General features: G+C 32.3%; 50 protein-coding genes, 1 tRNA gene and 1 pseudogene. 23 read left to right on the forward strand and 29 right to left on the reverse strand.

What is annotated here, in order from left to right:
* Positions 1–72: 72 nt before the first annotated feature.
* Positions 73–1,026 (forward strand): NAD-dependent epimerase/dehydratase family protein, encoded by a 954-nt coding sequence (locus QZ824_RS01255; RefSeq protein WP_291274229.1) that lies wholly within the window; start codon positions 73–75, stop codon positions 1,024–1,026.
* Positions 1,027–1,056: 30 nt separating this feature from the next.
* Here QZ824_RS01255 and QZ824_RS01260 read toward each other — a convergent pair whose 3' ends face one another.
* From QZ824_RS01260 to rbfA, 3 genes are read right to left on the reverse strand one after another with little or no spacing between them, the layout of a single operon-like run.
* Complete coding sequence (locus QZ824_RS01260) at positions 1,057–1,566, reverse strand: nuclear transport factor 2 family protein (RefSeq protein WP_291274230.1); 510 nt, start codon at positions 1,564–1,566, stop codon at positions 1,057–1,059.
* Positions 1,563–2,762 carry an FtsX-like permease family protein gene (locus QZ824_RS01265; RefSeq protein ID WP_291274231.1) on the reverse strand — a complete coding sequence of 400 codons (1,200 nt, stop codon included), beginning with the start codon at positions 2,760–2,762 and terminating at the stop codon, positions 1,563–1,565. The genes QZ824_RS01260 and QZ824_RS01265 overlap by 4 nt, the downstream gene beginning before the upstream one ends.
* 1 nt (position 2,763) lies before the next feature.
* The gene (gene rbfA, locus QZ824_RS01270; protein WP_291274232.1) at positions 2,764–3,156 is read right to left on the reverse strand and encodes a 30S ribosome-binding factor RbfA; all 393 of its coding nucleotides are present in this window, start codon (positions 3,154–3,156) and stop codon (positions 2,764–2,766) included.
* Positions 3,157–3,237: 81 nt separating this feature from the next.
* Here rbfA and mce point away from each other — a divergent pair, with 81 nt between their 5' ends.
* Complete coding sequence (mce, locus tag QZ824_RS01275) at positions 3,238–3,642, forward strand: methylmalonyl-CoA epimerase (protein WP_291274233.1); 405 nt, start codon at positions 3,238–3,240, stop codon at positions 3,640–3,642.
* An 87-nt stretch (positions 3,643–3,729) separates the two neighbouring features.
* Positions 3,730–3,803 (forward strand) — tRNA-Ile (locus tag QZ824_RS01280).
* A 135-nt stretch (positions 3,804–3,938) separates the two neighbouring features.
* Here QZ824_RS01280 and QZ824_RS01285 read toward each other — a convergent pair.
* Complete coding sequence (locus QZ824_RS01285; protein ID WP_291274234.1) at positions 3,939–4,529, reverse strand: riboflavin synthase; 591 nt, start codon at positions 4,527–4,529, stop codon at positions 3,939–3,941.
* Between the two features lie 47 nt (positions 4,530–4,576).
* On the opposite strand from QZ824_RS01285, the gene pdxA reads away from it, so the two are divergent.
* The 6 genes from pdxA to accC all read left to right on the forward strand — a co-directional run bounded on the left by pdxA (position 4,577) and on the right by accC (position 9,558).
* Positions 4,577–5,626 carry a 4-hydroxythreonine-4-phosphate dehydrogenase PdxA gene (gene pdxA / locus QZ824_RS01290; protein ID WP_291274235.1) on the forward strand — a complete coding sequence of 350 codons (1,050 nt, stop codon included), beginning with the start codon at positions 4,577–4,579 and terminating at the stop codon, positions 5,624–5,626.
* A gap of 82 nt (positions 5,627–5,708) precedes the next feature.
* Entirely contained in the window at positions 5,709–6,254 is a 546-nt protein-coding gene (locus QZ824_RS01295) for a DUF177 domain-containing protein (protein ID WP_291274236.1), read from the forward strand.
* A gap of 6 nt (positions 6,255–6,260) precedes the next feature.
* The gene (rpmF, locus tag QZ824_RS01300; RefSeq protein WP_014389594.1) at positions 6,261–6,455 is read left to right on the forward strand and encodes a 50S ribosomal protein L32; all 195 of its coding nucleotides are present in this window, start codon (positions 6,261–6,263) and stop codon (positions 6,453–6,455) included.
* 149 nt (positions 6,456–6,604) lie between these two features.
* Positions 6,605–7,600 carry a beta-ketoacyl-ACP synthase III gene (locus tag QZ824_RS01305; protein ID WP_291274237.1) on the forward strand — a complete coding sequence of 332 codons (996 nt, stop codon included), beginning with the start codon at positions 6,605–6,607 and terminating at the stop codon, positions 7,598–7,600.
* 35 nt (positions 7,601–7,635) lie between these two features.
* Positions 7,636–8,124, forward strand: a complete 489-nt coding sequence (gene accB, locus QZ824_RS01310; protein ID WP_291274238.1) for an acetyl-CoA carboxylase biotin carboxyl carrier protein — start codon at positions 7,636–7,638, stop codon at positions 8,122–8,124.
* Positions 8,125–8,208: 84 nt separating this feature from the next.
* Complete coding sequence (accC, locus tag QZ824_RS01315) at positions 8,209–9,558, forward strand: acetyl-CoA carboxylase biotin carboxylase subunit (protein WP_291274239.1); 1,350 nt, start codon at positions 8,209–8,211, stop codon at positions 9,556–9,558.
* Positions 9,559–9,606: 48 nt separating this feature from the next.
* On the opposite strand, the gene QZ824_RS01320 is transcribed toward accC, so the two are convergent.
* From QZ824_RS01320 to QZ824_RS01330, 3 genes are all read right to left on the reverse strand, one after another.
* Positions 9,607–10,269, reverse strand: a complete 663-nt coding sequence (locus QZ824_RS01320; protein ID WP_291274240.1) for an aspartate kinase — start codon at positions 10,267–10,269, stop codon at positions 9,607–9,609.
* An 82-nt stretch (positions 10,270–10,351) separates the two neighbouring features.
* Positions 10,352–10,714: a YraN family protein gene (locus QZ824_RS01325; protein ID WP_291274241.1), complete on the reverse strand. Its 363-nt coding sequence runs from the start codon at positions 10,712–10,714 to the stop codon at positions 10,352–10,354.
* Between the two features lie 31 nt (positions 10,715–10,745).
* Positions 10,746–11,642, reverse strand: a complete 897-nt coding sequence (locus tag QZ824_RS01330; RefSeq protein WP_291274242.1) for an LD-carboxypeptidase — start codon at positions 11,640–11,642, stop codon at positions 10,746–10,748.
* Between the two features lie 199 nt (positions 11,643–11,841).
* Here QZ824_RS01330 and metG point away from each other — a divergent pair.
* From metG to QZ824_RS01350, 4 genes and pseudogenes are all read left to right on the forward strand, one after another.
* A pseudogene (gene metG / locus QZ824_RS01335) lies at positions 11,842–13,914 on the forward strand (methionine--tRNA ligase); the annotation flags it as partial.
* Between the two features lie 47 nt (positions 13,915–13,961).
* Positions 13,962–14,648 (forward strand): HAD family hydrolase, encoded by a 687-nt coding sequence (locus QZ824_RS01340; protein ID WP_291274243.1) that lies wholly within the window; start codon positions 13,962–13,964, stop codon positions 14,646–14,648.
* Positions 14,645–15,265 (forward strand): chloramphenicol acetyltransferase, encoded by a 621-nt coding sequence (locus QZ824_RS01345; RefSeq protein ID WP_291274244.1) that lies wholly within the window; start codon positions 14,645–14,647, stop codon positions 15,263–15,265. Before QZ824_RS01340 ends, QZ824_RS01345 begins: the two co-directional genes overlap by 4 nt.
* Before the next feature lie 47 nt (positions 15,266–15,312).
* Complete coding sequence (locus tag QZ824_RS01350) at positions 15,313–16,215, forward strand: histone deacetylase (protein WP_291274245.1); 903 nt, start codon at positions 15,313–15,315, stop codon at positions 16,213–16,215.
* Positions 16,216–16,244: 29 nt separating this feature from the next.
* On the opposite strand, the gene QZ824_RS01355 is transcribed toward QZ824_RS01350, so the two are convergent.
* The 3 genes from QZ824_RS01355 to ssb (QZ824_RS01365) form a co-directional block, all read right to left on the reverse strand.
* Entirely contained in the window at positions 16,245–16,691 is a 447-nt protein-coding gene (locus QZ824_RS01355; RefSeq protein WP_291274246.1) for an HRDC domain-containing protein, read from the reverse strand.
* A gap of 7 nt (positions 16,692–16,698) precedes the next feature.
* Positions 16,699–17,022 carry a single-stranded DNA-binding protein gene (ssb, locus tag QZ824_RS01360; RefSeq protein ID WP_291274247.1) on the reverse strand — a complete coding sequence of 108 codons (324 nt, stop codon included), beginning with the start codon at positions 17,020–17,022 and terminating at the stop codon, positions 16,699–16,701.
* A 61-nt stretch (positions 17,023–17,083) separates the two neighbouring features.
* Positions 17,084–17,404, reverse strand: coding sequence for a single-stranded DNA-binding protein (ssb, locus tag QZ824_RS01365; RefSeq protein ID WP_291274248.1), 321 nt, complete (start codon positions 17,402–17,404; stop codon positions 17,084–17,086).
* Positions 17,405–17,580: 176 nt separating this feature from the next.
* Between ssb (QZ824_RS01365) and QZ824_RS01370 the strand changes: the two genes are divergently transcribed.
* From QZ824_RS01370 to QZ824_RS01380, 3 genes are read left to right on the forward strand one after another with little or no spacing between them, the layout of a single operon-like run.
* Positions 17,581–18,063 carry a DUF6265 family protein gene (locus QZ824_RS01370; RefSeq protein WP_291274249.1) on the forward strand — a complete coding sequence of 161 codons (483 nt, stop codon included), beginning with the start codon at positions 17,581–17,583 and terminating at the stop codon, positions 18,061–18,063.
* 1 nt (position 18,064) lies between these two features.
* Positions 18,065–18,412: a hypothetical protein gene (locus tag QZ824_RS01375; protein ID WP_014389608.1), complete on the forward strand. Its 348-nt coding sequence runs from the start codon at positions 18,065–18,067 to the stop codon at positions 18,410–18,412.
* The gene (locus tag QZ824_RS01380) at positions 18,413–19,216 is read left to right on the forward strand and encodes an SDR family NAD(P)-dependent oxidoreductase (protein WP_291274250.1); all 804 of its coding nucleotides are present in this window, start codon (positions 18,413–18,415) and stop codon (positions 19,214–19,216) included.
* A gap of 51 nt (positions 19,217–19,267) precedes the next feature.
* Here QZ824_RS01380 and QZ824_RS01385 read toward each other — a convergent pair whose 3' ends face one another.
* From QZ824_RS01385 to QZ824_RS01395, 3 genes are read right to left on the reverse strand one after another with little or no spacing between them, the layout of a single operon-like run.
* Positions 19,268–20,575 (reverse strand): DUF5689 domain-containing protein, encoded by a 1,308-nt coding sequence (locus tag QZ824_RS01385; protein ID WP_291274251.1) that lies wholly within the window; start codon positions 20,573–20,575, stop codon positions 19,268–19,270.
* A gap of 6 nt (positions 20,576–20,581) precedes the next feature.
* A complete protein-coding gene (locus QZ824_RS01390; protein WP_291274252.1) occupies positions 20,582–21,202 on the reverse strand; it encodes a DUF5017 domain-containing protein in 621 nt (206 codons plus the stop codon).
* A 12-nt stretch (positions 21,203–21,214) separates the two neighbouring features.
* A complete protein-coding gene (locus tag QZ824_RS01395) occupies positions 21,215–23,998 on the reverse strand; it encodes a TonB-dependent receptor (RefSeq protein ID WP_291274253.1) in 2,784 nt (927 codons plus the stop codon).
* A 135-nt stretch (positions 23,999–24,133) separates the two neighbouring features.
* Between QZ824_RS01395 and QZ824_RS01400 the strand changes: the two genes are divergently transcribed.
* The 4 genes from QZ824_RS01400 (at position 24,134) to QZ824_RS01415 (ending at position 28,524) form a co-directional block, all read left to right on the forward strand.
* A complete protein-coding gene (locus QZ824_RS01400) occupies positions 24,134–25,222 on the forward strand; it encodes an endonuclease/exonuclease/phosphatase family protein (protein WP_291274254.1) in 1,089 nt (362 codons plus the stop codon).
* Between the two features lie 63 nt (positions 25,223–25,285).
* Positions 25,286–25,816, forward strand: a complete 531-nt coding sequence (locus QZ824_RS01405) for a 3-hydroxyanthranilate 3,4-dioxygenase (protein ID WP_291274255.1) — start codon at positions 25,286–25,288, stop codon at positions 25,814–25,816.
* Between the two features lie 135 nt (positions 25,817–25,951).
* Positions 25,952–26,878, forward strand: coding sequence for a magnesium transporter CorA family protein (locus QZ824_RS01410; protein ID WP_291274256.1), 927 nt, complete (start codon positions 25,952–25,954; stop codon positions 26,876–26,878).
* Between the two features lie 92 nt (positions 26,879–26,970).
* Entirely contained in the window at positions 26,971–28,524 is a 1,554-nt protein-coding gene (locus QZ824_RS01415) for an aldehyde dehydrogenase family protein (RefSeq protein WP_291274257.1), read from the forward strand.
* A 436-nt stretch (positions 28,525–28,960) separates the two neighbouring features.
* Here the strand turns inward: QZ824_RS01415 and QZ824_RS01420 are convergent, their stop codons facing one another.
* Entirely contained in the window at positions 28,961–29,230 is a 270-nt protein-coding gene (locus tag QZ824_RS01420; RefSeq protein ID WP_291274258.1) for a hypothetical protein, read from the reverse strand.
* An 11-nt stretch (positions 29,231–29,241) separates the two neighbouring features.
* On the reverse strand, positions 29,242–29,673 hold the full coding sequence (locus QZ824_RS01425; RefSeq protein WP_291274259.1) for a hypothetical protein: 432 nt from the start codon (positions 29,671–29,673) through the stop codon (positions 29,242–29,244).
* 316 nt (positions 29,674–29,989) lie between these two features.
* On the opposite strand from QZ824_RS01425, the gene cas4 reads away from it, so the two are divergent.
* Positions 29,990–30,304, forward strand: a complete 315-nt coding sequence (gene cas4, locus QZ824_RS01430) for a CRISPR-associated protein Cas4 (protein ID WP_291274260.1) — start codon at positions 29,990–29,992, stop codon at positions 30,302–30,304.
* Between the two features lie 166 nt (positions 30,305–30,470).
* Here cas4 and QZ824_RS01435 read toward each other — a convergent pair whose 3' ends face one another.
* Genes QZ824_RS01435 through QZ824_RS01445 form a run of 3 tightly spaced genes read right to left on the reverse strand, consistent with a single transcriptional unit; the run spans position 30,471 to position 32,336 of the window.
* Positions 30,471–31,046, reverse strand: coding sequence for an alkylphosphonate utilization protein (locus QZ824_RS01435; RefSeq protein ID WP_291274261.1), 576 nt, complete (start codon positions 31,044–31,046; stop codon positions 30,471–30,473).
* Positions 31,047–31,055: 9 nt separating this feature from the next.
* Positions 31,056–31,562: a DUF6646 family protein gene (locus QZ824_RS01440; RefSeq protein WP_291274262.1), complete on the reverse strand. Its 507-nt coding sequence runs from the start codon at positions 31,560–31,562 to the stop codon at positions 31,056–31,058.
* 36 nt (positions 31,563–31,598) lie between these two features.
* Positions 31,599–32,336, reverse strand: a complete 738-nt coding sequence (locus tag QZ824_RS01445) for a metallophosphoesterase (RefSeq protein ID WP_291274263.1) — start codon at positions 32,334–32,336, stop codon at positions 31,599–31,601.
* A gap of 124 nt (positions 32,337–32,460) precedes the next feature.
* Between QZ824_RS01445 and QZ824_RS01450 the strand changes: the two genes are divergently transcribed.
* Both QZ824_RS01450 and feoB read left to right on the forward strand, forming a co-directional pair.
* On the forward strand, positions 32,461–32,700 hold the full coding sequence (locus tag QZ824_RS01450) for a FeoA family protein (protein ID WP_291274264.1): 240 nt from the start codon (positions 32,461–32,463) through the stop codon (positions 32,698–32,700).
* A complete protein-coding gene (feoB, locus tag QZ824_RS01455; RefSeq protein ID WP_291274265.1) occupies positions 32,700–34,796 on the forward strand; it encodes a ferrous iron transport protein B in 2,097 nt (698 codons plus the stop codon). Before QZ824_RS01450 ends, feoB begins: the two co-directional genes overlap by 1 nt.
* A gap of 140 nt (positions 34,797–34,936) precedes the next feature.
* Here feoB and QZ824_RS01465 read toward each other — a convergent pair whose 3' ends face one another.
* From QZ824_RS01465 to QZ824_RS01515, 11 genes are all read right to left on the reverse strand, one after another.
* Positions 34,937–35,314, reverse strand: a complete 378-nt coding sequence (locus tag QZ824_RS01465) for a hypothetical protein (RefSeq protein WP_291274267.1) — start codon at positions 35,312–35,314, stop codon at positions 34,937–34,939.
* A gap of 19 nt (positions 35,315–35,333) precedes the next feature.
* Positions 35,334–36,152, reverse strand: coding sequence for a ZIP family metal transporter (locus QZ824_RS01470; RefSeq protein ID WP_291274268.1), 819 nt, complete (start codon positions 36,150–36,152; stop codon positions 35,334–35,336).
* 32 nt (positions 36,153–36,184) lie between these two features.
* The gene (locus tag QZ824_RS01475) at positions 36,185–36,832 is read right to left on the reverse strand and encodes a metal-dependent transcriptional regulator (protein ID WP_291274269.1); all 648 of its coding nucleotides are present in this window, start codon (positions 36,830–36,832) and stop codon (positions 36,185–36,187) included.
* Between the two features lie 162 nt (positions 36,833–36,994).
* The gene (locus tag QZ824_RS01480) at positions 36,995–37,327 is read right to left on the reverse strand and encodes a 2Fe-2S iron-sulfur cluster-binding protein (RefSeq protein WP_291274270.1); all 333 of its coding nucleotides are present in this window, start codon (positions 37,325–37,327) and stop codon (positions 36,995–36,997) included.
* A gap of 1 nt (position 37,328) precedes the next feature.
* Positions 37,329–38,381, reverse strand: coding sequence for an NAD(P)/FAD-dependent oxidoreductase (locus tag QZ824_RS01485; protein ID WP_291274271.1), 1,053 nt, complete (start codon positions 38,379–38,381; stop codon positions 37,329–37,331).
* A gap of 77 nt (positions 38,382–38,458) precedes the next feature.
* The gene (locus QZ824_RS01490) at positions 38,459–38,698 is read right to left on the reverse strand and encodes a NifU family protein (protein WP_291274272.1); all 240 of its coding nucleotides are present in this window, start codon (positions 38,696–38,698) and stop codon (positions 38,459–38,461) included.
* A 72-nt stretch (positions 38,699–38,770) separates the two neighbouring features.
* Positions 38,771–39,904: an Mrp/NBP35 family ATP-binding protein gene (locus QZ824_RS01495; protein ID WP_291274273.1), complete on the reverse strand. Its 1,134-nt coding sequence runs from the start codon at positions 39,902–39,904 to the stop codon at positions 38,771–38,773.
* A gap of 137 nt (positions 39,905–40,041) precedes the next feature.
* Positions 40,042–40,362, reverse strand: coding sequence for an MGMT family protein (locus QZ824_RS01500; RefSeq protein WP_291274274.1), 321 nt, complete (start codon positions 40,360–40,362; stop codon positions 40,042–40,044).
* A 4-nt stretch (positions 40,363–40,366) separates the two neighbouring features.
* Complete coding sequence (locus QZ824_RS01505) at positions 40,367–40,996, reverse strand: LysE family transporter (protein WP_291274275.1); 630 nt, start codon at positions 40,994–40,996, stop codon at positions 40,367–40,369.
* A complete protein-coding gene (gene trmB / locus QZ824_RS01510; protein WP_291274276.1) occupies positions 40,996–41,670 on the reverse strand; it encodes a tRNA (guanosine(46)-N7)-methyltransferase TrmB in 675 nt (224 codons plus the stop codon). The genes QZ824_RS01505 and trmB overlap by 1 nt, the downstream gene beginning before the upstream one ends.
* A 150-nt stretch (positions 41,671–41,820) precedes the next feature.
* Complete coding sequence (locus QZ824_RS01515; protein WP_291274277.1) at positions 41,821–42,768, reverse strand: ATP-binding protein; 948 nt, start codon at positions 42,766–42,768, stop codon at positions 41,821–41,823.
* Positions 42,769–42,785 lie beyond the last annotated feature (17 nt).

The raw sequence follows: 42,785 nt of genomic DNA on the forward strand, positions 1-42,785 counted from the left end.
TCTAAAATTTAAGCTAAATAACAAACCTAATAATTAGCAATATCTTATATTTGTGAGGTAAAAACACAAACTATGCAAACCAAAATATTAATCATTGGTGCCTGTGGTCAAATTGGTACCGAATTAACAGCAAAGCTCAGAAGCACTTATGGTGTAGAAAATGTAGTAGCTTCAGATATCAGAAAATTAGAAAATGACGTGGTTAAAAATGGTATTTTTGAAGTTGTCAATGCTTTAGACTACAATCAAATTGAACATCTAATAGAGAAATATCAAATTACAGACGTTTATTTAATGGCTGCTTTACTTTCAGCTACTGCCGAAAAAAACCCCGCATTTGCCTGGGATTTAAATATGAATTCTTTATTTCATGTCTTAAATTTAGCCAAAGCTGGTAAAATTCAAAAAATATTTTGGCCTTCTAGTATTGCCGTATTTGGTCCTACAACACCAAGAGACAACACGCCACAATATACTGTAATGGAACCTACAACTGTTTATGGAATTTCAAAACAAACTGGAGAAAGATGGTGTGAATATTATCATAATCAATATGGTGTTGATGTAAGAAGCATCCGTTACCCTGGGCTAATTAGTTGGAGTACAGAAGCAGGAGGAGGAACGACTGATTATGCTGTGGATATTTTCCACAAAGCCATTACTAATGGCACATTTGAATGTTTTTTAAATGATCGTTCCGCCCTACCTATGATGTATATGGACGATGCTATTAAGGCTACGATTCAAATTATGCAAGCACCTTCAGAACAAATCAAAATTAGGTCTTCTTATAATTTAGCAGCGATGAGTTTTACACCAAATGAATTAGCAGAAGAAATTAAAAAACATTATCCTGATTTCACAATTACTTATAATCCTGATTTCAGACAAAAGATTGCTGATAGCTGGCCAGCTAGTATCAATGATACTGCGGCAAGACAAGATTGGAATTGGAAGAATGATTTTGATTTAGAAAGCATGACCACAGAAATGTTTTCTAACTTGATAAAACATAAATACAACTAAAAAAAGGTAGCCGATGGGCTACCTTTTTTTCTATTTTTTCACTAATTCATCTAGTAAAATATCTTCTAATTTTGCTTTGACTTTTACTACCTCATCAACATTTTCATTAGGTACAGTCATTGACAAAACATAATGCTTAATTTTCCAACCATCTTTTGTTTTCTGTATTACACCACTCCCTCTACAAATTTTCATTTGCGTAGTTAATAATTCATCAAACCAGACTGTTTTTTGATCTTTTGAGAAATAAATGTTTCGCTGTATTGCTTTAAAATTCCATGCTTTTCCTCTATCAAAATAAGGTTTTGCAAAAACTTTAAATTGTTCTTTGTTCCAATTTTCTGTCGCATCCGTTCCAATAAAAATTCCATCATCCGCAATGGCATTAAAATAATCATCAAAATGAGCCTCTGCCGCTGATTGATGCCAATTATTTAAAAAAACATGTAATTCATCTTTCCCAATAAAATTGGAATTAATTGATTTAGATTTACACCCAAACAATAATAAAACACTTGATAAAAAAACAACACTTCTCATTCTAATAATTTTTTTGAAACAGATGAACTTGCAATTTTGGCTGCCAAAAAACCTAAAATAATTATAGTCATTAGGACAATAACCACATTCTCCACTTTAAATTGAACTGGATAAGGTAAAGTAGAAGTAATCATGATTAATTCGTATTGTTGCTGAATATAAACCACCATGATTCCCAATAACAAACCTATCATGCCGCCAAAAACAGAAATTATATTACCTTGAAAAAGAAAAATTCGCTTCAAATATTTCAATTCCGTTCCTAAATAATACAAAGTCTTTAAATTCGCTTTCTTCTCAATAATCATCATAATTAATGCTCCAATTAAATTAAATAAGGCAACGATAATAACTAATGTAAATATTAAATAAACAGCAATATTCTCAGTATTCAGCATCTTGTAAAGTGCGTCATTTAATTGAGCTCTATTTTTAATTACTATTTTTTGGCCCAAAATAGTTTGCAAATGCGCTATAACTTCTTCTTCTGTAAAATTAGGAGCTCGTTTTAATTCGAGATAAGAAACTTGATTTGTTTTGTAATTCAACAATTCTTTGGCTAACAAAAAATCACAAAAAACATATTTATCATCCACATCTTCACTTACCTGAAAAATACCTGTTGTAATTAACTTTGCCGAATTAAAAGCCTCCTCTGGATTTTCAATTAATCCTTTTCCTGGTTTAGGTATAAAAACTTCTAATACATTATTATAATCAAACAAACCTAATGATAGTCTGCGGCTTATTCCACTACCTACAACAACTTGATTGGACTCAGGTTCTAACCATGTGCCAGCATATAAAAATTTATTTATTTGATTACTTTTACTGTAATTTAAATCTACTCCTTTCAATTGTGCTACTTGCTCTTTACCGTCATAAAAGAACAATGCCCGTTCTTCAATTACACCACTAAAAACCGCAATACCTTTATAATTTTTTAGGTCCACAAGTTGTTGAGGCGAAAGAATCATGCTTTTTCCAGAAAGAGGGAGCACTTTTAAATCTGGATCCGTTGCATTTGAAAAACTTAAACTAAATGTTCGCAAACCACTAAAAACAGACAACACCACAAATAATGCCATAGCTCCAACAATAATACCTAGAGAAGCTATCATTGTAATTACATTGATAGCCGTACTTTTACTAAAAGTAAGTGCATAACGCTTTGCGATGTAAAAAGGAAAATTCAAATTAAGATTTTTTTCTTTTGTCTAATAAATCAGGATTCTCAATTGGATTATCTTTACCTGCTAAAGCATTGTCAATTTTCTCAATGTAATCCAAACTATCGTCTAAATAAAAAATAAGCTCAGGAACTCTTCTTAATTGTTGACGGACACGCTGTGCTAATTCATGTTTGATTAAAGGTGCATTTGTCTTAATAGCTATCAATAATTCAGGGCCTTTATCCGAAGGAAAAATACTTAAGTATACTTTTGCAATAGATAAGTCTGAAGTAACATTTACTTTTGAAACCGAAATAATCAAATTAGTGATTGAATTTTTTCGAACTTCACCTTGTAAAATATCTACAATATCCTTTTGTATTAAGGTTCCTATTTTTTTTTGTCTATTTGTTTCCATGATGCAAAAATACAATTTTTAAAAAGAAGTTAGAAAAGTTTCTAAATCAATAGTACTTTTGTATCTTTAAAATAAAGAAATATGAAAAAAATTGAACATATCGGAATTGCAGTTAAAAGTATTGCCACTTCTAATGAAATTTTCGAAAAATTATTTGGCACACCTGCATATAAAACAGAAGAAGTAGAAAGCGAAGGAGTAAAAACTTCTTTCTTCATGTGTGGCCCGAATAAAATTGAACTTCTAGAAGCTACTAATGAAAACAGTCCAATAGCTAAATTCCTCGAGAAAAAAGGTGAAGGCATTCATCATATTGCATTTGACGTCGATGACATTGAGGCTGAGATAGAACGCCTAAAAAAGGAAGGCTTCATCGTTCTTAATGAAACACCTAAAAAAGGAGCCGATAATAAGTTAGTTGCTTTTTTACATCCCAAAAGCACAAATGGAGTGTTAATTGAGTTGTGCCAAGAAATTGCTAACTAACAGGAAGTTACCAAAAAAATATTGAATTACCTTAAAAAAAATTTGCAGTAAATAGAAAATAGCAGTAATATTGCACCTCAATTAACTGGTCCTATAGCTCAGTTGGTTAGAGCACCTGACTCATAATCAGGTGGTCCCTGGTTCGAGCCCAGGTGGGACCACAAAAAAGCCTTTACAAATTGTAAAGGCTTTTTTTATTTTAGAAACATCTTCAACATTCAGTTAAAACAATTCTCTTTTTCGTAAATAAATTCTATTACAATAAAAAAGATTACTCTGTCGTAAAAATCAAAATTTTAATTTGTTAGAGACGCTAATTTAGTTACATATTTACCAATAACATCAAACTCCAAATTCACTATTGACCCAATAATTATATTTTTGAAAACCGTATGCTCGTAAGTATATGGAATAATCGCCACAGAAAAAGTATTAATTCCCGAATTCACTACTGTCAAACTTGTTCCATTTACTGTAATAGAACCTTTCTCAATAGTAATGTTGTTCATTTTTTTATCATATTCAAAAGTAAACAACCAACTACCATCTTGATCAACTTTATCAATACATGTAGCTATTTGATCTACATGGCCTTGTACAATATGACCATCCAAACGATCTCCTAATTTCATCGCTCGCTCTAAATTAATTGCTTCACCCACTTTCCAAGAACTCAAATTTGTCTTGTCAAGAGTCTCTTGAATAGCAGTAACTACATGTGAATATTCATCACAAGCAACAACAGTTAAACACACCCCGTTATGAGCCACGCTTTGATCTATTTTTAATTCTTTTGAAATAGAGGAAGTAATGGTTAAATGAATATTTTCACCTTCTTTTTCTATCGCTTTGACAATTCCTAACGATTCTATAATTCCTGTAAACATAACTAGCAATATTTTTTATAAATTTGCATCAAAATTAAAAAAATAAAATGGTAAAACATGCTGAAAATATAATTGTTGGTGTTTCTATCGGAGACATGAACGGAATTGGTCCAGAAGTCATTCTAAAAACTTTTGAAGACACAAGAATGTTAGAAGCTTGTACTCCTGTCATTTTTGCCAATGCAAAAATTGTTTCATTTTTAAAAAAAAGCTACCAACTCACCTCAAACATCAATGGAATTGATAAAATTGAGCAATTAATTCCAGGTAAATTAAACGTTTTAAATGTTTGGAAGGAAGGAGTTAACTTGGAGTATGGTACATTGGACGATAATGTTGGCAAATATGCAATTAAATCTTTTCAAGCAGCTACCAAAGCATTGAAAGAAAACAAAATTGATGTTTTGGTTACTGCGCCAATTAATAAGTATAATATTCAATCCGATGAATATAAATTTGCAGGTCACACAGATTATTTGAATGAACAACTAGAAGGAGATGCCTTGATGTTTATGATTCATGAAGATATCAAAGTCGGACTCATTACAGACCATGTTCCATTGAATGAAGTAAACCAACACATCACAAAAGAATTAATCGAGAAGAAAATCAAAACGATTAATCAAACCTTGATTACTGATTTTAGAATCAACAAACCCAGAATTGCCGTTCTAGGAATCAATCCGCATTGTGGAGACAATGGTGTAATTGGTAATGAAGACAACACTATAGTAAAACCTGCTTTAGAGCACCTATTCAAAAAAGGAATACAAGTATTTGGACCTTTTTCTGCCGATAGTTTTTTTGGTTCAGGTCAACATTGCAAATTTGATGCTGTTGTAGCCATGTACCACGACCAAGGATTAATTCCCTTTAAAACCTTATCTTTTGGCGAAGGTGTCAATTATACTGGTGGTTTAAACAAAATTAGAACCTCTCCTGATCACGGAACTGGTTATGATATTGCAGGTAAAAACAAAGCCAATGAAAACTCATTTAGAGAGGCCGTTTACAGCGCAATAGACATTTTTAAGAATAGAATCGAATATAACGAACTAACAAACAATCCTTTAAAAGTTAACGCTAATAAAGATTAAAGAAAAAAAAGCACACAAAACTATTGTATTTCTAATATTTTTGTATCTTTGCACACCTTAAAAGAAGGGTAAAGCTGTTGTTATGGACAATATTAAAGAATTTTTAATTCAATTTTCTGGATTAAAATTAGGAAAACACCAGTTTGAGTTTCTTGTAAACAATACGTTCTTTAATCACTTTAATTTTGAAGAATTTAATGATTCTAACATTAAAGTGAAAGTACAGCTAGAGAAAAAAAGCACTATGCTTGAGTTAAACTTCACACACAGCGGAATAGTCAACCTCCCTTGTGATTTAACAAATGAAGATTTTGATTTACCAATAAAAGGAAAATTAAAATTGATTGTTAAGTTTGGAGATGAATTTAACGACGAAAATGAGGAATACATCGTTTTACCTCATGGAGAATTTCAAGTCAATGTCGCTCAATATATTTATGAAATGATTGTATTGTCAATTCCTGCTAAAAGAATACATCCTGGCGTAAAAGATGGGAGTTTACAATCAGAAGCATTACATAATTTGAAAAAATTTTCTCCAACTGAAAATAAAGAAAAAGAAACTGAAGAGATTGACCCTAGATGGGAAAGTTTAAAAAAACTATTAACGGATAAAAATAAAAAATAGAATAAAATGGCACATCCTAAACGCAGACAGTCGAAAACAAGAAGAGATAAAAGAAGAACGCACTACAAAGCATCAGTTCCTCAAATTGCTACTTGTGCAGTAACAGGTGAAGCACACTTATATCACAGAGCTTACTGGCATGAAGGAAAAATGTATTACAGAGGTCAAGTTGTTATTGACAAAACTGAAGCTGTAGCATAATTTCTTAAGAAAAATAATGAGAAACTCTCACACTGTGAGAGTTTTTTTATTTAGAAAACAATTATCTCCAATTTTGATGTTTGTTACGGAATTTTTTTTGTAATTTTCCGCGCTATTCGCATCAAATTTTTTTGCAAAGAAATTATTTTATGAATAAAATTACTGCCGCAATAACAGCTGTTGGTTCTTATGTTCCTGACTATGTGCTTTCTAACCAAGTATTAGAAACATTGGTAGATACAAATGATGAATGGATTACCACAAGAACAGGAATTAAAGAGAGAAGATTACTCAAAGAAGAAGGTCAAGGAACTTCATATTTAGCCATAAAAGCTGCTCAAAACTTAATTGAGAAAGCTAATTTAGACCCAAAAGAAATTGATTTAGTGATTATGGCAACTGCTACACCCGATATGCCTGTTGCATCTACAGGCGTTTACGTTGCTACACAAATAGGAGCTGTTAATGCCTTTGCATTTGACCTACAAGCGGCTTGTTCAAGTTTCCTTTATGGAATTTCTGTTGCCTCCTCTTACATCGAATCTGGAAGATACAAAAAAGTACTTCTAATAGGTGCTGATAAAATGTCCTCTATTATAGATTATACAGACCGTGCCACTTGTATCATTTTTGGAGATGGTGGAGGTGCTGTATTATTTGAACCTAATACTGAAGGTTTAGGTTTTCAAGATGAAATCTTAAGAAGCGATGGAATCGGAAGAGAATTTTTAAAAATCGAAGCTGGTGGTTCCATTCTACCTCCTAGTGAAGAAACAATTAAGAACAAGCAACATTATGTTTTTCAAGACGGAAAAACAGTATTCAAATATGCTGTTTCAGGTATGGCAGATGTGAGTGAAAAAATAATGCAACGCAATAATTTAACACATGATGACATCAATTGGTTAGTAGCACACCAAGCCAACAAACGTATCATTGATGCTACTGCAAATAGAATGGGACTTAACGAAGAAAAAGTTTTAGTCAACATCCATCGTTATGGAAATACAACCTCAGCCACCCTACCGCTTTTACTCTCTGATTTTGAAAACCAATTAAAAAAAGGAGATAATATTATTTTTGCTGCCTTTGGTGGTGGATTTACATGGGGAGCTGTGTACTTAAAATGGGCTTATAACAAATAAAAAATAACAATCAAACTAAACCAATTATCAACATTATGGATATTAGAGAAATTCAAAACCTGATTAAATTTGTAGCTAAATCTGGTGCTACAGAAGTAAAATTGGAAATGGATGATTTCAAAATCACTATTAAAACAACTCCAGAAGGAACAGAATCAACTTATGTTCAACATATTCCTGTTGCACAACCTATACAACAAATGGTAGCTGCTCCAACAGTTGGAGCTCCAGTAGCTGCTGCAACTCCAACTGCCCCTAGTAGTGATGCAGAAGACACGTCTAAATACATCACAATCAAGTCACCAATGATTGGAACATTGTATAGAAAACCAGCTCCTGATAAAGCTCCATTTGTAGAGGTAGGTAGTACAATCTCAAAAGGAGATGTAGTTTGTGTAGTTGAAGCTATGAAATTATTCAACGAAATTGAAGCAGAAGTTTCAGGTAAAATTGTAAAAGTTTTAGTAGACGATTCTTCTCCTGTTGAGTTTGATCAGCCATTATTCTTAGTTGATCCATCATAAATAAGTTAGAAATTAGAAATTTGAAGTGATTTATCTTCAAAATTGTCTAATTGACACATTGTCTAATTATCTAATTAAATTATTATGTTTAAAAAAATATTAATTGCCAATAGAGGTGAAATCGCATTACGTGTGATTAGAACTTGTAGAGAAATGGGCATCAAAACCGTTGCGGTTTACTCTACGGCAGACGCAGAAAGTTTACACGTTAAGTTTGCTGATGAAGCAGTTTGTATTGGTCCTGCACCAAGTAATCTTTCTTACTTAAAAATGTCTAATATAATAGCTGCTGCTGAAATTACTAATGCAGATGCTATACACCCTGGATACGGATTTTTATCTGAAAATGCTAAGTTTTCAAAAATTTGTCAAGAACACGGTATAAAATTCATCGGTGCTTCTCCTGAAATGATTGAGAAAATGGGCGATAAAGCTACAGCTAAAGCAACCATGAAAGAAGCGGGTGTGCCTTGTGTACCAGGTTCAGAAGGAATTTTAGAATCATTAGAAGAAGCCAAAAAAATAGCAAAAGAAATTGGTTACCCCGTAATGATGAAAGCAACTGCTGGTGGTGGTGGTAAAGGAATGCGTGCTATTTGGAAAGAAGATGAATTAGACAAGGCTTGGGAAAGCGCACGTCAAGAAGCTGCTGCTGCTTTTGGAAATGACGGTATGTACATGGAAAAACTTATTGAAGAACCTCGTCATATCGAAATTCAAGTAGTTGGAGATTCTTTTGGTAAAGCATGTCATTTATCTGAGAGAGATTGTTCAGTACAACGTCGTCACCAAAAATTAACTGAAGAAACACCTTCACCTTTCATGACTGATGACCTGAGAGAAAGAATGGGAGAAGCAGCTGTTAAAGCGGCCGAGTACATTAAATATGAAGGAGCAGGAACAGTAGAATTTTTAGTAGATAAACACAGAAATTTCTATTTCATGGAGATGAATACACGTATTCAGGTAGAACATCCTATTACAGAACAAGTAATTGACTATGATTTAATTCGTGAACAAATTTTAGTTGCTGCTGGGGTGCCAATTTCTGGTAAAAACTACTATCCACAATTACACTCTATTGAATGCCGTATCAATGCAGAAGACCCTTATAATGATTTTAGACCCTCTCCAGGAAAAATCACCGTTTTACATGCACCAGGTGGACACGGAGTCCGTTTAGACACTCATGTTTATGCAGGCTATACCATTCCACCAAATTACGATTCAATGATTGCTAAATTAATCACTACTGCTCAAACTAGAGAAGAAGCGATTAACAAAATGAAACGTGCGCTTGACGAATTTGTAATTGAAGGCATTAAAACTACGATTCCATTCCATAGACAATTAATGGATCATCCTGATTATGTGGCAGGTAATTACACTACCAAATTCATGGAATCATGGGTTATGGAAGAACCAACAGAATAATTATTTAAAAAAGGCCAATCTAACGATTGGCCTTTTTTAAATATAAAATTAATTCATCTTTTTAATATCCTTCATTACTTTAAAAGCAATATCTACTTGACTTTCATCAACAATAATAGTAAACTCATTTGTTGTAGAAATAACCTCATTGATAATAATACCTTCCCATGCCAAAGATTGAAAAATATAGTAATAAACTCCTGGGGTAGAAACGTTATCTTGAGGTAATTTAATGGTAATAGAAGATAAATTTTCTTTTTTACTTAATAGTTTTTCATTCTTTAAGGCTGATTCAACTAATTTATTCACGGAAGAGCTTACCACAATGTTCGTCTCATTCACACCTCTTGATGAAGTATAAAAAACATCTTTTATTTTATTGATTTCATACATTAACTTCGCTTGACTGTCTAACAAAGTCTCTGACGTAGTAAATGTATAATCAGTTAACGAAGAACGAACTGTAATCTCACCGATATTTTGCATCACTCTAGAAACCTTATGACTAATCTTAAAATCGAGTTCCTCAGAAACTCTTTTTAATGCCATCACAACAGCTCCTTGCTTAACATCTTTACCCAAATGCAATTCAATTTCAGGCATAATTAGCCTAGATAATGAAGTTAAATTAATAATTCCTTCAGATAAAGAGCTCAACAAAAATGGTTTAGTTTTCAAATATTGTTCAACAACAGAAGCAACAGTTTTCATTTTATTCTTTTTTTAGTTGTGTTTGTGCAAATATATACTAAATGTTAAAATTATAACATAATGCAAAATTATTTAACACAAATTAATCAAAATTATAGAACGCATCCTCCAAATGTTCTATCTGAGTAACTCCATTTTCAATATGAACCGAAATAATATCAAAACGAATCTCTAAATCTAAATCATAAAGAGTTACATATTCATTAACAGCTTTCATTAATAACTTTATTTTCTTTGGTTTAACAAAATCTTGAGGTAAACCAAATTCTAAACTCGAACGTGTTTTTACTTCAACAACAGCTAATACTTTACCTTTACGAGCAATAATATCAATCTCAGCTTTATCAAAAGTCCAATTCTGATTCAATATTTCATAATCATTGGACATTAAATAAGCTACTGCTTCTTGTTCACCAAATTTGCCTAACTCATTATGATTTGCCATAGCAAAACTTTTAAACTAATTAAAATAATCATTAATGAAATCTAAGAATAACATCTGTCGAATTTACTTCAAAATCAACGAAGCTACCTAAAATCAAGGTGCGATTATCGCGTTGATGACCTGCTGGAAATTCAAAAACAATAGGGATGTCATATGATTGAGCAATTGCAGTAATAATCTGAACTTCATTTTGGCCAAAAGGGATTTCATTATCATGCATATCAGTCATACTTCCAACGATGATTCCTTTCACTTGATCAAAATAACCATTACGTTTTAAATTGTACATCATACGGTCTATGTGATATAAATACTCATCTAAATCTTCAATGAATAGGATTTTCCCTCGTGTATCAATTGACGATTTAGACCCTAGTAAACTATATAAAATGGATATATTTCCACCTACCAAGATACCCTTTGCTTTTCCTTGAATATCATAAAATTTGGTAGGAATTTGATAAACTAGTTTCTCGCCAAAAAGAGCTGCTTTCAAAGTTGCTCTTACTTCTTCAGGAGCCTTCGGAACAGTAAACGGCATAATACTATGTAGAGTAGCCACCCCCAATGTATGAATATGACTATGCAACACAGTCACATCACTAAATCCCATAACCCATTTAGGATGATTCACAAACTTAGAAAAATCTAATTGATCTATAATTCGAACTGTGCCATACCCTCCTCTTGCACACCATATAGCCTTAATATGATCATCATCTAATTGAGTCTGAAAATCGGCTGCACGTTCAACATCTGTGCCACCCAATTGACAACTATCCAAACCAATAGTTTGACCTAATTTGACATGTAAACCCCATGATTCAAGTAATGCAATGGCTGGTTGAGCATCTTCCGGGGAAAATTTTCTTGCAGTACATACAATAGCAACAGTATCGCCTTTTTTTAAAAACGGTGGTATTTTCATTTTCTTTTGTGAATATGAATTTAAAGTTAGAAAAAGTATCAGTATAAAGTAACGCATGCTATTTACTTGTAAACTTCATTCAAAAATACACAAAAACATTTCAAAAATGCGGGAATTCACTACTAATGAATTATTTTTGCACTAAATTTTAATTTAATTAAATCCGTAAAGTTATACCTTAGTTAAAGTAGACCTTTACGTTAAAATAAACAATATGTTAGAAAATCCAAAAAGATATACAATTACAGCTGCGCTTCCCTACACTAACGGTCCAATTCATATTGGTCATTTAGCTGGAGTTTATGTACCTTCTGATATTTATGCCCGTTATTTACGCTTACAAGGAAAAGATGTTGCTTTTATTTGTGGAAGTGATGAACATGGTGTTGCCATTTCAATGAAAGCCCGTAAAGAAGGAATTACACCTCAGGAAGTAATTGACAAATACGACGGAATTATTCGTCAATCGTTTAAAGATTTTGGGATATCTTTTGATAATTATTCCAGAACTTCTGCAAAAATTCATCATGACACTGCCTCTGAATTCTTTAAAAAATTATATGATGCGGGTAAATTTATTGAAGAAACGACAGAACAATTATACGACGAACAAGCCAATCAATTTTTAGCCGATCGATTTGTAACCGGAACTTGTCCTAAGTGTGGAAATGAAGAAGCTTATGGAGACCAATGTGAAAAATGTGGAACTTCATTGAACGCGACCGACTTAATTAATCCAAAATCAACCATAACAGGTTCTAAACCTATCCTTAAATCTACTAAGCATTGGTTTTTACCTTTAAATGAATACGATGCCTTTTTGAGAGAATGGGTGTTAGAAGGACATAAAAACGACTGGAAACCAAATGTATATGGTCAAGTAAAATCATGGGTTGAAGGCGGATTAGAACCCAGAGCTGTAACCCGTGATTTAGATTGGGGAATTGATGTCCCTGTTGCGGGTGCGGAAGGAAAAAAATTATATGTTTGGTTTGATGCTCCTATTGGTTATATCTCATCAACCAAAGAATGGGCGGCACGTGAAGGAAAAGATTGGGAACCGTATTGGAAAGACGCCGACACCAAACTAGTACATTTTATTGGTAAAGATAATATTGTGTTCCATTGTGTCATTTTCCCAGCTATGTTAAAAGCTGAAGGAAGTTATATTTTACCTGACAATGTTCCTGCAAATGAATTTTTAAATTTAGAAGGAAATAAATTATCTACTTCAAAAAATTGGGCTGTTTGGTTACATGAATATTTACAGGATTTCCCTGAAAAACAAGATGCTTTGCGTTATGCTTTAACGGCAAATGCCCCTGAAACAAAAGATAACGACTTCACTTGGAAAGATTTTCAAGCGAGAAATAATAATGAATTAGCTGCTATTTTTGGTAACTTCATTAATCGTGTAGTGGTATTGACAAACAAATATTATGAAGGTGTGGTGCCCAACCCTAATGAATTTACTGAAGTAGACCAACAAACTTTAGCTGAATTAAAAGCGTATCCAGCTGTTATTGCTTCTTCAATTGAACGTTATAGATTTAGAGAAGCGCTTGGTGAATTAATGAATGTAGCACGTTTAGGGAATAAATATCTAGCTGATGAAGAGCCTTGGAAAATGGTTAAAGAAAATCCAGAACGTGTAAAAACACAAATGTATGTTGCGTTACAGATTGCTTCTGTATTAGCTATATTAGCCGAACCATTTTTACCTTTCACTTCTGCTAAATTAACTAAGATTTTAAACATCGAATTGAACAATTGGAATTTAGATTTCAGCCAATGGAATGTAACGAAACCAGGACATCAAATTGGGCAAGCAGAAATATTGTTTGCACAGATTGAAGATACTGAGATTCAAAAACAATTAGACAAACTAGAAGCATCTAAACAAGCCAATAAAATTGCCAATATGAAAGCCGAACCTGCAAAAGAAACCATCACATTTGAAGACTTTGCTAAAGTAGATTTACGCATTGGAACCATTATTGAAGCAGAAAAAATGCCAAAAGCAAATAAACTTTTAGTTTTAAAAGTAGATACAGGTATTGATGTAAGAACGATTGTTTCGGGAATAGCCGAACATTTTACTCCTGAAGAAGTAATTGGTAAAAAAGTAACTGTGTTAGTAAACTTAGCGCCTAGAGCACTTCGAGGTGTAGAAAGCGAAGGTATGTTATTACTAACCAATACACCAGAGGGCAAATTAGTTTTTGTAAATCCGGATGCGGATGGAGTTAGTAATGGCGCTATTATAGGATAATCCAAATATACCCTCGAGCAATCGGGGGTTCTTTTTTTATATAAAACATGAATATACAAATAATTGCTTTCGACGCCGACGACACTTTATGGCATAACGAACCTTATTTCGATGAGGCACAAGATCGTTTTTGTGAATTGTTTCAAAATTATGCTTCTAAACAAGAATTATTAAGTTTAATTCTGAATCATCAAGTAAAAAATTTACCCATATATGGTTTTGGAATTAAAGCCTTTACCCTTTCCATGATGGAAGCGGCGTTACAACTTACCAATCATCAATTAAACGGTAAGACTATGGAATTAATTATTCAAATTGGTAAAGATTTACTCTTAAAACCTGTTGAATTACTTCCTGAAGTTGAAGAAGTTTTAACCGCTTTGAAAGGAAAATACAAATTAATTGTAGCCACAAAGGGAGATTTGAAAGACCAACATAGAAAATTACACGATTCGGGTTTAGGCCATTATTTCCACCATATTGAAGTAATGAGCGATAAAACAGAAATGGATTATGAAAAAATGTTACAACGCTTAGACGTCGCCCCTGAACATTTTTTAATGATTGGAAATTCTTTAAAATCAGATGTTTTACCTGTGTTAAACTTAGGCGGACATGCCGTTCATATTCCGTATCACACTACTTGGGAATATGAAAAGATAGATTTTGAAATTCAACATACCAATTTCAAAGCCGTGGAACATATTAATGAAATTTTGAATCTTTTAGTATGAAAAAACTAGATTTAGAAAACTGGAACAGAAAAGGTCATTTCGAATTTTTTACACAATTTGAAGAACCCTTTTTTGGAATAACAGCTCCTGTTGAAGTTGCAACTGCCTATGAACACGCAAAAAATACACAAGTTCCATTTTTTATCTATTACTTACATAAAATACTTGCCGCAGTTAATACAATTGAGAATTTTAAATACCGAATTCAAGACAATCAAGTTTTCATTCATGAAAAAATTGACACCTCGGCAACCATTATGCGAGAAGACAAAACATTTGGTTTTTCGTATATTGAATACCACCCAGATTTACTTATTTTTAAAGAAATTGCCTCAAAAGAAATTGCGCGAATTCAAAACACAACAGGAATAATTACAAGAGAATATCCTGAAAATATAATTCATTTTTCAGCAATTCCTTGGTTAAATTTTACCGGATTAACACACGCAAGAAGTTTTACTTGGCCCGACAGTTGTCCGAAAATTTCAGTAGGTAAAATCTTTGAAGAAAATGGAATACAAAAAATGAACGTGTCGGTTACAGTACATCATGGGTTAATGGACGGGTATCATGTAAGCTTGTTTTTTGAAGAATTACAGAACCAATTAAACCGTTAAAACTAATTGTACTCTATGAATTTTGTCATTAAACTTGACTAATAAACATGTATTCCATAGCCTACCATCCTATTTACAAACATCCACTTCCCGAAGGGCATCGATTCCCTATGATTAAATACGAATTGTTACCCCAACAATTACTTTATGAAGGAACAGTGATTGATCGTCAATTTTTCTCTCCCGAATTACCTAATTTAGAGGATATTATTGCCGTTCATGATAAAGAATATGTACAACAACTGCTTGATTTAACCCTTGATCCCAGAGCAGTTAGAAAAATAGGATTTCCTCTTTCTTCAGAATTAATTGAACGTGAATTTCGATTAGCCCAAGGAACCATTGAAGGTGCCAAAAATGCATTTAAAGATAAAATTGCATTTAATATTGCGGGAGGAACACATCATGCCTATTCCAATCGTGGAGAAGCATTTTGTCTTTTAAACGACCAAGCCATTGCGGCGCAATATTTACTTGACACTAAGTTAGCAAAGCAGATCTTAATTATCGATTTAGATGTACACCAAGGAAATGGAACTGCAGAAATTTTTCAAAACAACCCTCGTGTATTTACTTTTTCTGTCCATGGAAAATCAAATTATCCGTTCAAAAAAGAACATTCTGATTTAGATATAGCTTTACCTGATAATACTTCTGATGAAGATTATTTAGAATTAATTTCAAAAGAAATTCCAAAACTAATTAATCAAGTTTGTCCCGATTTCATTTTCTATTTGAGTGGTGTAGACATTTTAGCAACTGATAAATTAGGCAAATTAAGTTGTACCATCAATGGCTGTAAAGAACGTGACGTAATCGTTTTTGAAAACTGTTTGAAATTTCAAATACCCGTTCAAGTTAGCATGGGTGGTGGCTATTCTCCAGATATAAAAACTATCATTGACGCTCATGCCAACACTTATCGAATGGCGAATGAAATATTTACATAAAAACCACCAACTATCGCTGGTGGTTTTTTTCAAACGGCATTCAAAATAGACAAAATATCATCTCCGAATCGTGCTGCTTTTTGCTTTCCAAAACCTTTAATTTGTTGTAATTCGTCTAAAGTAGTTGGCTTAAACATCGCTAAATCAATTAATTCAGAATTATGACAAATCATAAACTTCTTAAGTTTCAATGCTTCTGATTTTTCATTTCTCCACTGATTCAAATAACTATAAATTTGTTTTTCTTTCGAATTTAAATCATCATACGATTTCCGTTCTGAACGTTCTTGAATTTCTGTTTTTAGTTGTGCTTCTATTTCATAATAAACAATCACTGACCAGTAAGGTTCTTCTTTGTCTACAAATTGCGTACTCGATTTCTTAAATGTAACCGAATTTAAAAAAGCATTTAGTTGTTGTTGGTCATGCTCCAAAAAAGTAGTATCCAGACGGATTGAAAAAACGCTAACTTGCATAATGCTCTTATTTACTAATTAACAAAATTTCATTCGCAATTACTTCTGTGATATAGCGTTTATTCCCGTCTTTGTCATCATAATTTCTGTGTGTCAACTTTCCTTCGATACCAATTTCTTTGCCTTTGGTTACAAATCGTTCAATAATATCAGCTATTTTATCCCAAGCTGTCACTCGATGCCATTCTGTTTTTTCCACTTTATCACCGTTTTCACGATAATACACTTCATTTGTAGCTAAAGTAAAATAAGCCAACTTTTTACCTCCGTCTAAATTTTTAATTTCTGGTTCTTGACCTACGTGTCCGATTAATTGTACTGAATTTTTCATGGCGTATAAAATATGAATCTGTTGTTTAATTAATTTCAAAATTATGTTGCTACTTGGTAATTTATTTCCCTAATAATAGTAACTCATTAACGTGAATTTCTGTTATGTAGCGTTTATTCCCGTCTTTGTCCTCATAACTTTTGTGTGTCAATTTACCTTCAACGGCTACTTCTTTACCTTTGATAACATACTTCTCAATAATTTCGGCAGTTTTACCCCAAGCACTTACTCGATGCCATTCGGTTTGTTCTACTTTTTCTTTTTTATCATTAAAGTAAAAATCATTTGTTGCGATTGTAATCGTAGCCACTTTTTTACCGTTTACTAATTTAACTTCAGGCTCTTGACCTACATGTCCGATTAATTGTACTCTGTTTTTCATAAGGCGTATATTTATTAAAGTTTATAAAAATTCAAATCCTTTGTTCGATTTGATGTTGCAAAGATGAAACACACTTCATCTAGTATTCGGTATTTAGTTATTTAATTTCGATTGCAGTCGTTTGTTGTCATTTACAAATGAAATGTTTTCTTATATTTACAAAAATAAAATGAAACATGAACAACCTATTCTCAATTCTAACCCTTTTTATTTTTGGTAGTATTTTTAGTCAAAACACCTTACATTACAATGACGAAAAAGGAAGTCCAAAAGCTACTTTACAAGACATTCAATGGTTTCAGGGCATTTGGAAAGGTCAAGACGGCAATACCTTTTCAGAGGAAAATTGGAGTGCTCCAGGAGGAAAAACCATGCATTTTTCATTTAAAATGTGGAATGAGAAAGAAGTTATATTTTATGAAATAGGACATGTAGTTGAAAAAGATAAATCCTTAGAGTTGCAAATCAAACATTTTGATAAAGATTTAAAAGGTTGGGAAAAACAAGAAGAAAGTGAAAATTTCAAATTGGTTAAAATAGACAAAAATCTCATCTATTTTGATAAAATCACCTATGAAAAAATTAGCGACAAAGAAATGAAAGTATATGTTTATGATGAAGAATCAAAACGTGAATTACAATTTAATTTAAAAAAGTAAAATGAAATCGTGTTTAGAATGTGGTGAAAAAATTGTGGGCAGAGAAGATAAAAAATTCTGTTCTGATGGTTGTAGAAACAGCTATAACAATAAAATGAACAAAGACCACACCAATTTAATGCGTAACATCAACAATAGATTACGTAAAAATTATAGAATATTAACCGAATTAAATCCGGAAGGCAAAACCAAAACAACGAGAAATAAATTACTAAGTAAAGGATTTGATTTTGAATTCCTTACCTCTATCTATAAAACTAAAACCGGCAACACCTATTATTTTGTCTACGATTATGGATATATGGAGTTAGAAAACGAGCAATATATTTTAGTTAAAAAAGAAAATTAAATGAATATTTCCCTATTAGGTTGTGGATGGTTAGGTTTACCTTTAGCACAACATCTTATTGCAACTGGTCATGTAGTAAAAGGCAGTACCACTTCAATTGAAAAATTAGCCGTTTTAAAATCGTGTTGTATAAATCCGTATTTAATAGCTTTAAATGAAGACAAAATTGAAGGTGATGTGAATAATTTTCTCCTTCATTCAGAAATACTTGTCATTGATATCCCTCCTAAATTAAGAGGATTAGTGAAAGAGAATTTTGTTCAAAAAATAACAAATTTAATTCCCTATATCGAGCAAAGTACAATTAAAAAAGTACTTTTTATTAGTTCCACCTCTGTCTATGCTGATACTGAAAATTTACCTACTATAACCGAAGAAACCATTCCAAACCCTGATACCGAAAGCGGTAAACAGTTATATGAAGTAGAACAAATGCTTCAAAGTAACACACAATTTAAAACGACTATTCTTCGATTTGGGGGATTAATAGGCACTAATAGAAATCCGATTAACATGTTAGCTGGAAGAACGGATGTAGCCAATCCAGAGGCTCCAATAAATTTTATACATCAAACAGATTGCATTGGAGTTATAGAAGCCATACTTAATCAAAACAGTTGGAATGAAATTTACAATGCTATTGGTTTAGAACACTTTTTAAGAAAAAACTATTACTCAGAAAAAGCAAAAGAATTAGGCTTAACTCCTCCCCAATTTAACTTTGAAAAAATCAGTCTTGGAAAATATGTTTCCAATGCTAAAATTAAAAACCAATTAGGGTATACTTTTAAAGTTGTTGCATAAAAAAACCACTTCAAATGAAGTGGTTTTTTGATATTATAAGAACTATATTTACTATTGTCCTATCACCTTCACATTATCAACTTCCCATGAAGCCGCAGCTGCAGTAGTAGAAAGATATTTAAACGCGATTCTAAAGTTAGAGTTACCAACATAAGAAGAAACATCTATAGCTCCAGAAGAGGTCCATGAAGTAAAACTACCACTTGTCCAAACTGGGAAATTAGCCGTTGTAATTTGTGTCCAAGTCGCAGTATTAGGAGCACTTGTACCATCGTAGTTAGTAGATACCCACACCGTTAATGCAGGACCTGCATAACGTGTACTAGTTTCAAAAGTAAACAAGGCGTTTGTTAAGTTATTTAAATTGATAGCAGGAGAAATTAACCAATCTTCATTAGCTTGATTACCACCACTAAATCCATTCATTAATGCACAAGGAGCTGGATTTCCAAAAGTAGTTGTTCCCCATACTTGAGCGCCTACAACACTTTTCTTCACCCAGTTAGGGAAGTTCGTTGTAAATGGCTCTTCAAAAATAGGCACCACTCTTGGACTAGTCAACTTCACATCATTTAAAGTACGAATCATGAATTGATAATCACTTCCATATTTAGTTAAAACTCCTCTAATTTTACCATTCCCATTAGGAATAGAATTAGCAGCAAATCCAGCGAATTCACTAACTCTAACAATAATTGAGTTACCAGCAACATCTTTGATAATATGATTAGTGGCACCACCTAAATTATTTAAAGAAGGATCAAAATATTTTTTACCTAATGATTCATCTGCAAACTGCACCCCACTGAACTCAATCAATTTATGTAAGTTTGCATTGTTTTTAGCTGCAGCGATAGAAATATTATTTACTAATGTATTCTCATCTACCTTATCACAACCTCTTTTTACCACTTCCTCATACTCTACACCTGTAACTCTTCCAATTTGAGTAGCATTATATAAATTACCAATTTCAAAAGAAGCTGTTTGTGAATTATTTGCAATATATCTATCTTTTAATTTGATAAATACTTTTCTTCCTGGTTCATACTTAGTATATAAATTATAAGCATCAATTGGCATAGTGAATCCAGTAACACCATCAGTAGAAACCATTGAAATAGACTTATAGAAGTTTCCACCTTCATCACTTGAAGTTACATAAGCCTCTATTACATCATCATTAGTATATTGTTGTGCAGTAGAGGTAGCCATCGCTTTTACTGCAGCAACTTGTTTAGTAACAGGTAAATCAGTACACTTACCTGATAAATCTGGCGCTCCATAATTATCTGTGTTAACACAACTAAATAAAGTTGTAGCAAGAGCGGCTGTTAATAAAAATTTAATATTTTTCATAGCGTATTAATTGTCTTGTTTGAAGAAAATAAAGTCATCTACTTGGAAAGCACCATCTAAAGTAGTATCTGTTCCTGAACCTTTAAATTTAAATGCAATATGTGCTTTTCCTGAATAATTGGATAAATTAATTTTACTTGATTTAAATTCATACCAAGCTACACTTTTAGTTGGAATATTAGCTTGTGCAGTAATATCGGTCCAAGTTGCTGTAGCAAAGTTGGTTCCATCAAAGTCAAATGAAATTAATACTTTTAAAGAATTTCCTTCTGCATCTACATCTAAATGATGTTGTGCTACTTTAAAAGCAACGCCTGAATTTGGATTAGCATCTAAATCTAATTCTGGAGAAACTAACCAAACTAAATTAACCGCTGAACCTGAACCAAAAGCACTAAATTCAGCATAACCGTTACCACTAAATGTTTTTTCTCTCCATTTCCATGTACCTACTTCATTATAATTAACCCATCCAGCAATATCTAAATCCGTGTTATTGATAGCGGATTGGAAATCTTCTTTCATGATGGTAGTTGTCACTTTTGGAAGTGCCGTATCGTCAACTTCGCAACCAAAAGTAATTAGTGCTAACGCAGCTAATGTTGTTTTTAAAATGTTTGTTTTCATAATACAATTTTTTTAGAAGTTAACATATACGTTTAAGAAATAAGTTCTTCCATATCCATAAAAATACTTAGGACCAAACGCTGGTCTTCCATATTGGTTATCTGCTTGGTAATCTGAATAGTTAGCTTTTCTTGATTGCTCAAATCCACCTGTTCTGTAAGTAGTATCAAAAACATTATTAATTGAAGCAAAGAATCCTAATGTAGTACCATCAATTTTCCATGATTTACCACCAGAAATGTTTACTAAATTGAAAGCATCAAATTTCTGTTGTTTTAATGCCGCTGAAACAGTTTCTAAAGTTGCGCCATCATAACTTAATCCTGTTGAAGGATTAGTAACGAAATTCTGAGTTCTCAAAATATTAGATACATCTAAATAAGAATCACTTAAATAGTTAATATCTGCACTAACCCACCAGAACTGTGGTGCTCTATACTCTAATTCAAATGAAGCAGCTGTTTGTGGCATACCTGGTAAACGATAGTTTTTCAAGTAAGCTGAACCAAAATTTTGAACTGGGAAAGTATTGCTTGAAGAAGCTTGAGCATCGTCATTAATATATAAAGTTGGATTATTACTATACAAATATTGTCCATAAGAAGCAGCAGCTGTTGCTTTAATAGTAGAAGTAATTTGGTATTCAATACCTAATTCAGCTCCCACATTTTTCTTATCAATACCAGTTAAAATTTCACTAATGAAAGCATCTTCATTTCCGTCTGCTCCAGAATCATCTCCTGATAATTCTCCGTAGAAGAATGAAATTTCAGTAGCATTTTGAATTTTAGAAGCAAAACCTGTTAAACGCGTTTTCAATTTTGGTGTTCTAATGATGTATGAAGCATCAACACTTGCAATTCTTTCACTGTTAATATTTGGTGTAATATTATTGTTCAAACGGGCATTAGCAAAAGTATTTCTCAAATTAGGCGCTTTTGTCATGTATGCGGCATTAATATCTAATAAATGCTGACCAGTAATTTTATAAGTCATACCTCCTTTGAATCCAAAGTTTTCAAAAGTTTGTTTTTCACTTTTACCAAATGAATTATTAGCATAAATACCATTTTTATAAATTCCATCTCTTTGGTATTCACTTTTTGAGAATGATTGAGCTAAATAGAAATCAGCTACATCATAAGTAAATTTGAACTGAGTAAAGGCGTCAATAACTGTTGCATTTAAATTATAGTTGTATCCATATCTATCTCCAACTTGTACCGCTCTATTTGGATTATTTAAATCCGACTGTGTAGCATCACCTGAGTAGAAAGGATCAACGTCTAAGAAATATTGTCCTCCTAATAAATCTGTTAAATGTTGGAAATTATGAGATTGTAATTTTCTGAAGTTAGCCCCAGCGTTTAACTTGATATTATCTGATAAATCAGAAAATAAAATAGTATTAGCCGTTAATTGTTTGTCTTGCGTTCTATCTTCATACAAAGCATAAACACTTCTTCCTGGATTCGCTGCATTTTGGTTCGCTACATACATAGCATTCCAATCAATTTGTTTGTTATTCAAAAAATAATTAGTTGCCGCACGTACTAATGGACTACTTAAGTTTCCAGCTGCATCACCATTAATGTAGTAACTTGGTAAATTTCTGTAATAAGTAGGATCAGGATTATTCGCTCCTTGATAGTCGATTCTGCTATTAGCAATATACCCTTGCTGATAAGCTACGTTTGTATTTAGAGTAGTTCTATCTGTTAATTTCCAATAGTGACTTAACATTAAGATAGGCTCTTCAATATCTTTATCTCTTGAGTTACGTTTTTTTCCGTTTTGCCATCCCCAATAAGAATTATATTTAATTCCTGCTAAATCAGTAACTTCCTGTGTATTAGGAGAAGATTTTCCTCTACTGTTTTGAGCTAAAATACTAGTAAAGTTTAAACTATGCTTGTCATTAAATCTTTTTTCAACACTAGCAAAAATAGAATTGGCCGAATAATCAGTTCCTTCGAAATACCCTTCTTTTGCCCATCTTCTAGAAATTGATACACTATATGCCCATCCATTTTTCATTAAACCTGAATTGGTTGTAGCCATAGTTCTCCATGAATAGTTAGTATTAGTTCCTGAGAAGGAAATACGATTACCCTTTCTAAACAAAGAAGCTCTAGTATTAATTTCTTGTGTTCCTAAAATACCACCAAAAGTATAATCTGAAGGCGAAGTTCCTAATGTAAACTCTTGGTTTCTAGTCACATCATTAAGTCCTCCCCAGTTACTCCATTGTGGTCTTCCATCATACAATTTGTTCATAACAATACCATTAATCATGGTTGTACCATACTCATTGTCTAAACCTCTCATTCTAAAACGAGCTTGACCCCAGTTAAAGGCTGCTGCTTGTTGAAAAGCATCTCTTGAAGACTGCAATAAACCTGCAGTACTTTCAGATCCACTGTTGTCATCCCCTAAATCATTCTCAGTAATCGTAATTAAACTTAATTGTTGTTCTACAGTGATGTCTTCCTCTAAAAGGATTAAACCAACATCAAGTGTTTGTTTATCAACAACTTCAATAGTGTAGTTTTTAGTAGTATATCCATTTTGCGAAACTACTAATACTTGTTCTCCCACGGGCACCTCTTTGATAATAAAATCTCCAAGATTGTTAGTAACAACCGATTGTTCTGATAACTGAACCATCACTTTTACTCCGCCAATTGGGGTTTGAGTTTTAGAATCAACTATCTTTCCTTTGACAATTGATTGACTTTGGGCCATGACTAGCACAACCTGAAATAAAAATAAAAGACTTAATGCAAGTTTTTTCATACTTAATTATAAATTAATACTTTAACTTGCATTTAGTTAACAAAAACTAAATGCGGACAAATGTACAACTTTTAATAATATTATTTACCTTTGGCGTCGTATTTGTTAAAAAATAACTAAAATTTAATGTTAAAAATGAAAATTAAACCATACTTAACTTTACTGTTAGGTTTTTTTAGTCTTGCAATTTCTTCTGCTCAAGATAAGAAATTTGCCGTTCACACTATTGCTTTCTACAATTTAGAAAACTTATTTGACACTATAAATGATCCGAATAAAAATGACGAGGACTTCATTTATACTAAAGAAAATTACAACAAAAAACTGAACAATATGGCTAAGGTAATTGCCCAAATTGGTACTGGTGAAAACCAAAACAATTCACCAGTTGTATTAGGTGTAGCCGAAGTTGAAAACAGAAAAGTTTTAGAGGATTTAGTTAAAAACCCTCAATTGAAAGATAAAAATTATGGAGTTGTTCATTTTGATTCTCCAGATAATCGTGGTATCGATTGTGGTTTCTTATATCAAAAGAAACATTTCACTCCTACAAGTTTCAAAAATTATCCTTTAATGATTACTGAAGACAATACCGATAAAAAATCAAAGGACAAAGAAAAAGTAGACGACACAGATGATAACGTAGTAGATACTAAAACCAAAAGAATTTACACTCGTGATCAAATATTAATGACAGGTTTATTAGACGGTGAAGAAATGCACTTCATTGTTAACCACTGGCCATCAAGAAGAGGTGGAGAAAGAAGAAGTAGCCCTCTTCGTGAAGCTGCCGCTGCATTAAATAAAAAAATCATAGATTCTTTGCAAGCCATCAATCCAAATGCAAAAATTTTTACAATGGGTGATTTAAACGATGGACCCTTTAATAAAAGTGTAAAGGAAGTATTAGGCGCAAAAGGAGATGAAAAAGAGGTAAAACCATTAGGCTTATACAATCCAGCAGAAAAAATGTTAAAAAAAGGAATTGGAACACTAGCTCACCGTGATGCTTGGGACTTCTTTGACCAAATTATTTTCACTGAACCACTTTTAAGAAAAGACTACACTTCTTGGAGATATTGGAAAGCAGGTGTATATAATAAACCTTTCATGATTCAACAAACAGGCCAATACAAAGGTTATGCCTTAAGAAATTCCTCTACAGAACCTGGTTTTTCTGACCACTTTCCTTCTTATATTTATTTAATAAAAGAAATAAAATAATATAGTATAATAAAGTCCCGATTCATCGGGATTTTTTATTTTTGTATATAAAATTAGTAAAACATGGGAGTAGCAAAACCTTTTAATCTAACTAAATGGATAGAGGAAAATAAGCATTTATTAAAACCACCTGTAGCAAATAAAAATCTATACGTAGAATCTGAAGACTATATTGTAATGGTTGTAGCAGGACCCAATGCGCGAAAAGATTACCATTATAACGAAACAGAAGAGTTATTCTATCAACTAGAGGGTGAAATTACAGTTTACATCCAAGAAGACGGTGAAAAAAAAGCCATGCATTTAGGACCAGGTGATATGTATTTAAATCCGGGTAAAATTCCCCACTCACCTTCAAGAACTCCAAATTCTATAGGATTAGTTATTGAGAGAAAACGCAAACATTTACCCGTAAAGGATGGACTTCAATGGTATTGTGAAAAATGTAATCACAAACTACACGAAGTATATTTTGAATTAAATAATATTGAAAAAGATTTTTTAAGCCACTTTAAAGACTTCTATTCATCTGAAGAAAAAAGAACGTGCGAAAAATGCGGCGCTATCATGGAAACAGACCCTGCCTTTTTTTAAGCTTAATTTAACAACTAAATAAAAAACAAAAAATACCTTTGATTAAAATTTCCAACACCATGGATGACAGTGAGAAACATTTAAAAATTTAAATTCCGAATAACGTTTTGAAAAAATCGTTATTCTATTTTTTTTATGAAAACGATTTACAATTTCCAAAACAATATTTGTGAAACCACAACTATTCAACAAAAAACATGGATTCATTTTTGCAATCCAACAGAAGAAGAAAGAAATGATTTACTTTCTAAATTTCAAATCCCGGAGGCCTTTTATAATGATATAGAAGACAACAATGAACGTCCTCGTATCGAAATAGAAGGCGATTGGAATTTAATCATCATTCGTATACCCGTAAAAAACAACGACGACAAACTACCTTTCAGCACTGTCCCACTTGGTATTCTGTTTGATAATAATTTATTCATCACTCTAACTTTTAGTGAATCTGAACTAATTGAAGATTTTGTCAATCACACAAAAAAGAAAAAAAACACCATATCAAGTCACTTTGATCTTGTTTTCAAATTATTATTATCTTCAAGTGTATGGTATCTTAAATATTTAAAACAAATCAATTTACGAATTAAGATAGCAGAGGATAATTTAGAAAAATCAATCAAAAACGAAGAATTACAAGCGCTTTTACAAATTGAAAAATGTTTAGTTTTTTTCATAACATCGATCAAAGGGAATGAAATCCTCTTTAAAAGAATAAAAAAACTCAAAAACCATAATGAAATTTTTAATGAGGAATTACTAGAAGATGTAGAAATTGAATTACTTCAAGCGGAGGAAACAGCCAACATATATAGTTCCATTTTAACAGGCATGATGGATGCTTATGCTTCTGTCATTTCAAACAATTTGAATATTATAATGAAACGATTAACATCTACATCCATTATATTAATGATTCCAACTTTAATTGCTAGTTTTTATGGCATGAACGTACCTAATGCATTAGAAAACAATCCACTAGGCTTATTTATTATCATGATTTGCTCTTTACTCTTATCTATAATTGGAGTGTTTTTATTTAAGAAAAAGAACATGTTTTAACAATACAAATGTTTTAATTAACTAATTGAAATTATTACTAATAAAAAACTATATTTGCTAAAAAAATAACAAACTCACTAAATAAAGTTACAATGTCAACAATAGCGCAACAATTCGGTATTGCCGAAGCACTTCAACAATTAGGCGTAAAAGAGATTAATGCTGGTTCTTCAACAGGCTCTAATTGGTTTGCCAATGGTGAAATTATTGAATCTTATTCACCAGTAGACGGACAATTAATAGGAAAAGTTCAAGCAACTACAGCAGCTGATTATGAAAAAGTAATGTCAGCAGCTACAGAGGCATTCAAAGTTTTTAGAGCCATGCCAGCTCCAAAAAGAGGAGAAATCGTTCGTCAATTCGGAAATAAATTAAGAGAATTAAAAGAACCTCTGGGAAAATTAGTTTCTTATGAAATGGGGAAATCATTACAAGAGGGTTACGGTGAAGTTCAAGAAATGATTGATATCTGTGACTTTGCTGTAGGTTTATCGCGTCAATTAAACGGACAAGTAATTCCTTCTGAAAGACCTGGTCACGTAATGCGTGAGCAATGGCACCCAATTGGTGTAGTAGGTATTATTTCTGCTTTCAATTTTCCAGTTGCGGTTTGGTCTTGGAACACTGCTTTAGCTTGGATTTGCGGTGATGTGTGTGTATGGAAAGCTTCTGAAAAAGCACCTTTGTGCTCTATCGCTTGTCAAAATATAATTGCCGACATCTTAAAAGAAAACGGATTACCTGAAGGTATCTCTTGTATTGTAAATGGAGATTATAAAGTAGGTGAAATGATTACTACTGACACTCGTATTCCTTTAGTTTCTGCTACAGGTTCTACCAGAATGGGAAGAATTGTAGGCGCTAAAGTTGCGGAGCGTTTTGGTAAATCATTATTAGAATTAGGAGGTAACAACGCTATTATTATTACGCCTACTGCCGACTTAAAAGTGGTGGTTCCAGGTGCTGTATTTGGTGCTGTGGGTACTTGTGGACAACGTTGTACTTCCACACGTCGTTTAATTATTCATGAATCAGTTTATGATACTGTTCGCGATGCAATTGTGGGTGCGTATGGTCAAATCAAAATTGGCAATCCATTAGACGAGAAAAACCACGTAGGTCCATTAATCGATACAGATGCGGTTAACACGTATTTAGCGGCTATTGAAAAAGCAAAGGCAGAAGGCGGAAACGTTTTAGTAGAAGGTGGTGTACTAACTGGTGAAGGTTTTGAAAGTGGATGTTACGTAAAACCCGCTATCATTGAAGCTGAAAATCATTTCGAGATAGTTCAACACGAAACATTTGCCCCAATTTTATACTTAATGAAATATAGCGGAGAAGTAGAAAATGCTATTGAACTACAAAATGGAGTTGCACAAGGTTTATCTTCTTCAATCATGACTAACAGCATGAAAGAAGCAGAGAAATTCTTGTCTTACGCAGGATCAGATTGTGGTATTGCTAACGTAAACATCGGAACTTCTGGTGCTGAAATTGGTGGTGCTTTTGGTGGTGAAAAAGAAACAGGTGGTGGCCGTGAATCAGGTTCTGATGCATGGAAAGTGTACATGAGAAGACAAACCAATACAGTTAACTATTCAGATCAATTACCTTTAGCACAAGGCATTAAATTTGATTTGTAATTTAGTGATTAGTTACTTTTAGATATAGAAAAGCCCTGCAATAACTTGCAGGGCTTTTTACTGTTTTATTTTATATATATGAAGTGTAATTCTGTACGTATGATATGAAAATTTAAAAAAATTAAACTATTAACTCTTTAGCTTATTAATATTAAAAGCTAACAGCTTCCGTTACTGATTGAATCATTTACTTTGATTAACTGCTGGGGGCATTCTCATTTATTTGTTTTTGTTACTTCATCATATTTTAATTCAATTTTTCTGTTACCTTCAAATTCTACAATTACCAAGTTTGAATTTACCCCAATTATTTTTCCGTCCGTTAGTTTTCCTTTTCTTTTAAAAACAACACTATCACCAACACTTAAAATTACTTTTGCATTTGCTTCAGTTGATATATTTATTAAAGTATTTTGAGTTCCCCAAACATCACCAATTATTTTAACTTTTTTCCGTTACTCTTTACGTAAACTTTGACATTTCGTAAAAATTCACCTTCATATTTTTTAGTTAAATTATCAACTGCTTGTTCCATTGCATCCGCATCTGCTTTGGCAACTGCTTCAACTTCACGAATTAATAAAGTATACTTTTTACTATCATCAATATTTCTATTTCCGATAGTTGTTAAATCTCCAATTCTGTTCCAACTTCCACAACTTGCTAAAGATAAAGTTAATCCTAAAATTATAATTTTATTTTTCATTCTGTTTTTGATTAGTTTACAATTATTGAACTTGTTGCCATTGTTCCTTTGGCTAGATTTGTTTGATAATGAGTTACGCTTTTCCAAGTGTAACCTCCTGAGCCATTAGAAACAAATGCTTCAAAATAATAAGTAGTTGGAGTGTTGCTAGTAATCATTGCGTTTAAATCAAAATAAGCTAAACCACTTGCATCTGTTGTTACTTGTTTTTTTATTGGCGGCAAGGTACTTATTGAAGTTACAGGTTGGTCAAACATCATAATAATGTAATTTGGTTTTGGAACACCTGCTGATGTTGTTGCCGTTAATTTAACCCAAGTGCTTGTTGTTGTAGACGAACCACCATTAGTTTCTATTGAACTTGAATCATCATCCTTTGAGCAAGAAATTGTAAAAATTGTTACTAGTACTAAAATTGTTACTTTCAAAAATTTTGTTTTCATTAAAAAAGATTTTGTTTTTTTTGCTTACTTTATTTTATGCTTTTTGATGTAAAAGTCATTTTTGGCTTTCGGTTTTTCAGCTAATTTCCAGCCATTAACAAATATTTTGTTCTCGTTAAATCACTAAAAAGTTCTCTTTCAAGATTGTTCTTCAATAAAAATGCAAAATTTACTTTAGTTTAATTTAATTAAGCAAAAGAGCTACACAAATCTAACAAATAATTTTATCATTATTTACAAATATTTATCTTTTTGTTTACATATTCGTGTAAAATGCGTAATTTTACCTACTCACAAGTGAGCATAATTTTGTATTATGCAACATAGAGGTGAAATCATAAAAGAAGCAGTGTACAAAAGTGGCTTTCCTATTACGGAACTGGCTAAAAGAATGGGTAAAAGTAGAAGATGGGTCTATCTAGTATTTGAAAATCCAACAGTATCTATTGATATTCTGTTGCAGATAGGAAAGATAATACATCATGACTTTTCATTAGAAATTGACACCATAAAACCTCATGTAATAAATGAAACACCTATAAATTATTCTAAGGAAGAAGAGTATTGGAAAAACAAGTACTTGCAATTACTAGAAGAATACAATAAATTATTGAAAGACTTAAAAAAATAAAAACAAAATCCCAATTCTCCTTTAATCCAACTATATAAAAAAGTTGACAATAGAAATTACTTGACTTTTCTTTTCATAAAAAAGCCCCCAAATAGTGTCTAACTTTTTGGAGGCAGTGCTGTTTAATTTATCGAGACTTTTTATTATCTCATCAGTACATGGAAAACTATTTCGTCTTCTTCACATATTGGGTTAAAATATAAATATTCTGGTTTTCTACTCTACCTTCTATAAGATTAGCGTCGTCCCAAACCAATTTAATATTATGAACGGCAGCTCCACGTTTTGCCGTAAAAGTAGCACCCTTCACATCTAAATCTTTAATTAAAACAACAGAATCACCATCTTGTAAAATGTTTCCATTAGAATCTTTATGAATAATTTTCCCTTCTTCATCTTCATCTTCACCAGTTGCTTTTGCCCATTCTAAGGCGTCTTCATCTAAATACATCATGTCTAATAAATCATGATTTTTCAAACGGGCTAACATACGCCAAGAAACAATCTGAACTGGTAAATTCTCATTCCACATACTATCTGACAACCCTCTCCAATCATTGGGATTCATCAGTTCTTTATTTTCAATTTGCTCTTTTAAAGTCTGAGTGATTAAGATACAGTTTTCAGGTGTAGCCTCTGTTTTTGGCTCCACTAAATACACTACTAAATTTTCATCACTACCACTAATTTCACAAGTGTTTCCACTTCTGTCTCTTAATCTTTTTTCGGTTACAATACTCATTTTATTGGGTTATAAATTAAAACTTGCTCCAATCTGGAACGTGAACTGGTTATTATAGTCTCCAAAAATACCTGGAGTAGTATCATATTTTGCAATTGGAACAGCCGTCTCTGCATAAACTCCAAAACCATCGGTAAAAAAATAACGAAATCCTAAATGACCTCCAAAATTTCTAGTTCCTAAGTGTAATCCAGGATATAAATCCATATGCTCTTTTAAACCTATAACATTTCCTATATTAGCATTAAATCTAGCTTTCAGATCTGCTCTATCTTTAAATGCTGGTTTAATAGATTCATTTAAAACCGTTACACTTTCGGCATTCAACATATAACTAGCTACAAAACCAAAAGACATGTTCTCTCCAATTCCGTAGTCATTAGTCACTATAATCCCTGAACCACCATCTTGAATTAAAGCTCCAATTTGTATTTTTTTATCACCTTTTCCTTTATAAGCTTGTGCATTTACAAAAGCAGTGACCATTAAAAAAGCGATTAAAAGTGTTTTTTTCATATGTTATTAATTTTATACAAAGATAATAATAACTGATTAATTTCTTCCGGTTTCATCTGGATATAAGCTTGGTAACGGATCACTTTGCCAAAATTCTTTAGTGTCAATATCTAAAATGGTAAGTGGACCTTTAAAAGCGGCACCAGTATCTATATTCCAGACACAGGCTTTTTGAACAGGGGTAGTTTCTTGGATTCGAGTGGTAGGTGTATGTCCTATATAAATTTCGGTGTATAACTTCAACCGATTAGGATACAACAGATCCTGTTTATTCATACTTGGATCTAACGCTAGAGCGGTTTCCCACAAGGTTCTATCCCAATAAAATAATTTAGGAAAATATTCGTATTCCACACCGTGTAAATTAGTGAAGCCCGCATGAACAAACAGTCGATTTGCAGCGTCTAAATGATAATTTTTCAAAGTCTTCAAAAAAGCTATATGCTTATTTTTTCGCTCTACCTCAACTTTCTCATAAGCTTCAACTGTAGCTTTACCTCCATGCTTAAACCACAAGGATTCATTGATATGTTCAAACCTACCTTCCAACCAATCTAAAACTAATTCATCATGATTTCCTTTAATGAAAAGGCAAGTATGGGTTTGCTGTAAATCCATTAAAACATCTAAAACTTCTGGCGATTCACTCCATCCATCCATGTAATCACCTAAAAAAACCAAGGTATCTTCTGTAGTTACGGCTGCACGTTCTAAAACTTGTTTTAAAGCACGAAAACCACCATGTATATCTCCAACTACTAAAGTTCGTTTCATTTGGGGTATAGGTATTTAATTGCACGAAATTACAAAAAAATAGACCAACTAAAAACATGATTTTTGTTATGTTTTTCTATGAACATTTGTGTACCTTTGTATTTTAATTCAATCTAAATAAGTAGTGGAAAGTTGTCATTCAGCACTTTTAAAAAAAGGTCAAAAAGCAGAGATTGTTGAAATCAACATAGATGAAATCCCTTTAAAACTGATAGAAATGGGTTGTTTACCTGGCAATACTATTGAGCTTATCCAAATAGCCCCTTTAGGAGATCCACTTTTTTTTAATGTAAACGATTCAAAAGTAGCCATTCGTAAAAAAACAGCACAAGAAATTTACATCAATCCAGCATCAATTCAATAATGGCAACAACAAATATAAAAGTGGCTTTAATAGGCAATCCAAATGTGGGAAAAACTTCGGTTTTTAACCACTTAACGGGTTTAAATCAACAAGTTGGGAATTATCCCGGAATAACTGTTGATAAAAAAGTAGGAATCTCGAAACTAAATGAAACTACGCGTGCCAAAATCATTGATTTACCGGGTACATATAGTCTAAATGCTAGCTCTATAGATGAAAATGTAGTGATTGAACTGCTACTAAATAAAAATGATGAGGATTTTCCAGATGTGGTAGTTGTTGTAACCGAAGTGGAAAATTTGAAACGTAATTTATTACTTTTCACTCAAATTAAGGACCTAGAAATCCCTACCCTTTTAGTCATTAACATGAGTGACCGAATGAAACTAAAAGGAATTGAATTAAACATCCCTCATCTTGAAGCTGCACTTAAAACTAAGATTGCCTTGGTAAGTTCTCGAAAAAACTTAGGAATTGATGCTATTAAAGAACTTATTTTAAATTACAAATCACTTTCCATCGAACCTTGCTTGAATGCTAGTTCCATAGATCCAGAATATTTTGATCGATTGAGAAAAGCATTTCCTAATCAGTTACTTTATAAACTTTGGTTAGTAATTACTCAAGATGTGAATTTCTTAAATTTACAACGAAAAGAAATCGAAAATAATTTCACAAAGTCACACAATGAACTCAAACGTTTACAACAAAAGGAAACTATTAAACGCTATCAATTTATCAATGACACACTTAAAATAGGTCAAAATATTGACAAATCAAAAGCTAGTGATATTCAAACAAAGCTAGACAATATACTTACACATAAAGTGTTTGGTTATTTGATTTTCTTTGGTATTTTACTGTTGATTTTCCAGTCCATTTTTGATTGGAGTAGCGTCCCCATGGATTTTATCGATAGTACTTTTGCTAACCTTAGTTCATATGCCAAAACTGCTTTGCCGCCCGGAAAATTCACAGACTTGATTTCAGATGGAATTATTCCTGGTATTGGTGGAATCGTCATTTTTATTCCTCAAATTGCTTTTTTATTTTTATTTATTTCTGTCTTAGAAGAGAGCGGATATATGAGTAGAGTAGTATTCTTGACGGATAAAATCATGCGTAAATTTGGACTATCTGGAAAAAGTATCGTACCTCTTATTTCAGGTACAGCTTGTGCCATTCCAGCTATTATGGGGACACGAAATATCGAAAATTGGAAAGAACGATTAGTCACTATTTTAGTTACTCCTTTTATTACTTGTTCCGCTCGTTTACCTGTTTATGCTATCTTAATCTCCTTAATTATTCCTGAAAAAAGAATAGTTGGGTTGAGTTTACAAGGTTTAACATTAATGAGTTTATATTTCATTGCATTCTTAATGGCTATAGCATCTGCTTATTTACTAAATCGAGTGTTGAAATTAAAATGCAAATCTTACTTTGTAGTAGAAATGCCAAGCTATAAAGTTCCGATGTTAAAAAATGTGGGAATTAATGTGCTAGAAAAAACAAAAGCTTTTGTAACTGGAGCTGGAAAAATTATTTTAGCCCTTTCTGTTATTCTATGGTTTTTAGGTTCACATGGCACGGCTAATTTTGATAATGCGGAAAAAATTATCTCGAAAAAACATGCCAATACAGATTTGGCAAAAGGTGCTTTTGAAGATCAAGTAAATGCCTTTAAACTTGAAAACTCCTATATTGGGATGATGGGCAAATCGATTGAACCTATTATTCGTCCCTTAGGTTATGATTGGAAAATTGGAGTAGCAGTTGTTAGTTCCTTTGCTGCAAGAGAGGTTTTTGTAGGCACTTTAGCAACTATTTACAGTGTGGGTAGTCAAGGCGAAAACGAGGGCACTATTAAATTAAAAATGGCAGAAGATATTAACCCCGAAACTGGCAAAAAGATTTTTAACTTTGCTACAGGAATTTCATTATTGTTATTCTATGCCTTTGCAATGCAATGCATTAGTACATTAGCAATTGTAAAAAAAGAAACCAACTCATGGAAATGGCCAATGATTCAATTGTTTTTCATGAGTGGATTAGCCTATGTCTCGGCTTTAATTGCCTACCAATTATTGAAATAATGATAGAAAATTAATATGATACAAGATATTTTAGTTTATACAACGTTAGTTATAGCAGTTAGTTTTTTAATAAAAAAATTCCTTTTTAAGAAGAAATCATCTAGCAAAAACTGTGGAGAAAATTGCGATTGTAAATAGTTCTATTCCAAAATCAACTCAATTGTATACTCTTTTAATTCAATTGAATTTTCTGTTTTTAAAGGTAAAATTCTATATCCTCGAAGTGTTCTCCCTTTAGGAATAAACTTAGAAAACCAAAGTAAATTTTCGTCTTTAGTTTTAGGTGAAAAGTTCAAGTAATTTGTTTGAATCAATTTGTTCTTTTGCCAAACACTTAACTCAATGATTAATTCACCCGACCAAATGCAATTGGTTCCTTCCGGACATCTTGAGTCAGAAATTACTTTATTAATTACAAATGAATAATCTTCAAAAAGCAATGTTTTCTTGGAAGTTATTTCATAATTTGATTTTGGTACTTGAGAAAATTTACAAGCAACAAAAAATAAAAGCAGCAAAAAAAACAATTTTCTCATTTTATCCCAGAGCTACATCTAAACTCATCATGACAATAAAACCACCAATAAATCCTAAGGTGGCAATATCTGTATTTTTATCTTGCTGGGTTTCTGGAATCACTTCTTCCACTACAACAAAAATCATAGCTCCAGCGGCAAATGCTAAAGCATAAGGCAAAATAGGTGTAAAAAAAGTAACTGCAATAGCTCCTAAAACACCTGCTATAGGCTCCACTAGGGCAGACGATTGTCCATACATAAAACTCTTTCGTCTACTCATCCCCATACGTCTTAGAGGCATTGAAACTGCAATTCCCTCTGGAAAATTTTGTATACCTATACCAATAGCTAAAGTCACTGCACCTGCAATAGATGCCTCAGGAATTCCAGCTGCTACACCTCCAAACAAAACACCTACTGCTAAACCTTCTGGAATATTATGCAGAGTAATAGCTAAAACTAATAGAGTAGTTCTTTGCCAAGGCGATTTCATTCCTTCTGTTTCTTTAAAGTTTATATGTAGGTGAGGCAACGTTTTATCTAAAGCAAATAAAAACAAAGCCCCCAATAGAAAACCAATAGCAGCGGGCATCACTTTTTCAAACCCCTCGCCTTTACTCATTTCTATAGCAGGAGAAAGTAAACTCCAATAACTGGCTGCTACCATTACACCTCCTGTAAAACCAAGCATTCCGTCTAATACTGTTCGATTCATTGTCTTAAAAAAGAAAACAAATGATGCTCCTGCCGCAGTTACAAACCAAGTAAATGTAGTAGCCAATAATGCCGCCCAAACAGGATCTGTTTTTTCTAAGTAGGCAATTAATTCTTCAAACATAATTTAATATATTTTAGTTAAAAACATTGTATTCATTTAACAAATAAATTGTTAGCAATTTTATCTGAAATAACTAAAACTTGGTTCCCTATACCAATCTTTAATGTTCCGTCAAAAGATTCCTTTTCTAGTAATTGTAAAGTCGTACCTAAAGCAATATTTTGCTTATCTAAATACTTCAAGAAATCAGCAGATGAATCTTTTACTCCAATACAAGTCACTTTTTGCCCTACTTCAATTTCAGCTAACAACCACTTGTCTACTATTGAAATCTCTCCTTTTGCATTCGGGATAGGATCTCCATGAGGATCGTAACTTGGAAACCCCAAGAACTGATCCAATTGATTTATTAACTTTTCTGACTGAATATGTTCTAATTCTTCAGCGACTTCATGTACTTCATCCCAAGCGAAACCTAATTTCTCAACTAAAAAAACTTCCCAAAGGCGATGCTTTCTAATAATCATTTTGGCTGAAAGTTTTCCCAACTCCGTTAAGTTTACACCTTGGTATTTTTGATAGGTAACTAATTCCTTTTCGGCTAATTTTTTTAACATATCCGTCACGGATGAAGCTTTAGTATCTAATGAAGCCGCAATGGCGTTTGTATTTACTCCTTTTGGCATTAGATGTGTTAAATGATAAATCGCTTTCAGGTAATTTTCTTCTGAAGTTGTCATAAAAAACAATATTTAAACAAATATAAATATTTTATTATTAAGCTTGTAATTTATTTTTAGCTTAATCTAAACTGTGTGTTTTAAAAATACTCTTCTAATTAATAGCCAAAAAAAAAGTAACAAAATAGTATTTGTTACTTTTAAGATCATATATATTAAATTTTATTGTTCTGGTGCAATTTGAATTTCTAAACCTTCCAAATCTTCAGAAATATGGATCTGACAACCTAATCGACTATTTTCCTTCACATGATAAGCCTCGTCTAACATTGCTTCTTCGTCCGGATTTCTTTCTAATGAAATTACATCATTAAGCACATAAACTTGACAGGAAGCACACATGGCCATACCACCGCAAATTCCTAATGTTCCTTCCTCAGCTAATTCATATGACCGTATTAGCTCCATAACGTTCATGTTCATGTCAGTTGGCGCTTGTACTTCGTGTCTTTCGCCATTTCGATCTGTAATATAAATTGTTATGTCTTGAGCCATATTATTCAATTGCTTTAACTACTGCTTTTTCTGCTTCTTTTCTAGTTCCATCAAAACCATCAACCCCTGAAACTGTGGTATATTTTAACACGTAACGTTTTCCAGGATTTATTCTATTATAAACACTTTGACACATTAAAGTAGCTTCGTGGAATCCACATAAAATTAATTTCAATTTTCCTGGATAAATATTCACATCACCAATTGCATAAATACCTTCAATATTGGTTTGATAATCTAATGCATTATTTACTTTAATTGCATTCTTTTCGATTTCTAATCCCCAATTTGCGATAGCACCTAACTTTGGTGTAAGTCCAAATAACGGAATAAAGAAGTCAGTTTCTATTTTTTTATGCTCACCATTTATATCTAATGTTACAGCTTCAACTTGATTTTCACCGTGCACAGCAATAACTTCTGCTGGGGTAATCAAATTAATTTTACCCAATTTTTTTAATTCTTGAACTTTCTCAACAGAATCTAAGGCTCCTCTAAATTCATTTCGTCTATGCACCAAAGTAACTGATTTTGCAACATTTGATAAAAATACACTCCAATCTAATGCTGAATCTCCACCACCAGCGATAACAATGTTTTTATCTTTGAATTGGTCTGGGTTTTTAACAAAATATTCCACCCCTTTTTCTTCATAAAATGCAATATTGTCAATAGCAGGTTTTCTTGGTTCAAAAGTTCCTAATCCACCCGCAATAGCAACAGCTTTAGCATGATGTTTTGTTCCTTTATTTGTAGTTACCACAAATGTTCCATCTTCTAATTTATCAATTGTTTCTGCTGTTTCTGATAATGTGAAACCTGGTTGAAATTGCTTAATCTGCTCCATTAAATTATCAACTAATTCTCCAGCTAAAACCGATGGATAACCAGGAATATCGAAGATAGGTTTTTTAGGATATAATTCGGCCAACTGCCCTCCCGGTTGTGGTAAAGCATCAATAATATGACATTTTAATTGCAATAATCCGGCTTCAAAAACCGCAAAGAGTCCCGTTGGACCTGCTCCAATGATAAGTATATCTGTTTCAATCATGATTTAGAATTTGAGATTACAAAGTAAAGACCTATTTCTTATTTGAAATATGACATATATCAACCATGAGGTTTTTACTAAGCAATATTTTCAACTGTTTCAATTTGTGGCACATATTTCTTAATGGTTGTCTCCACCCCTGCTTTCATGGTACTGATGCTTAAATTACATGAAGTACAGGCACCCTCAAGTCGAACTTTAACATGTTTATCATCAATAATCTCCACTAAAGAAATATTTCCTCCATCAGAGTTTAAAAATGGTCTGATTTCGTCTAATGCTTTTTCAACATTTTCTCTAATTTCTACTGTAGTCATAGTTTAATTAATCCATTTTTTCAAAAAGCTATGAGTCAATAAAATTCTATCAACTCATAGCTATTTTGAGATTTATTTTTTTACAGCTGAACAACCAGCCATTGTTGTAATTTTAATTGCCTCGGTAGGCGGAAGAGTATCATTTCTTTTAACCGTTTCTTCTACTACATTTCTAGCTAATTCTTCAAAAGCATTGGCTAAAGGTGTATCTTCTTGCAGTGCTGCTGGTCGACCAAAATCTCCTGCTTCACGAATACTTTGAACCAATGGGATTTCACCTAACATACGCACGTCTAAATCTTGTGCTAAATTACGAGCTCCTTCCTTTCCAAAGATATAATATTTATTATTTGGTAATTCTTCTGGTGTAAAGTAAGCCATATTCTCTACAATTCCTAAAACAGGAACTTGCACCGCATCAGACATAAACATTGCTACTCCTTTTTTTGCATCCGCTAATGCAACTGCCTGAGGTGTACTAACCACTACGGCACCTGTAATAGGTAAAGACTGCATGATTGATAAATGTATGTCGCCAGTACCAGGAGGTAAATCAATCAACATAAAATCAATTTCACCCCAATTAGCGTCAAAAATCATTTGATTTAGAGCTTTTGAAGCCATTGGACCTCTCCAAATTACAGCCTGATCAGGTTTAGTAAAAAATCCGATAGATAAAATTTCAACTCCATAGCTTTGAATAGGTTGCATTTTTGATTTTCCATCTACTTCTACAGAAATTGGTTTAGCGGTTTCTACATCAAACATAATAGGCATTGATGGACCATAAATATCTGCGTCCAAAACCCCAACTTTGAAGCCCATTTTAGCTAAAGCGACAGCCAAATTAGCTGTAATAGTAGACTTTCCAACACCACCTTTTCCCGAAGATACCGCAATAATATTAGAAATACCAGGAATGGGTTTTCCTTTAATTGTATGCTCTTGTTTTTCAGGAACTTCAACTTTAATATTCACTTTGATTTTTACATCCGAACCAAATTTTTCAGCAATAACTTTCTTAATATCACTCTCGGTTCTGTTTTTTATATGAAGCGCGGGTGTGTTTAAAATTACATCGACTACTACTTCGTCACCAAAAGTTAATACATTTTGAACAGCACCGCTCTCTACCATATTTTTCCCTTCACCTGCTATTGTAATTGTTTCTAATACAGATAAAATTTCTTTTCTATCAAGTTTCATAAGTATATATGAATATTTTATTTAGACTTATTTTAAATGCAAAGATAACAAGAAGTTTACTAGTTTACAGTTGAAAAAGTTAAAACTTTGTTATTAAAGTATAGCTATTTTCAATGGAAAAATTCAAATACTACAATTTACTTGATCTCTGGTTCCCAATAGTGTTTTTTAAAGTCAACAATTTGGTTATTAACAACCTCTATTCCTTCATTTTCAAGCAATTGTTGCATAAGATTAGTCCCTTCAAAATGATGTTTTCCGGTTAAAACTCCATTTCTGTTTACTACTCGATGCGCTGGTACATCTTCTAAATAATGGGAAGCATTCATTGCATAACCTACTATTCTTGCTGAACGTCCAGCGCCTATTGCCTTGGCTATAGCCCCATAAGAAGTAACCCTTCCTTCAGGAATTTGTTTCACAATTTCATACACCCGTTGAAAAAAATCTTCTTTCATTAGTTTACAAATTATAAAGCGTAAAACAAGCTATAAGTGCGGTAATAAAGGCAATTATGAAGTTGATGTTTTTAATAAAAAAAGTAACGTTAGACTTAATTTTTCGAAATAAGTAAGCATATGATAAAAAAATCAAGAAAGTACCTAATGTAGTGCCTAAAACAAAAAAAAGTCCAACTAAATTAGTGAAAAAATCGTTAATAAAAGTCGAAAGGTATAAACTTACAAATGCATAATAAGGAATGGGAAACACATTTAATCCTGATATCACAATTCCATGATAAAAAGGTTTTAATTTACTTTTCTTACTACCTTTAACTACCTCATCTTTAGATTGAATATGACTTTGTACTCCTTTTCCAAGAAAAAAAACCGTTAAAACAACAAAGACTACACTTCCTACGACTTTTAAGTTTTGCATTATCTTAGGATGAGATTCTAAATAAATGGCAAAAGTAAATGCTAATACACTTTGCAAAAAAACAACTAATATTGCTCCATTTATAAACTTCTTAGCCTTTTTCAATGTCTTTTTTACGCTGTAGTTTGCCACAGTCATATTTACTATTCCTGGAGGAAGCACCCCTATAGCGGAAAACAAAACTGCTAATGCAAAAGCTAAAAGTATAGACACTATTTAATTTTAAATTGAATGTATGTGATGGGTTTATTAATTTCTAAGTATTGTTTCTCATAAAAAGTTTGAATGGTCGTTACTACGTTTGGAGCGCCTTCGTTTTTATATATGTTATGATTAGCATATATTACTTCGTGTCCTTCACCATGCAACAATCCTAAAGTATAACCATGCATAAACTCACTATCTGTTTTTAAATGCATTAAACCTTCGGGTTTCAAAATTTGTTTATAACGTTGAAGGAATTCAGAATTTGTCATTCTATGTTTGGTGCGTTTGTATTTGATTTGAGGATCTGGAAAAGTAATCCAAATTTCATCTACTTCGTTTTCTGCAAAACAATGATGAATCAACTCAATTTGAGTGCGCAAGAAACCTACATTTTGCATTCCGTTTTCAACGGCTGTTTTAGCTCCTCGCCAAAAACGAGCTCCTTTGATATCGACTCCTATAAAATTTTTATCTGGATAACGTTCTGCTAAACCTACTGAATATTCACCTTTTCCACAACCTAATTCAAGTACAATTGGATTGTTGTTTTTAAAAAAATCGGTTCTCCATTTTCCTTTTAAAGCTAATTGTTCATTCACTACTTCTTCTCTTGTAGGCTGAACTACGTTTGAAAAAGTTGCATTCTCATTAAATCTTTTCAGTTTATTTTTACTTCCCACGTTTTTCTAAATTTTTGGTAAAAGTATAAAAATAAAGTGAATCTTCATATTGTAGTCTAAAACGTAAGACTAGACTATTTAGCTAATAAATGAAACAAAAAGTAATAACATTGAAAATAAAAACACACAATACAAGTCGAGAAAAGAAATCTAATCTAGCCATTTTCCTTTTTTCAATGTAAACGAAAACTCGGAACCTTTTTTTAGATTACTTTGTACAAAAATTTTCTCATGATGGGCTTCAATAATATGTTTAACAATGGCTAAACCTAGACCTGAGCCACCTTCCGCCCTAGAACCACTTTTGTTAACTCTGAAGAAACGCTCAAAAATTCTTGATAAATACTGTTTATCAATACCTTCGCCATTATCTTGAATTCTAATTAGAATCTTATTTTTATTAATGCTCTCAATAGCTACTTCTGTTGTTCCATTTTCTTTCCCATACTTGATGGAATTCATAATCAGATTTACCAATACTTGTTGTATTTTCTCTTTATCTGCATGTACAAAAATAGGACTAGAATATTTCTCATCAAACATTAAAATGATATTCTTTTTATCCGCTTCCATTTCGAGTAGATCAAAAACATTCTGAATTTCAGTTATAATATCAAATGTAGAAAGATCTAAGTTCAAATCATTTGATTCAAATTTTGTTATCATGTCTAAATCTTGCACAATATGAATCAATCGTTCTACTCCTTTTGATGCGCGTTCAATGTATTTTTTTCTTAATTCTTTGTCTTTAATTGCTCCTCCTTCAATAAGTGTATCTAAATAACCTTGAACAGTAAATAACGGTGTTTTTAATTCGTGGGAAACATTTCCTAAAAACTCTCTACGGTATTCTTCTCGCACCTTTAAAGATTCTATTTCGATTTTTTTCTCTTTGGCAAAATTCCGAATATCTTTTGTTAGACTGGCAATATCTGTTGTTACTGTTTTATCTGTTAATGAAGTAGCATCAAGAATAGAAACCTCATCATATAATTTTTTAATTCGCTTATATATAAATATTTCTACTCGGTATTGAATAAGAAAAAAACTAAAAACAAATAAAACTATTGGAAAGAAAAACAAGAAGAATACATCAATTTTTTCAAAAAGAAAAT

This window comes from Flavobacterium sp. (genome assembly GCF_021151785.1).
GTDB lineage: Bacteria > Bacteroidota > Bacteroidia > Flavobacteriales > Flavobacteriaceae > Flavobacterium.

Excerpts from the sequence above, each read along its gene's own strand:
- QZ824_RS01400 (WP_291274254.1), top strand. The coding sequence starts at position 24,134 with ATGAAAATTAAACCATACTTAACTTTACTGTTAGGTTTTTTTAGTCTT.
- QZ824_RS01420 (WP_291274258.1), bottom strand. The coding sequence starts at position 29,230 with ATGAAAAATAAAATTATAATTTTAGGATTAACTTTATCTTTAGCAAGT.
- accB (WP_291274238.1), top strand. The coding sequence starts at position 7,636 with ATGGATATTAGAGAAATTCAAAACCTGATTAAATTTGTAGCTAAATCT.
- QZ824_RS01325 (WP_291274241.1), bottom strand. The coding sequence starts at position 10,714 with ATGGCAAATCATAATGAGTTAGGCAAATTTGGTGAACAAGAAGCAGTA.
- QZ824_RS01490 (WP_291274272.1), bottom strand. The coding sequence starts at position 38,698 with ATGACTACAGTAGAAATTAGAGAAAATGTTGAAAAAGCATTAGACGAA.
- QZ824_RS01500 (WP_291274274.1), bottom strand. The coding sequence starts at position 40,362 with ATGAAAGAAGATTTTTTTCAACGGGTGTATGAAATTGTGAAACAAATT.
- ssb (WP_291274247.1), bottom strand. The coding sequence starts at position 17,022 with ATGAAAAATTCAGTACAATTAATCGGACACGTAGGTCAAGAACCAGAA.
- QZ824_RS01405 (WP_291274255.1), top strand. The coding sequence starts at position 25,286 with ATGGGAGTAGCAAAACCTTTTAATCTAACTAAATGGATAGAGGAAAAT.
- QZ824_RS01350 (WP_291274245.1), top strand. The coding sequence starts at position 15,313 with ATGTATTCCATAGCCTACCATCCTATTTACAAACATCCACTTCCCGAA.
- cas4 (WP_291274260.1), top strand. The coding sequence starts at position 29,990 with ATGCAACATAGAGGTGAAATCATAAAAGAAGCAGTGTACAAAAGTGGC.
- QZ824_RS01380 (WP_291274250.1), top strand. The coding sequence starts at position 18,413 with ATGAATATTTCCCTATTAGGTTGTGGATGGTTAGGTTTACCTTTAGCA.
- pdxA (WP_291274235.1), top strand. The coding sequence starts at position 4,577 with ATGGTAAAACATGCTGAAAATATAATTGTTGGTGTTTCTATCGGAGAC.
- QZ824_RS01320 (WP_291274240.1), bottom strand. The coding sequence starts at position 10,269 with ATGAAAACTGTTGCTTCTGTTGTTGAACAATATTTGAAAACTAAACCA.
- ssb (WP_291274248.1), bottom strand. The coding sequence starts at position 17,404 with ATGAAAAACAGAGTACAATTAATCGGACATGTAGGTCAAGAGCCTGAA.
- QZ824_RS01375 (WP_014389608.1), top strand. The coding sequence starts at position 18,065 with ATGAAATCGTGTTTAGAATGTGGTGAAAAAATTGTGGGCAGAGAAGAT.
- QZ824_RS01295 (WP_291274236.1), top strand. The coding sequence starts at position 5,709 with ATGGACAATATTAAAGAATTTTTAATTCAATTTTCTGGATTAAAATTA.
- QZ824_RS01470 (WP_291274268.1), bottom strand. The coding sequence starts at position 36,152 with ATGTTTGAAGAATTAATTGCCTACTTAGAAAAAACAGATCCTGTTTGG.
- QZ824_RS01330 (WP_291274242.1), bottom strand. The coding sequence starts at position 11,642 with ATGAAAATACCACCGTTTTTAAAAAAAGGCGATACTGTTGCTATTGTA.
- feoB (WP_291274265.1), top strand. The coding sequence starts at position 32,700 with ATGGCAACAACAAATATAAAAGTGGCTTTAATAGGCAATCCAAATGTG.
- QZ824_RS01260 (WP_291274230.1), bottom strand. The coding sequence starts at position 1,566 with ATGAGAAGTGTTGTTTTTTTATCAAGTGTTTTATTATTGTTTGGGTGT.
- QZ824_RS01435 (WP_291274261.1), bottom strand. The coding sequence starts at position 31,046 with ATGAGTATTGTAACCGAAAAAAGATTAAGAGACAGAAGTGGAAACACT.
- QZ824_RS01410 (WP_291274256.1), top strand. The coding sequence starts at position 25,952 with ATGAAAACGATTTACAATTTCCAAAACAATATTTGTGAAACCACAACT.
- QZ824_RS01425 (WP_291274259.1), bottom strand. The coding sequence starts at position 29,673 with ATGAAAACAAAATTTTTGAAAGTAACAATTTTAGTACTAGTAACAATT.
- QZ824_RS01415 (WP_291274257.1), top strand. The coding sequence starts at position 26,971 with ATGTCAACAATAGCGCAACAATTCGGTATTGCCGAAGCACTTCAACAA.
- QZ824_RS01355 (WP_291274246.1), bottom strand. The coding sequence starts at position 16,691 with ATGCAAGTTAGCGTTTTTTCAATCCGTCTGGATACTACTTTTTTGGAG.
- mce (WP_291274233.1), top strand. The coding sequence starts at position 3,238 with ATGAAAAAAATTGAACATATCGGAATTGCAGTTAAAAGTATTGCCACT.
- QZ824_RS01285 (WP_291274234.1), bottom strand. The coding sequence starts at position 4,529 with ATGTTTACAGGAATTATAGAATCGTTAGGAATTGTCAAAGCGATAGAA.
- QZ824_RS01305 (WP_291274237.1), top strand. The coding sequence starts at position 6,605 with ATGAATAAAATTACTGCCGCAATAACAGCTGTTGGTTCTTATGTTCCT.
- QZ824_RS01495 (WP_291274273.1), bottom strand. The coding sequence starts at position 39,904 with ATGAAACTTGATAGAAAAGAAATTTTATCTGTATTAGAAACAATTACA.
- QZ824_RS01445 (WP_291274263.1), bottom strand. The coding sequence starts at position 32,336 with ATGAAACGAACTTTAGTAGTTGGAGATATACATGGTGGTTTTCGTGCT.
- accC (WP_291274239.1), top strand. The coding sequence starts at position 8,209 with ATGTTTAAAAAAATATTAATTGCCAATAGAGGTGAAATCGCATTACGT.
- QZ824_RS01385 (WP_291274251.1), bottom strand. The coding sequence starts at position 20,575 with ATGAAAAATATTAAATTTTTATTAACAGCCGCTCTTGCTACAACTTTA.
- QZ824_RS01370 (WP_291274249.1), top strand. The coding sequence starts at position 17,581 with ATGAACAACCTATTCTCAATTCTAACCCTTTTTATTTTTGGTAGTATT.
- QZ824_RS01440 (WP_291274262.1), bottom strand. The coding sequence starts at position 31,562 with ATGAAAAAAACACTTTTAATCGCTTTTTTAATGGTCACTGCTTTTGTA.
- QZ824_RS01340 (WP_291274243.1), top strand. The coding sequence starts at position 13,962 with ATGAATATACAAATAATTGCTTTCGACGCCGACGACACTTTATGGCAT.
- QZ824_RS01255 (WP_291274229.1), top strand. The coding sequence starts at position 73 with ATGCAAACCAAAATATTAATCATTGGTGCCTGTGGTCAAATTGGTACC.
- QZ824_RS01345 (WP_291274244.1), top strand. The coding sequence starts at position 14,645 with ATGAAAAAACTAGATTTAGAAAACTGGAACAGAAAAGGTCATTTCGAA.
- QZ824_RS01485 (WP_291274271.1), bottom strand. The coding sequence starts at position 38,381 with ATGATTGAAACAGATATACTTATCATTGGAGCAGGTCCAACGGGACTC.
- rbfA (WP_291274232.1), bottom strand. The coding sequence starts at position 3,156 with ATGGAAACAAATAGACAAAAAAAAATAGGAACCTTAATACAAAAGGAT.
- QZ824_RS01480 (WP_291274270.1), bottom strand. The coding sequence starts at position 37,327 with ATGGCTCAAGACATAACAATTTATATTACAGATCGAAATGGCGAAAGA.
- rpmF (WP_014389594.1), top strand. The coding sequence starts at position 6,261 with ATGGCACATCCTAAACGCAGACAGTCGAAAACAAGAAGAGATAAAAGA.
- QZ824_RS01395 (WP_291274253.1), bottom strand. The coding sequence starts at position 23,998 with ATGAAAAAACTTGCATTAAGTCTTTTATTTTTATTTCAGGTTGTGCTA.
- QZ824_RS01475 (WP_291274269.1), bottom strand. The coding sequence starts at position 36,832 with ATGACAACTTCAGAAGAAAATTACCTGAAAGCGATTTATCATTTAACA.
- QZ824_RS01390 (WP_291274252.1), bottom strand. The coding sequence starts at position 21,202 with ATGAAAACAAACATTTTAAAAACAACATTAGCTGCGTTAGCACTAATT.